The following is a 57,671-nucleotide window of genomic DNA, read 5'->3' as shown; positions in this document are numbered from 1 at the left end:
AGCAGATTAAAATAGACGATGTCTTTTTAAAAAGCGGATATATCCTTCCAAAATCATACATTGAGGAGGTTTACGGGACTGAAATTGAACAGATGCCTAATGCTCAAAATCCTGCTGTAGAAAAGCCAAAAAAGGACTAAGCCTGCTTAAACTCAACTACAGGACTAAATGCTGTGGGCATGACGAAACAATCCGCTTAACGGCGGATTTTAGTTTGAGCAGGCTGATTGAAAGATATTTGAGTGATCTCTTTGACGAAAAAGAAGTATCACCGGAAAACAGAGAAAAGCTCTGGAGTTATTATTTTGATAAACTTTCAGGAGGTATTGACGAAGGTTATAGTCTGGGCAGTATGCATTATGATACCGAGCTTGTTAATTCTTTAAGAAAAAATATCGCAGAATTTTCTGCATTCAAAGAAACTTCCTTTAAAAATGCTTTAGAAGAGCTTTTAACAAAAGACGGGAAGCTTACCCCAAAATCAGAATTTTTAAAAGAAGCTTATAAGGTTTCAGGTGATTATAATTCCAGGTGGTTGGAAAGTGAATATCATCAAACCATAGCCATTGCGAATATGGCGGAAAAATGGAAAGACTTTGAGCAGAATGTAGATTTATACCCAAACCTTAAATTAGTAACGGTACATGATGCAAGGGTACGCCCTGAGCATAAAGTATTAGACGGAATCATCCGCCCTTTTAATGATCCATTCTGGGACACCCATACCGTGCCGCTGGATTGGGGCTGCCGTTGTGATATTGAACAGACCGATGAGGAGCCTACAGAAATAAAAGGCGGGCTGCAGCTCAAAATGGAGTTTGAGAATAACCCGGCGAAAAGCGGTAAAGTATTTAATGATACTGCTTATGCTGTCGGTTTATCGGGTGACGAGAAAAAAGAAATTACAGATAATGCCCAGAGGCTTTATGAAAAAGAGGTTTTAAGTAAACCAAGAAAAGAGCAGTTTAATACGATTGCTAAATTCAAAAAAGGTTCCGTATCGGAGCATTTGCTGGTACAGAAACAGGATGACTATAAAAGCATTTTGCAGACGGCGACAGAGTTTGCCAAACAGGGGCAGAATGCAGAAATACTGCCTGTACTGCACAGAAAAGAATTTAAAGATTTTAGAAAAGTAGTATTGCCAGACTATTCTCTGGATAAAAACCCAGATTTAAGAGTAGGCAAACAGTACTACGATATTAAAGAGGTAGAATCTTTAAGCAACTCAATGAAAAATGCCAATCGTGCAGCAAAACAGGATGCTATAGCCGTAATTCAGTATGATGGTAAGGATTTGACAGAAGAGAAAATGAAGCAACAGGCAAAACGTATTTTCGGTAAAAATAATATTGATACTTCCGGGAAACATAATTATCCAAAGGATACCGTTTATTTCCTGCATAAAGGAAAGCTCCATAAATACAACAGGGATTAACTGATTTTATTCAATTAATCCCTGAGGGTTGCCCGTCAGAAGTATGACTGACAATGCAAATATAATAATTTTTTAATAAACCGGTTAAATTTTTACTTTTTTTGAATAAGTACCCTGTTCCTTTAGGATTGCGGAAACAGTTGCCGGAGAAATGGGAGGAAATTGTGAGGCTGTTTCTTCCAAAAGAGCCGAGAGCTTCCATTGCGGATGCTTTCTTTCAAGGTTGGTAAAAAACTCCCTAACCTTTTCATTCCTGTAATTTAAACGCTCTTTTCTTGTCATAATACAAAGATAAAGAGCGTTTTTTATTCTCACAAGCTGGCGTTATTCCTTACGGTATGAATAGTAGTTTTCTAAAGTCCTAAAGCCATTTTGTATAATATTTTTTATTGCATAATATTTTTTTGTTTTATCATCGTCATCAGTATAGTTAATGCCAAAGGATATATTTAAAAATCGGTCTTTTAAAGGATAGTTGACAGACATATATAGATTTTTCTTTTTTTCATTGTTGGCTGTCCTTACAAAAGCCTTTTTATCATCTACATCTATTATTTCTTTGCTAAACTGGTTCTCTACATCCGATTTATCAAAAAGCTCATTCATGAACTCATACATATCTCCATCAAATTTTTTTTTATCCAAACTTATATTAACATAAGGAACTCCATTTGATGTAAAACTTCCATCCTTCTGTTTTGTATAAGGGGTTTGAAGCTCTTTATTTTGGATAATAAATACTTTATTATTTCCCATTCTTAAAATAGTGGCTGGCTGGGTTCCTTCACCCATCAAAGTGTCTTTTGCAAAGTCCTGTCCAAAAGCAAAAACTGATAATAGTAGAAAGAATAGTATATTTTTCATATTGTATAGATAAATTTAATTTTCAAATATAATAATAAAGGTTGTCAAATTTACAAGAAATGGTTTAAAACAGTTTTAAAGTTCTTTTAAAATTGCTGTCAAGTCTGCTTTACTTTCGTTCGGAATATTCATGAAGGTTATAATAAGACGCTTTTCTTCAATTGCTTTTCTAACTTTATAAAGGATCAACCTTTCCAATCTTTCAAAGTCCTCAAATTCATTGTAATTATTGAGTGGTTCTATTGGGTTTTCCTCAAACTCAATATGCAGCGTTATTTTTGTGTTATCATTTTCCATATTTCAAATGTATAGAGGTTAAATAAAAAAAGGTTACGGCTTTCCGTAACCTATTAATTTAATGGTGGTTTTTTATGAAATTCTTTTAATGCGACACTTTCCATTGTATTTAATGGATTAGGGCTTTCTCCTGCTTTAAAGGCGTGCCATTCTCTTTTTATATTTCCACGCTTATCAGGATTATGCTCTTCACAAATTACTATATATCCTTTTTTCTGTAAGGCTTCAATAATTTCGGCATAATCATATATGTACCCGTTTATATTTACCATTTTCTTTTATTTCTATAGTTTCTTTCGTTTGGATTAACCGAGTTTCTATTATTCCGATCAATTCTTATGGCAGAGTGATTAAATTTTTCTAAGCTGCTAGATGCAGTCGCAATCTCTTCTAAGAGTTCGGAAAAACTTTTTTCTAAGGGAGGAGGAACCCTGCTGAAAACCTCTCCATATTTTTCTTCAAGCATCTTATAAAACTCTTCCAGTTCGTCAGCTTTGGTGTTGTTTCCTATTATTATAGTATCATTCATTTTAAAAAGGTTTTAAATGGTTTTTAAATCTTATCGGCTAGCCACACTTTATTATATAGGAATGTTTCGGGATATAGCATTGCTGTTTTGTCTATTAGTTTAGATTGCTTATATATTGGAATGTAGAGCAGAGCCTCCAATCTTTCAGCATCTTTTAAATCACCCCAGAGACGCTGAGCCCGCAGTAATTTTCCTTTTTTGTAACCATAGGTATTCCAAAAGTTTTCAAAGCTCAAATCTGTAGGTATAGCTCTATAATCAAAGTCCATGTCTTTTCTTTCGCAGAGCTTTATCATTTCGCTTTCAGAATAATGATTGCGTTTGCTCTCAAAAATCCATTTTACCTGCTCTTCTTTCCATCGTTCCCCGTAAAATTTCACCTCTTCTAAAACTCCAAAAAAATCATATTTGAAGTATATTTTTTTGTCGCACTTTTTGTGCATTGCAATGTATTCTCTACTCATAATAATTGTGGGTGTAATTGGTTTTTGAGCAGTTCTATTCCATTATTATAGGCTCCAGACTCACAATATTCTCTTATAACATCCAGTAACTCATCTGCCAGATAATAAGGCAGCTTCATTTTAAAATCTTTTGCAGGGTTGCAGCTCATAGTTTTTTTTATGAAAATGTACCGGAGTTCCATCCTCATTGCGAAAGGCACTTTTTGCCGCTTATTAAGCGAATAGAACTCAATATTATCATATCTTGATAAAAGAGCATTAACTGCAATTACTGTCTGTTTATTGGTTTTAAAGTCAACTTTCATTTCCCGTGGATTTCTTTGTGATAGGCGACTCTGGCACTATTCTCTGAAACATTATACATATCACCAATCTCTTTGAACTTTTTACCTTCCTTATGTAATCTTACTACATTAAGGCGCATTTGAGAGCGGGGCTTTGTCGGCATAGATTGTTTTGTAGTTTCTACCACTGGTTTTGCAGGGATTACAAATTTTTTAACGGTTTTGTTCTTTTCTCTTTTTTCCTTTTCACGCTGCCGTCTTTTATTTTTTCTGTTTTCCTCTGAAAACTTTAGAGCATTTTCGTCTGTGATTATGGCTTCCAGTGTCCACATTCTTAGTTTCGGATCATACTGTCGTACTCTGTGAACTGTATTCTTGTTAGCTTCTTTGTAGCGGTCTACAAAGGCAATAGCTTTATAATGTTCTGCGTTTGCTTTCATATTTAATGTATTTTATATTTCGTAATCTATTCGCATTTGATTGCAGTCATAATTTGTTATTAATATTTCGGTTCGACGGTTTTTAATATTCGCCCGGCTTTTTATTGGAATAATATTAAGATTAAGCCTTTTGGCTTCAGCTATTATAAAAGGGTGATCAAATTCAGACATCGCTGATTTTATACCACAATTAGCAACTATTTCAAGGCAGTCAACCGAATCATCATTTTTCCAATTTGGAACTCTATAAAAATGCTCTGTATCTAAATAAACCGGATCGAGGTACACAAAACATTTATCTTTGTCATTTAAGCCTTTTGTAAATGAAATTTTTGAAAGTACATCCCTAAAATCCCTATTCATTATTTTTACATTCTCTAAAGCCTCAAATGTTGCATTCAAATTTTTAAGTATTGAAATCTTTGCATTATCAAGTCCAAATCTCAAAGTATCTCCCTTTCCCATGTATGAGAAATTGGAAAGAAATATAAATCTCACAGCTTTTTTTACTGGATCTCTTTCCTCATTTTGTTTCCAATATTTCAAAAGTGTTTCTGTGATTGGTACTATTTGAATTTCCTGTCTAAATTCTTCGAGATTGTTTTTTATAACCATGTATAAATTATACACATCATCATCAAGATCATTCACGATAGCATATTTTGGCTTTGGCAGATAAAAATAGCTTCCTCCTGCGCCAAAAAAAAGCTCTATTCTCATCCTGTGGCTCGGAAAATAACTTGCAATATCCTTGACCATTTTTCTTTTATTCCCTAATCTTGTCAGGATCATAATTAATACCTTAAATTTGATGGCTCTTTTAATCCTAACACAACCCATCCGGGAACTATTCCAAACTGACCACCATGTAAAATGTATTTAATCTCTTTTAGAACATATCTTTGGGGACTGCCTTCCTGTACAATTTCAATCAGCTGAACTCTGTCACCTACTTGGAAATTTCTGTCATTTTCCCTTACTTCAAAATCTTTTCTCCTGTGGAAGACATCATCAAAATAGGGGTTGAGTGTCTTTAATACATGTAATTTCATATTATCAATGATTTTAATTATAGCTGGTCTGTTCCATTATCCAGGAGCCGGTTAGCCGGCTGGTGAAGTTTAAATCTTTCTGAGCATTGGAAAAAGCATTGTAAAGACTATCCAACCTTGTAGAGGGTATTTTATTAATATCATCTACTTTTGCAGCCTGGCAGATTGTTCCAATAACATAAGCCATAGAGACTTTTTTATTCATTTTCGTGTACATTCCGAAAACAGCAGCGATCACTCTTTTACGTTTTTTGTCCATTTCTTTGCTTACCTGCTGTTGTCTTTGAGAAAGTGTATTGCAAAGTCCGGTGAGTTCATCGGGAGTAAGTCCTCTGACGCTGTTTGTACGTCCGTGTGTCCATTCCAGTACAAGGGCTCTGCGTTCATCTTCAGTAACGCCAGCTTTGGAAAGGATTGTCATTAATTGTTTTTTTGTTGCCATATTGTAAATTTTAATAACTATTACACATACATGCTTCCCCGATATCAGAGAACATTTCTAATTGAGTTCCGTCATTCAATGCACATTGAGCAGACCTTACAAGATCATCAATGGATAAATTGCCTCTGAAAAATTTATTTTCATATTGTTGCTCTTGGTTTCTGTACCAGTCAATATATCGGAAGTCTTGTTTTCGTAAGTCAAACTGTATTGCCTCAATCAAGTTTCTATCTGATTTTTTTTGACAATACACGCAATTACCTATTTTTGAATGTATTTTTAGTTTGAACTGTTCTTTATCAAAAAACCTGTTTAACTCAAATTGATCTACAAACAAATTAAAATCGGTTAAAAGCGGGAAAATTCTTTTTTTATCAATACAGATTTCTTTCCACGTTATACGGTTTGGCATATCTTCTTTGCGGAATCCAATTGCAGAAATATAATTACCTGTCCCAAAAACCTGTTTTGCAAAATGGTGAGCAACTCTTTTTTTTAGATAATCGGAACAATACGGTACAGCTTCATTCGGAACCCCAACCCACTTATTTTTATTCATCTGTTGCATTGCCTGCGTAAATGGTTTTCCTTCCATATCCATGCTGTCAAAGTCAACCAGTTTAGATTTAATACCAACACCTTTTTTTATCGAATAAACACCTTCAATAAGATAAAGAGGTAAATCCCAGTATTTAATCTGATCCTTTAAAAATTGGATGGTTTCCGGTCGTTCTAAGCCTGTATTACAGAACACAAACAATTTTTCATAATCCTTATACTTATCTGAAGTTTGAATATGCCTAGCCATCATCGCCGATGATCTGCCACCACTTACATTTACTAATAAATATTTCATTTTGTTTCTTTTGCTCCCACCGGAGGAATCGAACCTCCGATAAAAACCGTTTGGGATATTTTTATATTTCAGGTGCAGGCTCTGTAAGATGCATGATGATCATTGCTAATACTACACCCACTACAACTCCGAAAATAAAACCCGCTGTTAGTAGTAATAAGATTATTTCCATGTTAATCAATAGAGAAATTAAAGTTTACACGCTTTATGATACCGTCTCCGAAGTCTACCATCTTGTAGCCACGTACAAAGCGGGAGGTTCTTATATCAATCATTGCATCATTTACGATGTCCATTCCTTCATTAAACAGCTCGCTATTGGCACGATCACGCATTTTATTGAGGTCACGTACTTTTTTAGGATCATAATTCCCCTGTGCATCTGTTTTGAATGCGATATTGAGCATTTCCATAAGGATTTTTTCGTTTTCGGTTTCACCTGCCAATGAAGACACATACTCTCTGATCTTTACAATTCCCTCAGCTTCGGTTCCATTGAAGGAAGGGCGCACGTTCCAGCCTATTTTAATGCTTGCAGTGCCGTCATCTAATGTAAATGTGTGGCTATCCTGATCTCGTTTTGTATTTCCGTACACTTCAGCACGAAGCTCGATGGCAGTTTCTATTTTTTTAAAAAGGTTAGTGATCCTTTCCTCTACATTGTCTCTTATACCTATGAAAAAATCTATCTCACCCAGAACGATATCGGCTTCGATACCTTTGAGTATCTTTTTATTTTCTGCTTTTTTCTTTTTTTCTTCTTTATGTTCGGCTTCCAGCTCTGCCTGTAGAGCTTTTTTCTGTTCCGGGGTTAGTGCCGTGATATCTATAGTTTCCATAATTAAAATACTTTAAATGAGTGGTAAAATCCGTTTGTTACTCCATCTACAAGACCTTTCCAGTCTCCGTTAAATTCTGTGGATGGCTTTACAACTTTAAAAGCCGTTTTCTCTTTGTTTAAATAAATTGTTACTGATTTCATGAGGCTTTATTAATTAATTGTGTTGCTTTATCCTCGCTTATCCTAGTGATAATCTGCATTCCTTTGTGAAAAGTTTCGAGATAACAGAAAGCATCGGTTACGTACATTTTTACAAATTTTTTAATTCCATGCTCTTCGATTTCTACAATGTAGATGTTGATTACTCTGTTTTTCATAAATTGTTACTTTAATGGTGATTACATCTAATTGGCGGAAGATGAAAAGGGAAGATAGGATCTGGCATTCTCACTGTGGCAGTATATCTGCGGATGTAGTTTTCTGTAATTTCAATGACCAGCTTTCCTTCTTTGATCTTGATTTCACTATTATATTTCTCAGAAGTGAAAGCCTTCACAATATTTTTAAGCTTTACGTCATTCAATTGGCTTTCAATAACAGCCGTAACTTTTTCTTGTTTTTCGATCAGGATTGATGTAAAAAATCCCAGATCATTAAGTTTTTTAACTACTTTTTTAGTGTTCATAATATTTTATTATTTGTTTAAACTTTGAATAATTGCAGTGCCAATCAGAATTACAATGGTGTAGCAAAGGGTTACAATTCCTAACGTTGTGCTATATTGCCAGCATACCAGCGTTAATAATGCTCCTGTAAGCAAACCTCTTGTTTTATTATCCGCCCAGCCATCTAATACTTTTGCGAAATAGAGAATGTGTGTAATGATTAAAATTGCTAAAGTCATAATGCGTTATTTTTAATGGTTAATTCTTGTAGTTCATTTCTTTTCTTTAATAGTTCTTCGTGGATTTGCACCCATTCGTCCTGGTAGCTGTAATCTTGTAATCTGAGTTCTAAAGACTGGATAATCCTTGTTAACTCTTCTTCTGTTGGTGGAAAAATTTCGTTACTCATATTGTAAATTTTTAATTTGTTTTGTTATTTCTGGGTGATTTTTAGGATAATCGTCCATATCCTGCCACTGCTCATCTTCAAAATAGTACCCTAATTTGTCCTGTCCGGGTTTTCGGTTTGGAGCTTTCCAGCCGGTTTCATGCACGAAATTTGCGAGAGTAGCAATTCTGGGACTGGCGTAACCTTCTACCTTATCTATTCTAAACAGATGGAGCCAGCAGCGTTCGTACCAGCTCAGGTAATTGTAGAAGCTGTCGAGGGCGAGTATATCGTCTATAAGTTCGTTTAGTTTCATAATTTTTTTTTAAGTCAGTTTTATTTGTGCATTTCTCATTCCCTCATCCCAGATGATGTAAGGCTTATTACCTCCATATCTGGTATTTTCTACCGGCGAGGCTACAAACTGGTGTACTCTTATCTTTACATCCGAGTTATAGCGTATTTCGTCTGCTAATTCTCCCTTTGGTTCCGTTCCCTGTGCGTGGCTTATGAAAATGAATAACTTTTTAGGGTAATCCTCTAATAGGCTGTAGTAGTCACTTTCTTTTATCCTGAAATGCTGTAAGCTGTCTATGATTACTATATTCGGGCTTCTGTCTTTATCCAGCCTTGCCCTCATCTGTTGCAGTTTCTCTTTGTGAAAACAGAATTTGCTGCCTACGGATTTTATGTTATTGGCTTCCAGTGCATTTTTAAAGGAAAGTTTCAATCCCTCTTCTAATGAATTGTAGTATACTTTCTGAAAGCCTGCCAGATACTTTGCCAACTGCAGCGCAAATCTGGTTTTACCATTTCCTGACTTTCCCCAGATGATCCAGCTTCCTGCAACCTCCGGCGTGCCTATTAGCTCTTTCCAGTCCCCCTCAAAAGGAAGGGTGTTGAACTTCATTTTTGCAATATCCGAATACGAGTAAGCGGGAGGAACTTTGTATGTTGTCTCACTATTCATATTCTATACTGCTTCTTGTAAAATGAAATATTTTGTTACGTCCTTTCTTACGATTCTAAGGTCACCATCGCACTGGTTGAATATTAAAGAGATTTCCTCCTCGTCTGTGATACCGTTTGCTTTGCATATCACTTCTACATCTTCCTGATCAATCGGGGAAAGCTCTATAAAGGTTTTATGGAGGCGGCTGTATGCTTCACGGTAGCCGATCTTATCGTTTTTGGCTCCTCTCAATATTCTTTTTTTAAGGGCGGGAACTCCTGATACCACAAACCCGCAGCATCTGAATAAATCGTTATACATATCCATAAACAGGTCAAATGCTCCTTCTTTCAACTTATCCATCTGATCAATAATGATAATAGGATTTTCAAGTCCCATAACATGACTGATGAAAGTATCAATCATCTGTTCTGTTGTTCCCTCTGCTTCCAATCCCGCTGCATTCAGCAGGTTTTTGACATAGGATTTTGTTTTCCAGTATATTTTACACTCTACATAGATGACATTATGGTTTAAGCGGTCATAATCTATATATGCCTGACTTTTTCCCACACCTGCATCATAGCTTATTCCTACAGTGAGGTTTTTCTGCTGTACCTTTGCCAAGAGTTCTGTAACATTTACATAGTTGGTAGTTTCTGCGATATTCCAGTCAAAGTCTATATTGAGAATATTCTGTACTTTTCTCCACATGGCATCCGAAATATTATCCCACTTTCCGGCAATCATGTTGCTTACATAAGCATTGGAAATTCCGAGCTTATTGGATAATCCGACCTGTGAGTATTTAAAGGTTACATCCTTTCTTTTTTTGCCGTCTCCTGCAAGGCGGAACATTTCTTTTGCAATGATGCTTTTATATTGATTTGTCATAGCCGTTATATTTGGGTGATTAAACTTTTCTTTTTGTCTGTTTTGATATTGATTGTTTTATTGAGGGTTCCCTGCATTTTCACTTCAAACTCCTGCTGTGCAATAAGAGCCTCCGGAGTGATACCGGTACGTCTGCAAAGGGCTTCATATTCTTTTTTATCCCTTTCGTACTCTTTATCCCGGATGCTGTGATCTTTGTTCCACTGTTCTTTTTCGCCAGGACGCATTAATTTTGGTACAGTTTCAATTTTTCGTTTAGGCTCTGCGTAGGCTACAAAATAGGTCTCACCGTATTGGTTCGTCTGTAATAGCTGGATAAAGCCGTCCATCTGGTCAGGATCGTAGCGTACAATAAACTTGCTGCCTACATGAAGCCTACGGAATTCTATATCAATATTGCCCTCGTGATCGTAAACTTCAAATTTGTAAACCTTTTTCGCTACTTCTACGCTGATACCCTCTGCTCTGTAGGTGATTGGCTTTTTCTTTTCCTCAATCCACATATAGCGCATGATCTCTTGAAGTTCCAGTGTTTCTTTTTCTGGCATTTCCTCATTATACACCTCATTTCTTGCTTTATCTTTCAGGGAATGTTTTCCGGCGTTCCATGTTCTTACCGCAGTTTCCCATTGTTTTAATGCCTGATCTCTGGTAGGGAGGTGATCTTTGTACTTCATAAGAAATTCAGGATTTCCTTTGGCATCATCGGTTTTTACTGTTATTCCCTGTCCGTCTGTATTCCAAAATTTTGTAATTACCTGTTCCTGGAAGAGGTTAAACAATCCCTCAGCCGGTGAGCTGTGGCTCCTTGCCCTATGGTGGTAGTGTGTTCCTCCGTCTTTAGCAACCAAAATGCTGTATAACTCTTGCATTTTTGCCGATTTATGCCCCGATTGCTGGTCATACGTAAACAAATATGGACGGCATTCTGCTGACTGTACCGCCATTTTTAACGCCTTAAAGTGGTCGGTGTGGTTTTCTGTTTCCGAAAGACTCCAGCCGATTATCTTTTCAGAGTACACATCAAAAACAACATTAATACGCTCAATGGCACTCATTTTTGATGAGCTTTCAGGATCATAGTACACTAAATCCAGTTTAGTACCGTCAATTGCCCAATACACATTCGGGAACCAGCGCTGTTTATCTCTTGAAGTTGTATGCTTGAATTTTCTGTCATATGCCTGCTTACCGTGGCGGGCAAGTGTCCAGATTCTTTTTATTTCCGGTTTGTCCAGATAGTTTTTTATAGCTCCTTCTGTAATATCCGCCCACTGGTTTTCCTGTTTTACGGCATTGTATTTTGCCAGAGTTTCAGGAATGCTATATTTTACCGGAAGGCAATAAGTAGCGAGGATAAAGTCGGCAATATCGCCTTTTATTTTGGCTGTTCTCTGGTTTCCTTCCCCTTTGTGGATAAATGAAGCACAGCCCTCTTTTTCGTAGCGCAAAAAGCGTATTTTAAGATTTTTGGAAGAAGTGGGCAGAGAATGATTCCATTTTTCTTCATCCAGTTCATTTACAGCTTTAGAAATCTCCTCCCAGATCTGCGTTTTCATCTTCTTGCTTTTGGAGATATAGTTTTTATCTTTTAAAAGGTTTTTAATAGCATTTAAAATGTGACAGTTGGTAGCACGTTCTACCTGTTTTTTTTCTGATATTGTTTTTCCGTCAGGATTTCTGTGCCTAGCAAAGAAATCTATCACATTCTTATCAGGAACGATATAAGGCTCTAAGTCATTTCGTCTTACTGTTTTGGTGTAATGTCCCAATTTTTCAATACATAGGGCTTTTAAGTGTTCCGGCAGGTCGTGATAGCTTAATAATGCATCACTTCCTTTACCTTTACCCGGACGTGATCGAGTCAATTCACCTCTTTGGCATTTCTTTAAGTATGCATCATAACTCATCATTGCCCAATCCTCATACAGCAGACTTGCCGGAATGGAAAGTATGTTATTATGATATTCGTATGATTTTTTTTTCTCTTGCATGGTGATGCTTTTTATTTGTTCCCGTCGTGGTGTCGAAACCACGTTAAACCGTGACGGGATATATTATTATATAATTCCAAGATATTCGCATTGCTCATCATTCGGATCAATAGGCTTTACAAATTGTGTTATCTTTATATATTGCCCGAATAGCTTATAACAGTGTAGTTCTGTATCTGTTCCTTCATCGTTAAAAGGAATTATATCCTTTGGCAGTAAGTTTTTAAGGAACCTTTTAAAAGAAAGTCTGGCTTTTTTCATATCAGTTGTTTTTTTGGAACTCTTCTATTTTATTTAGTGTCGGATTGTTCATCTCGTTGTATTCCTTTCGGATTCTGTCTGCTGTAAGGCTTTTTTTATTTCCTTTTACACATTCTCGGATGAAATATTCTGAAAACTGGTAAGCCGTGGAAAGAGCTTTAATGATTTCCGTATTGTAGCTTAATCTTTTTTTTGTAGGTTTGTCCATTGCTTTTTCTGTTTCGATTATGAAACAAATATAAGTACAAAATATTGAACTACACAAATAAAAATTCAAAATAATGAACATTGTTAAAGAGAGATTAATGCAATATGTTGATTTTAAAGGAATTAATAAGGTTGATTTTTTTAAAAATATTGGCTTAGTAAAGTCTAATTTCTCTGGATCGGGTGCGGATAGTGATGTTACATCTAGTAAATTGTTCAATATTTTGAACAATTATCCTGATATAAATTCTGAATGGTTATTAACAGGAAAAGGTGAAATGTTAAAGGGGAATAATGGTTATGAAATTGATAAAACTTTTCATCAATCTAAAACAGCAGAACCCTTCGCTGATAGTAACACGATCCCTTTGTATGATTTACCAGCTACTGCTGGAGTTTCACAAGTATTTGCAGAAAACCCTCAGAGTATTCCTATAGATCATATTACAATTCCTAATTTACCTAAATGTGATGGAGCGTTACATGTTAGAGGAGATTCTATGTACCCTCTCTTAAAAAGCGGTGATATAGTGGCGTATAAGGTTATACACAATATATATAATATAATTTGGGGGGAAATGTATCTTATTTATGTATCCCATGAAGGGGATGACTACTTTTTTTGTAAATTTTTAAAAAAATCAAGTAAAGAAGGTTATGCAGAATTTATCTCTCATAATCAACATCATCAAACCGTAGAATTTCCTTTGGAAAGCATCAAGGCACTTGCGATGGTAAAGGCAAGTATAAGATTTAATACTCTATTTTAGAGGGCAAATTATCCTATTATCTTTTAAATCTCTTGTTAATACTTTTTAATTACCTGATAATCATATATTTAAATATTTACACTTATATAAATTATGTAATTACACCCTTGTTTAAATAGTTAATTTATTGTGTTTTCATAGCTATTTATGTAATTACACCTCACTTATAAGTATTAAAAACATTCTTTTTTGTCCACCTAAGCGTCCACCTAAATGTCCATTTAAATGAAAAATGTATATTTTCCGTATCATATTGCTAATTTCAGGAAAATGGTAATTTCATCGACTTTTTTCAACTGTATAGGCTTAGGTATTAAAGTAGAAATAGGCTTATTTTGGGCGTTTTATGGTCTTTATAAGGAATAATAAAAGCCTTACCGGTAGATAAGGCTTATTAATGGTAATTAATGCATTTTAATATGGTAGTTAAATGGTAATTAATGGTAGTTATCGGATAATTAGTTTTTATTTAAAATTTGGCTTAAATAGGCGTAAACCTCTTTATTTTTGGGCTTTTTTCGGCATTTTTATATTCCTATACTTTTAGATAATTTGTTTTATGCCCTATACAGTCTATGCAAAGCTGGTTGAAAGAAAATAATATTCCTGCTCTTGGATTAGGAATTATCGAAGATGGAAAATTACAGCAGGTAAAAGTTTTTGGTGAAATAAAAAAAGGAATTTCAGCACCTCATAATGCCTTATTTAATGTAGCCTCACTCACCAAACCTGTTACAGCAATGGTAGCCTTACGACTGATAAGTTTAGGCAAGTGGAAACTGGATGAACCTCTTGATACCTATTGGATAGATCCTGATATTGCGAACGATCCTAGGCATCAAAAATTAACAACCAGAATGATCCTAAGCCACCAGACAGGTTTCCCGAACTGGAGATGGATGAATACAGATAAAAAGCTGAATTTTCAGTTTGATCCCGGCACCAAATACCAATACTCAGGAGAAGGTTTTGAATACCTTCGGAAAGCACTGGAAAAGAAATTTGGGAAAACGTTGGAGCAGCTGGCACAGGAACTCATCTTCCAGCCTCTCAAAATGAAGGATACCAGTTACATTTGGGATAAAAACACTGATGAAGCAAGATTTGTAACAGGATATAATGAAAAAAGGGAAGCTTACCTCATCGAAAAAAATAATACAGCCAATGCCGCTGATGATCTCCATACCACGATAGAAGAGTACGGAAATTTTATGATCAGTGTTATGAAAGGGAAAAATCTGAAACCAGAAATTTTTCAGGAAATGATCAAAAAGCAGGTCAAAACAAAAGAGAATAAATATTTTGGATTGGGATTCGAAATATATGACCTTGGAAATGGTGATTATGCTTTATCACACAGTGGCGCTGATAAAGGCACACAATGTATTGCTATCCTATTGCCTAATTCAGGTAAAGGAGTTGTAATTTTCACCAATATTGATGATGGCTATAAGGTTTATGAAAAGCTTGTGCTTCATTATCTGGGAAAGGAAGGGAAGAAGATTGTTGAGATAGAAACCCGATAACTGCTTATGCAATGAAAATCTTTGTATATTCGGGGTATCAATCTGGAAATAAATGCAATAGGTGTGTATTTGTTTCCAGGATATCAAATTATGAACAGAAATAAAACGAAAGCTATGTGGCAATATTATATCATCCTGGGAGCAGGAGTCATTCTGTTTGTGGCAGCATTGCTGAGCTTCAGAAGCACTCTTTCATTCTTAAACAAAGCTGAAAAGGCTACAGCCACCGTTACTTCATTGAGAGAATATGAAGACTCGGATGGAATAGTATTTAGCCCTCTGTTTACCTTCCAGGCCCGGAATAATATAGAATATACCTACGAACTGCCGGAAGGTACCAATCCTTCAGCCTGGTCAGTAGGAGAAACAGAAACTGTTATTTATAATCCTGACGATCCGTCTTCCGTAAGTTTGTATACTTATTTCAGAATTTTTGTGTGGCCTTTGGTGCTGATTTCTATCGCTTTGCCATTATTGGTAGTAGGAGGAGGTTATTTTATTGCAGAGCAGTTTTTGAAATAACCTCACCCTCTGTATTTCTATTTTACCTTTTCAAGAAGATATAATTTAGCTCCGGAAAATCCTAATTTAGGCATCAGATTGCCTTCCAGAACCATAGTTTTATTAGTAACATCAATCACAGAAATATAATTGTTGGAATTGTACTCAATATAGTTTTCCTTTTCTTTCGTGGAAGGATTTTTTCCAAATTCCATAGAATATTTTACCCAATCTTCATCCTGTGTGCTGCAATGTACAGGCTTGAATTTAGATTTTTTAGCCTTGAAAACAATCTGATCAAAACCTTCCGTACATTCCGAAGTAAATGAACCATCAGGATTCTGATCTTTTGAAAAATCCTCGAAAGAACCACGATACACACCTACGATTTTCCATGTACCATCCACACGGTCTTCATCAATTTTTCCTTTCGCCTTGCTTACGGCCCAGCTGATTCCGTTTACAGTTCCTTTTACTGCTTTATAACTTAAGCTTACTGCGCCTGATACTACTTTTGTAGCCGTTCTTACCACACATGAATTGAGAACAAGTAGAGCGGAGGCCAGAAATAGCATTTTCTTCATTTTGTCAAATTTTTTAAGATACGAAGATACTATTTTTGAAAAAACTGATTGTTTTCAAAAGACTATTGATCAAAATAATGGGTAAGATCAGATATATTTTTGATATGAAGCTTTTCAGCCTGTTTTCTTCGCATCATCAGAGCATAAGCATTGTTAAACCCCAACGGTTTAAGCCATTGAATTCCATATTGTTTTTCAAACTCTGCATTCACATACTGATAGGTTGTACCAGGACTTTTGGAAACATTTTTGATAGTCTCTGCTGTTGGCTTTAAAAGAACCAGAAGCCCTGTTCCCGTATATTCAGGGTAAAAATCTATGGCATCATTCATTAGAGCATCAAAACATATTTTTGTTCCTCCTAACCCTGTTTTCGTTTCCACTTTATAATCTGTGTATCCTTCAATAAGCAGGGTATACATTTCTGCGAGAATATATTGTTCCCCAAAGATTTTTGAACCAATTCTCACAGTTCCGGAATTTCCTTTTCGGGAACTTTTATACAGATTATTTCTGATGAGAAAATCTTTTGCAATCTTTTCCGGGGTTTGATGAAGATGATCAGCTCTGTAATTCAGATCCGTCATGATAGAATCACTGAACTTTCCAGCCAGTAGGTTTAAAGTTGTTTCCAATTCCGGAAATTTTTTCAGAGTTTTGGTCTTGATGATGGGAGCTGCATAATAAGGGGGAAATATTTTTTTATCATCATTCAGTACATACAGATCATAGGCTTTGATTCTGCCGTCTGTAGAATATCCGCTGATCAGATCCAGTTCATTCTCATAAGCAGCCTTATACATAATCGCATCGCTTACCACAAGAGGATTCACATTGAGTCCATAGACTGAACGAAGTCCGATATCACCATCCTGTCTCCCCATAAATTCCGGTGTGAAACCCGCTTTAATTGTACGGTGTGACCCAAAAATCAGAACATATCCTATTCCCAGAATAATAAGAATAACAGGAAGAATATATTTCAGTTTTTGAAAAAAACGGTACCCCGATTTCTGAATCATGGCAATAACCTGATCCAGAAAAACAGCCAATAATGCCGCTGGAATGGCCCCAGCCAATATCATATTCGTATTGTTGAGTGAAATTCCTCCGAAGATAAACTCTCCCAAACCACCTGCTGCCACAAAAGAGGCAAGAGTAGCCACTCCAACATTAATAACAGCAGCTGTCCTGATGCCTGCGATGATAACCGGCATGGCTAAAGGTAGCTTTACCTTAAAAAGAAGCTGGCTTCTGTTCATTCCCATGGCCTTGGCTGCCTCAATGACTGCCGGATCTACACCCGTAATTCCGGTATAGGTATTCCGGATAATGGGAAGGAGAGCATAGATCAATAAAGCGGCAATAGCAGGCTTCGGGCCAATGCCTAAAACAGGAATCATAAATCCCAGCAATGCAATACTCGGAATGGTCTGTAAAATACCGGCAATACCCAGCACCGGGCTTGAAAGTTTCTTTTTTCTGGAAATAAGTATTCCTAATGGCACTCCAACAATGATAGCCAGAAGCAAAGACAAAAAGGTAAGCCCAAGATGCTGAATAATCTGAGTGGTTAGTTTTTCGTGCTGTTCCGCAATAAATTGCCAAAGACTCTGTTGCTGCGTCATACCATCTGTGATTTTCTATACTGATTAAATGCTCTGACCACTTCTTCATACACTTCAGCGTTTTGGTGATCAGAACTCAATTGCTGTAAAATATCCCAGACACTTGTACTACCCGTACCGTTTGGTCTGTAGTATGAATTTTCAGGCGTAAGAAACGGACTGATATGATGCAACGATGTTACTTTATACTCTAATAAAAGACGGTTTTTAGCAAAAAAATCAAGTACAAAGTCATTTTCAGGATGGTAAAGCATTTCACTGGGAGTACCAGTCTGTACAATTTTTCCCTGATCCATCAGACAAATCCTATGTCCCAACTCAAAGGCTTCCTGTACATCGTGAGTAACCAGTATGATGGTTTTACTTTTAAGTTCTTCCAAAGATTTAAATTCAGAATGAATATCAGCCTTGGTAATCGTATCAAGTGCTCCGAAAGGTTCATCCATCAGCAAAACAGGATTATCTGCAATCAAGGCTCTTGCAATACCTACACGTTGCTGTTGTCCGCCGCTCAACTCGTGGGGGAATCGGGAAAGTACCTCTTCAGAAAGATGGAGTTTAGCCAAAAGCTCATGCGTTTTTCTCTCTGTTTTCTTTTTGTCCCATTTCAACAGCTCAGGAACTACTGCAATATTCTGCTGAATCGTGTAATGGGGAAATAACCCCGAATGCTGCATGACAAAACCAATTCCCATTCTCAGTTCCTCGGCTTTCTGATCACGGATGTTTTTGTCATCTATGAAAATATTTCCGGAATCTGCTTCTATGAGACGGTTGATCATCTTAAGCGTGGTGGTTTTCCCGCACCCGCTGGTTCCTAAAAGAACAAGAATCTCCTGATCAAATGCCTGAAAAGAAATTTGATCTACTGCTTTTTTTCCATTAAAACTCTTTGAAATTGATTCTACTGTGATCATCGGTAAAAAATTACTGAGCAAGTCTGATTCCTGTGAACTGCCATTTTAAATTGGGCTGAAAAAAATTGCGGTATGTATTTCTGCTGTGTCCCGGAGGTGTGGCTTCCGAAGCTCCTCTTAAAACCATTTGGTTGATCATGAATTTCCCGTTATATTCACCTACAGCACCTGCTTCTTTCTTAAAATGAGGATAAGGCAGATAAGCAGAATTTGTCCATTCCCAGCGTGTTCCCCAGTCAAAATAAACGGAAGCCGTTTCCCATTCTTCTTCAGTGGGCAGACGCATTCCTTTCCAGGAGGCAAAAGCAGAGGCTTCATAGAAATTGATGTGGCACAATGGAGCATCAGGGTCTATTTCCTGTAAGCCGTTGAGGGTATAATACATCCATTTATTTTCGATATAATGCCAGTATAGCGGAGATTTTGCAGCATTCTGTTTCACCCAGTCCCATCCTTCCGCATGCCAGTGTCTGAAATCTTCATACCCGCCTGCTTTCATAAATTCTAAATATTCACTATTGGTGACGAGACGGCTGGCAATTTCAAAGTCTGGAAGATATACTTTATGCCTTCCTAATTCATTATCAAAGCAAAATCCATCTCCTTTATATCCAATTTCATAAACTCCTTCGGAAAACCTGAGCATTTCGAGATCTTCGGAGCTGTTTTGTCTGGGTTTTTCTTCTTTTGTATAGGCAGGGAAAAGCGGATTATGTCCTAAAATATATTTAATGTCGGTGACTAATAATTCCTGGTGCTGCTGCTCATGGTTAAGCCCCAGTTCCAACAGCGGTTCAAGAGCTTCTGTTAGAAATGAGCTTTCAAGAAAAGCTTCCATATGCTCATCTACATATTTTCGATATTGATACACCTCTGAAACAGAAGGACGGCTGAGGTTTCCGCGGTCAGTGCGGATCACCCGTGCTCCGATGGTCTCATAGTAGCTGTTGAAAACAAAATTATACTGTGGATCAAAAACTTTATAATCCGGAAAATGCGGGGTAAGAATGAAAGTCTCAAAAAACCAGGTGGTATGACCCAGATGCCATTTCGGAGGGCTTACATCTACAATCGGCTGTACTACATAATCCTCGATTTCCAGTGGAGCACAGATTTCCTCAGAACGTCTGCGGATGTCCTTATACTTTTTAGTAATATCTTTTGTGGTGATCTCTGGTGTCATGTCTTTTAGTTTTTTAATGATTGAATTTCAATGAAATAAGGAGGTTTTATTTTTTCACTTTTGCAGATGTGCTGTGTGTATCATCTTTTTTTATTTTACCTGCCAGATGCTGTCTACAAACCATTTTTTAGCATCTTTGATCTCTCCTGTGATGGTAAAACCTGATTTTTCGCCCAATTCCCTGATCTTTTCAGGAGAGAATTTCTGTGAGATTTCCATGTCGATAAGTTCGTTTTCATCAAAAGAAATCTTTGTATTGTCAATCGTCACATCCTGGCTGATAAGGCTGATCAGAAAACTTCTGCAGGCTCCGGTAACCGGATCATAAGTCTGGTAATGCTGAAATTGTTTCAGATCAAAATTACCACCCAGTTCATTGTTGATACGGGTAAGAAGATTTAGGTTAAAAGAAGCGGTAATTCCTTCTTTGTCATTATAAGCCTCCAGAATAATGTGTGGATTTTTCTTGAGGTCAAATCCTATCAATACACGATCTTTTGGAGATAGATTGTTATTCAGATGCAGGCAGAAATCATCAGCTTCTTCAGGAGTCATATTCCCGATATTACTTCCTAAAAATAGAACAACTTTTCTCCGGTCCGATAAGGAAGCGGTTTTTTGAAGCATTTCAAAATAATCTCCTTCCAGACAGGTAATTTTCATTTCCGGAAGCTGGCTGCTTAGTTTTTTGTGGAGTATGGAAAGGATATTTCCTGAGATATCAATCGGCATGTAAGTAAAGTCAATCCCTTTCCTGATCAGCTGTTCAAGTAAGTAGGTCGATTTCATGGCGTCTCCTGCTCCTAATTCAATCAGGTCAAAAGGTTCGTCTCCTGGAATAAGCAGATCTATAAGTTCATCTGTTTTATTTTTGAAAATATCCAGTTCACAACGGGTCAGATAATAGGAAGGCATGGCCATTATTTGCTGAAAAAGATGATCGCCGATCTTATCGTAAAAATATTTTGAAGATAATTTTTTAGGAGTATTCTGGAGTCCGTTCAAAACATCTGAACGGAAATGATCAACAGCATTCTCTTCAGTCTTAGATTGTGGGTCTAACTGTACATTCATAAGTCTTATTTTGTGTGATTTCGTAGATTATTGCAATTATCCTGCCTTTTACAACATGACAATTCTTTGCATATATCTAATTAAATATAAACAATTTTACTCTTAATAGGATGATTATCATGAGGTTTTTATCAGATGTGGTATTTTTTTATCCATCAGGAATCCTTTCTTTTGAAAGTAAAACCAGTGAAGAAGAGTAGGGAAGCTGTCCGGTTTACCACCCGAAAATCAGTATTCACCATTCAATATGACCTGTTCAAAGTAGTTGTCCTTATTTCGAGCTCTGCTTTACCATAATTTTACCATCACAAAACATCACTATTATGAATACTACATTGAATTTCAGTAAAAAAATACAATCCATTTTATCCCTGTTTATTTTGATGGGAATGGGGCTTTTGTCTTTAAAAGCACAGACGTATACCACTGGTGGGAAAAACATTGAAAACCTAGCTGTAAAAACTGCTTTCCAGAATACAAAGCAAATAAGAGCCGGACTGTTGAACGTTGGATATGCAGAAGTAGGTCCAGCCAATGGAAAACCTGTGATCCTTCTTCATGGATGGCCTTATGATATCCATAGTTTTGAAGAGTCCTCCGCTATACTTGCTGAAAAAGGCTACCGTGTGTTAGTTCCTTATTTAAGAGGCTATGGAACCACTACCTTTGTCTCACCGGATACCAAACGAAATGGTCAGCAGAGTGCTGTTGCATTGGACATCATTGCTTTTATGGATGCTCTGAAAATTGATAAAGCGATCATTGGCGGCTTTGACTGGGGTGCAAGAACGGCTGATATTATGGCCGCACTATGGCCTGAACGCTGTACAGGTTTGGTGGCTGTAAGCGGATATTTAATAGGAAGCCCAAAAGCAAACGAAAAACCTCTTCCCCCCAACGCTGAATTTTTATGGTGGTATCAGTATTATTTTTCAACAGAAAGAGGGTATAAAGGGTACAAAGCGAATACTATGGCATTTAACAAATTGATATGGAAAACGGCTTCTCCAAAATGGACTTTTGATGACCAGACCTACGAGCGTTCTGCTAAAGCATTCGATAATCCTGATCATGTGGATATTGTAATTCACAATTACCGCTGGCGTCTGGGATTGGCTAAAGGAGAAAAACAATACGATGCGTTTGAAGCGAAACTGGCAAAATCTCCATCGATTACAGTTCCAACTGTTACCCTGGAAGGCGATGCCAACGGAGCTGCATTTCCTGCCCCGGAAAGTTATGCTTCCAGATTTACAGGTCAATATGCGCACCATACTCTCACGGGAGGAATTGGACACAATTTGCCACAGGAAGCTCCAAAAGCGTTTGCAGATGCAATCATAGAAGTAGACTCCATGTCGCAATCCAAATAAAAATCTGAAAGAATACAACAAAACCACTGCTCAATAACAGTGGTTTTTTATCTTTATAGTATCCTAAACTAGTTTTTAGATTCTTCTTCAACCTTCAGTTTATTCACCAAAGGATTGGCGTACATGGCCAGGAAATATTCTCTGGAAACAGGATCCGACGGATCAATGCGCATTTCAAGTCTGCGGGCAAATAACTGTTTTTCCTGTTCCGTATATTCGGAAGCGTACGTATTTGTGTTATGAAGCAGATCGTAAGCGATGTACTTGGTTGGCCAAAGCTTATAATTACTGATGATAGAGCGGTCAATTACCTGTGCAATGGCCTGCAGCTGCTTGTTTTTATTGTCAATAGTTGCTGCTATTTCATCCAGTTCTTTATCCAGAACATTTCCGGCATGAAGGTGAATGCGTTTCTTTTGGCCCAGAATTCCGCTGATGATGTTGGTGAAATCTTCATTTTTCCCTTTAATATATTCCTCATCCCTGTGTTGTGCCAGCAGCTGAGGCATTTTTAACGAATCTGTAGGATCATACTCATAAGAGATGGAGATCGGAACAATCTTTAATGTTTTAAAATAATCTATCAATGATTGGTCTCCGGCTGCCATGGCAAGCATTTTCAAAACACCTTGCTGGGTAGAATCGTTACCGTTTTTGGTACGGCCTTCACGCTGGGCAATCCATACAGAACGGTTTTCCTGAAGAAGCAGCTCTTTAATATACTCAGACATCGTCTGTGAACTGGTAAGTTGTTCACGAAGCGGCAGACCTCTTTGTACTAGAAAGTTACGGTTCAGTTTAGCCAGTACGTTTAAGAAGTTCTTGCGGACAAGATTATCTCCAATAGCAGAAGCCGTCATTACATAACCACCTTCCAGCAATACCAGATTAAGCAGTGAAGTATCCAGAACGATATCTCTGTGGTTCGAGATGAAAAGGTAAGAGGTGTTTTTATCCAGCTTATCAAATCCTGAAGTCGTTAAGCCATCAGAACTTTTTGCAAGAATCTGGCGAACGGCAAAGGCTACAAACTGATGCTGAAAATCACTGATGGAATGAACATTCTTAAACTGTTCCAGCCAAACCTGCTCATTTGTATCAGGAAAAGTAAAATTCATAAAGGCTTTCATCATGGGATCACGGGCTATGCTCTGTAATCTCTCATTCACTTCCTGATCATAGAAATACCGGATTTCATCAAACTTAGACATGCGGTTAGGTAAAAATTAAAACTTTTTGCAAAAGAACGAAAATTTATCGGGGGAGAGGGTATAAAGGGTGTTAAAGTATTATGAAGGGCGTAGGAGTTTGGGTTCGACAGCACTCTTCTCTCTTAGTCTGTAGTAGAAATTCAATAGAAATGGGCTTTAGCCCATTTTAATAAGAAAACATCCCTTTGGCTTTAGCCTAAACTTAAACGTGTTATATTGAGATTCCAGCTCTCCGAAGTCTCCCGACTTTGGAGCATATTGTAAAGGAATTGCTTTTATTATTGGCTCAAAGTCAGGAGACTTTGCGCAGCTGGGATTCCTACAGAATGACAAACAGAGCGGATAGTCTAAGCGAATAGTTTGTGTTATGTCGGAGCAAGTAAGTGGCTATGCGTGTACATAGAAACACCCTCTTTGTCATTCCGTAGGAATCTAAACTCTTATTTTATCCTCATTTATTATCACAAGCTTTTTGTGTCCGGATTCCTACGGAATGACAAACGGTGTGGATAGTCTAAGTGAACAGTTTGTATTATGTCTGGAGTAAATAAGAGATTATGCACGCACAAATAAGCGCCCACTTTGTCATTCCGCAGGAATCTAAACTCTTATTTTATCATCCTTCATTATCACAAGCTTTCTGTGCCTGGATTCCTACGGAATGACAAACGGTGTGGATAGTCTAAGTGAACAGTTTGTATTATGTCTGGAGTAAATAAGAGATTATGCACGCACAAATAAGCGCCCACTTTGTCATTCCGCAGGAATCTAAACTCTTATTTTATCATCCTTCATTATCACAAGCTTTCTGTGCCTGGATTCCTACGGAATGACAAACGTTGTGGATAGTCTAAGTGAATAGTTTGTATTTTGTCTGGAGCAAGTAAGTGGCTATGCGTGTACATAGAAACACCCTCTTTGTCATTCCGTAGGAATCTAAACTCTTATTTTATCATCCTTCATTATCACAAACTTTCTGTGCCTGGATTCCTACGGAATGACAAACGTTGTGGATAGTCTAAGCGAATAGTTTGTATTATGTCGGAGCAAATAAGTGGCTATGCACGCACATAGAAACACCCACCTTGTCATTCCGTAGGAATCTAAACTTTTATTTTATCATCCTTCATTATCACAAACTTTCTGTGTCTGGATTCCTACGGAATGACAAACGTTGTGGATAGTCTAAGTGAATAGTTTGTATTATGTCGGGAGCAAGTAAGTGGCTATGCGTGTACATAGAAACACCCTCTTTGTCATTCCGCAGGAATCTAAACTCTTATTTTATCCTCATTCATTATCACAAGCTTTCTGTGTCTGGATTCCTACGGAATGACAAACGTTGTGGATAGTCTAAGCGAATAGTTTGTATTATGTCGGGAGCAAGTAAGTGGCTATGCACGCACACAGAAACACCCACCTTGTCATTCCGCAGGAATCTAAATGTATTCACATTATTTTACACCTTCATTGTCATTAAGCTTCTTTATTAGCTTACCGGTAAATTTATTCCCAGTTTAAAAATTTTATGATAAGCAGTGATTTGATTATCAGTATTATCAAACTGTCTTTTTATGTTTTCAATTGAAAAGTTATGCAATAATGAGGGAGGATTATTAGAATTCTCATTATCAGGCTGGTGAAGATGAGGGTAAATAATCAGACAATCCAATATCTGATCTTCTTTCCAATCTTTATTTTTACTTTTCATTTCGTTGATAACCTTCTTTAAACGGGAGTATCCTGAAACCTGGCGGATGTCTTTGTGGATATGACTTTTAGTATATTTTAATTTATACTTAGTATCAATGACCATTTCATAGCCTGGTTTACTGATCAGAAAATCCAGATGATTTCCGTAGGTTTTGAATTGATAATGAATATGATGAGCATCTTCAGGATTAGCTTTGATCAATTGATAATAAAAATAAAGCTCAAACAGTCTGGGCATATCAATCCAGAATGGTGGTGTTTTTATTTTTTTCTGCGTCGTTTTCGTAATCGTATACGAGAACCGTTTCAGAATAAACTGTCCTATTCGTAAAGCCTCTCCATATTCATTGAAGAACGCATTTTTTTTACTATGTTTTAATTGAAGTCCATCAACATCGGTACTGATATGTTCAAATGCTGGCTTGCAATAATTTAAAATATGTTGAACAGATTCTATATTGGAAGAAAATAGTGAAGGATTGTTCTCAATATAGCTGGTTGCAAACACCAATACTTTCTTTAGAAACCTGTTTTCAAAATAATCTTCACCAAAAACCTGAAATTCACAAAAAGCAGAGGTGGGTTTATTTTTAAAAACATTCTTCTTTATATGCGGACCTATTAATACTTTGCCCTTCACTCTACTATTAAGATTTTCCTGGACTTTATAATATGCCTTTTTCAATCCTTTTCTTACAATTATTTTTAAATGCTGTAAAAACTGTATAATAAGAAAAGGGGTCAAACGATCATCTTTATGATCTATTTCAATATATTTTGCATCCCAATCTATTTGGATAACATCTTTTGAATAGTGTGCAGTTTGTGGCAAAGCCATGACATCCAAAAGAATTTTAAGATAATTGACTTCTTTAGTCTCTGTCTTTTCCTTGTTATCATATGTTTCAGGGAGAGGAACAGAATTTTCTTCTTCATTGAGGCAGTTCCGGAAGTACTGCGACAAACCAGCATTGATCTTGGGTTCTACATAAATGGTTCTGCCGGTATTTCCCAGCCAGTCAATACCTACAAAATAATCTGCCTTAATCTCACAATGATTTTCTCTTTTTACCACCGAAAAAGAATAAGACTGATGGTTGAACTTTTTACTTTCCAAAGCCGCAAACAGCTGAAAAGAGTCGTCATCAAGATGTAGCAGTTCGTCTGCTATATTGGTAAAAGACTCTTCAGTAGTAACTCGTTTGATCAGAAAACTTTTATGTTCCGAAAGTAAAATTCCCATTAATTATTTATTTTCAAGGTATTGATATAGTCTTTAATATCTTTTCCGTCATGGCTTCCGATAAGAACACCATCTTTCACATACTCAAGAAGAATAGGAACTACTTCATAATTCATTTTTATTCTGAAAATTTCCTCCTTTGTCTGACCATCCTCGATATCTTCTTTTTTGGCAATAAAATAACTATGCCCCAACTGAACGTCCTTCGCATCAAATTCACCACTTACATTTCCGTTTAAGAACAATTGTGAAACTTTTTCAAAACCTTCAGTATTAAAATGAATACTGGTATCATGTTCAAGAGATTCCGGCAATACATCAATAAAAGCAAAACGTCTTCTGATCGCATAATCAATGTGTCCTACACTGCGGTCTGCGGTATTCATAGTACCTATGATGTACAGGTTGTGAGGAAGAATGAGATCCCTTTCACCATCCACTTCGTATACGCTTTCTACTGCTTTGCCTCTGTATTCAAGAGCGTAAATTAATTCTCCTAGTACAGATGACAGGTTAGCACGATTGATTTCATCGACTACTAGAACATAATTCTCTGAATGAGATTGCGATTTATTATCAACAGGTGCAGATTTACCTTCCAAAAAATTTCTGAATTTATCTACCATTGGGAAATAATATGATGTTCTGTGATACACTGTTTTTGCAAGATCATCAAATCCTATTGTTTCTCCTTTTCTTGTGATATTATATTTATATAATTTTTTAATCTCACTAAACTTTAATCGATCTCCTTTCCATCCTTCACTGGAAATGTGAAAAGAATTCTCTCCTATATGGGTCAGAAAGAGTTTATTGGTAAGTTGTATTTTATGATCGTTGGCAATCAACTCTTCCTCTATGGAAGTTTTAAAATGTTCAAACATTTCATCAAGCCATTCTGCATGTGGGAATTCGTTGATAAGTTGAGAATGTTCACACGCTCTTTTGATGAAATCACCTAAAACTTTGTTTTCAGCCTCATAGATAATTCCATTTCCTTCCTCGTCAGGTTTCGCTACAATTCCTCTTACAAAATCTTCATAACTATAGCTAGGATGAAACTGGATAAGTTTAAACTGGGGATGATTTTTTAATTCTTTAGTATTATTCAATCCCAATAATTCAACAGCCAGTTCTTTGGCCTGTCTGGTTTTTCCGGTTCCCGGAGGGCCTTGCAGGATGATTTGTTTTTTATATTCTAAAATTTGGATCTGCTGTTCCAGTTTATTTTTGTTCATATTATTTTGTTCTTTGGAAGATGGGTTATTTTGTTCCTGAAAATAATCGTAAACCTGCCATGGAAGGGTCACAATTTCAAAACCGTTTTTATTGAGCTTTTCTTTGAATATCTGTAGCAGATGGTGGCTGTCCTCAAACCAATCATAGGTAAGTTCCATTTTGAAATCCTCAACATGAGTATTCAACAGGTACACCAGCTGTCCCAGTTTGTCCTGATTGACAATGGTGCACAACAGCTGAGGCTGCAAACCAGCGATCAGTCTGTTGGTTGCGGCTTTTTTATTATTGCCTGTATACATTCGGATCAGTTCTTTGATCTGATGATAGGTCTCAAATAAAGGTTGCTCCTGGCTTAAGGCAATTTTCTGTAACAATGCGGAAAGCTCAGGCCAGTTACGTTTGATAAGGTCTTTTTCTGCATTGGTAAAATATCCCTGCCTCAGAGACGAAACACATTGGTCTGCAGAACGCATAAAAAACTCATAAAAAAGTTCCTTGTCCCAATCTTCCCATTTTTTTCCTGTACCTGCTTCTGCTACAAACTGGGGCACAAAACGGTTATATTCTCCCTGCCAGTGATCCCAAATTTCTATTTTGTCAATTAATTCTGTAAAAGTCATTTTTGGTTATAGTTTTTCATATTTTGACAAACAGCTTAGGCTGTATTATCCAATTAAGATCACAATAATAATAAAAATCACCAACTTCTACTTACGGGAAAACGTAATTACATAGAATAATCACTTATACAAGTGTCCACTATTACTTTTTAATATCTATAACCGGATAGTAAGGACCTGAAACAGGTTGTCATGTTGTATCTTTTGGAAACTAAGGCAGGTTCAAAATTTCTTTCTCAATCTCGGGGAACTTTTATTCCGGACTCTTTAAAAAGAGGATTTTGATATTTTTGATTATCCAAATGAGCGTATAACTCTGATCTTCATCTTTACACTGGTAAGAACACATAAATCACAGGCAGTATACATCATTCTTTAAACCAATATTCTGTCAACCTCTGTTCTCCGGATTTTACTCTAACCCCCAAACTTCTTCACCCTAATCACCTTCTCCCTTACCTTAATCACAAAAGGCTCCAGTTGTACTATTTTCCCGGCTTCCACTTTGAAAGTATCAGTAGAGCGTTCGCAATAGGTATTGGAAGGCAATGAGTTTTTGTTCAACTCAATCTTGTAATTTCCGGAGGGTAGGAAGGAGGCAAATTCACCGTTGTCATCGGTGATGATATGATGTACTAACTGTTCGTTGCGGTAAATATTGAAAAGAATACCTCCGACTTTGGGCGTGAAATCTACTGCGGTTTTGGTGTCAAAATCATAGGTTATCTTTCCCTGGGTAGTTCCGTTTTGATGAAGAGGGATCTCAAAAGAGTAGTGGTGCTTGTCTACGGTAAATTCGGTTTCATCATAATACCAGCCTTGCTGGATCACCTGTTTCAGGGCATACTTTCCATAAGGGATAGAACGGTAGCTGATAGAACCTGACGGATCGGTTTTAAATGAAATATTGTTGAGCATAATGAGATAGCCTGCCGCTTCTTTGTCGCCTTCATCATAGATACTATTTTCGTTCAGGTCATAATAGACAAATGCTTTGATATCACCTTTTTTACCCGGATCCAGGGTGCTGTTTCTAAGATTGACGGTTACACCGGCTTCCACGGTCAACAGATTATTGGTGAAACTTCCTGCAGTATAGCTGAAGTAGGAAGAGTTCAGGTACAGGGCATATTTTTCTCTTGAATATTTCAGGTTCAAAAAACCGGAAGGCGATTTTCCATACAGAACATCATCAGTATAAGAAACACCTGAAGTGACATTCAGCTGACGGTTGAAGAAATTTTTATTCACAAAAGCAGAAAGGGAAAGCTTTTCGTAGGGAGTGCTTTGGTTCATCATTTTTGAAAAAGCATATTCGGAAAGGAAATAGCTTCCATGCTGATAGATCCCGTTCACGGTCAGCCATTTGTAGCTGTAAGTTCCGCTTACTTTCATCTGGAACTGCTGTTTGTCGTTGTCCGGATATTGTGCCAATCCTGTTTCCATGCTTAAGATGGAGGTGTGTTGCTTATCAGGACTCAGCCAGGTAAGATATTCTGTAAAACGTTGTGCTTTCAGCTGTTTGGTATTCTCATAAGGCTGGGCATTAAAGAAATTATTATAAGAGTTGGAGTTTTCTTCCTGGTACTGATAGCCAAGTCCCATCCCGAAATTCCCTTTTTTTGGGAAATTGATTCCCGTATCCAGTCTTATATTGCTTGAATTCAGGGTGTTGTCGTAAAAGTAGAACTTAGGCGAAAAATGGGAAGCCACAATGTTGGCATACACATAATGGTCTTTGAAAATCATGGTTGAGAAATTCTGCTGGATCTGCAAAATACCTCTTCTGTTTCCGGGATAATAATCTGTGCTGTAGAAATAGTTTCCGTTCAGATTGACCTTTTTAATCATTCCTGAATATTGGGATTCCAAAGCTAATGAAGGCTTGGAGGGCTGGTTGTTTTCGTAGAAACTCAGTCCGCCATAGACCTTGGTATTGGTTTTCCAGTCTTTACCGAAAGCATACTGAAGATCTGTTCCCGCTACATGATGTCTGGCTTTTTCATAAGGATCATCCCTGAAAATATATGTTCCTGAGATATTGCGGGAAGCATTTTGAGCTCCAAGGGTTCCTCGGGTATAAAATCCATAACCATACTTCAGAAAAGAATTTCTTTCGATCAGGCTGTAGGTCTGGTCTACGAAACCTGCTTCAATTTTTTTGTCTTTATCCGGAGATGTGTAGGCATATTCCAACCCTCTTCCGAACATGGAAAGTTCCAGTAATTTATTGATATTTCCGATCGTGAATTCACTGTTTTCCCTGTGATAGGTCAGATAGGTATTATTGACAATAGGATCGCTCTGATTCGTCATGGTATAGATATTCCCCCGGATGAAAATATATCCTGAAGGAAGGTTGAAACCTCCGGAACCTACCAATTGATACATGTCCAGGTTTTCCCCGGCATGCCTGTAGCTTGCCGTGATGGTGTTCTTGGTAAAGTTGAAAAATGCTGTGGATTCCATATCCTCATAACGCTGTACCGAAGAGACATTCTGGATAGAAACACTGGTGTTGCCGAATATTTCTCTGTCCGGCTCTCTGAAACCTGCGATATTGACGGAAATCTGAGTGCTTCGGGATCTGATTCTGGAAGGCAGAAACCGGAACACAAAGACTGAATCTTTCTGTACACCCATACTTCCTTTTTTCTCTATAAAAGCATTTCCCTGCTCAGCTTCCGGAATTTTAAATACAACCGTTACATACTGCTTTCTGTTCCCAAGATTGGAAACCCTTGCCCTTACTTCTACTGAATCGGTGGTTTTATTCACATAGATCAGTGGGTTTTCTGCCGTGATGCGCATGGCATTATTTTCAGTGACGGTGTATGGTATTTCTTTTTCCGCCATTGTTTTATTCTGCTGGTCCGAAAGACGGAAACCCAGACGGGATTCTCCTGAAACGGCATTATTGCTGACCACGATCTTTACCGGAAGGAAAAGATGCTCCCCGGATTTCATTTCGACCTGAAGACTGTTGCCTGAAATATTTCTGAAACCTTGAGGAATCGTAATGTTTATTTTTCCTTTGAAATCATTTGTGCTTTGATTGTCAAGGACGATGATCAGATCCAGAATCCCTGTTTTATCTGTTCTGGATTCATTACGGATATCAAGACTTACCCCGGAACTGCTTTGTGCCGGAATCCATATCTGAAACGAAATCAAAAAAATGAAAAAGATTTTTTTGAACAGGTCTTGAAGCATGGTTATTGGGGGATAATCTCGTATTGAAGGGTGGTGGAATATTCTTCCGATTTGGCATTAATCAGTCTTTCATCATTGGCTTTGGTGGAATATCTGATATCGTAATACAGGCTGGAACTTCCGGTTGAGCCTCCTGTCGCGATAAGCTGCGGAGAAGCACTCAGCAGGATAGGATATACATTCCCATTGTTTCCTGAAACGGGGATGAGATTCATTTTTACGGTTCCTAAAGGAATGTAGTTTCCGGCTGGAGAGCTGAACTGCCCCTGAAGAGAACGTAATTTGATCTGATAATTGGTATTGCTTTTTACAATCAGTCCATTGGAATAAGTGACACTTACTCCGTTGACATAATCTGACATACTTTTAAATTCCAGTGATCCGTTGACCGCTTTTGCGGAAAATTGAAGCGACATTTCGGGTACATCTGTCGGACTTCCGCTGAGTGGCCCGATATGGAACTGAAAAATGTGATCTCCTCTGCCAATAATATTGTTGTATTGATCATACGCTGTAAACTGTACAGGAGCATTAAATCTGGTCCAGGAAGGGTAGCTCCCCAGATAAGATCCTCCCATAACGGTCAGGCTGTATTTTACCTGTAGGTTATAGTAGCCGTTGGGCTGTGGCGGCTGATTGTACAACGCTGCATTGGATTGAGGAATTAAAAAGACTTCCTGGTTTGCCTGAAGAAAAGTATTCAGTGGCATTCCGATCTGAGGAATCGTGGGTACGGGTCCCGGATAGGCCTGTCCTGAAGTGGAAACGGGCTGAAATGATATTTTGTTGGCAGGCATCGTATAATTTCCGTCAGTAGATGTGACAGGCTGTTTCAGCTTCATGGATATTTTCCAGTAAGGAATATTAAACGCTCCATTACCAGCCAGGGTAAAGGTATAAGCATCAGGATTGGTATTTCCGCTGTAAGAATTAATCTGCAGATAACTGTTCACCCATGAGTTGTAATTGACCTGTGAGAAGCAGTTCAGGGAAACCAACAGAAAGAAATAGAAGAATTTTTTACTATTCATAGCTGAAACTTAATTCTCCTAATTCCAGATTGTTGTTGTCTCCATAATCAATCATTACAGAAGCGGTATACTTTCCTTTTTCAAGGCTTGCCGGAAGAGGGATATTCATCTCTCTTTTGTTTCCGGGCATGGAGTAAAAGATAACCGGATCCAGGGACACTTTTTTTCCGGTTTGGGTATTCACAAAGTCAGTGTATATTTTTCCGTCACCCCATATATCGCCCTGATTTTCAAAAAAGAGGTTGACTGTATTGGTTGTTTTTCCGTATACCAGATTCTGGATTTCAAGTTTTTTAGTTTTGGCGGCAGGCAGCTTGTGGAATAATTTGATTCCTGATCGGATGCTTACCTTGATGTTGGCGCCTTTATGATCCACATCATCTACCGGATTCATCTGGCTGACATACAAAACGGCCGTATGAGTTGGCAGTTGATTGGAAAGCGCATTCGGAACCGTAATGGTAACCTCAATATCTTTTTTTTCTCCCGGAGCCAAAGTAAAGTAATTCTCTTCTTTTTTGACCGAAACCCAACTTGCACAGGAAGTAGGAAGGGTATTGGCGGGATACGTTACATTCTCACCTTTGCCGTCATATTCCCAGTCTCCTAAACTTACAGCAAGATCCAGAGAATTCTTGGCACTTACATTCGTTACCGTTATTGTCTGGGTATTGCTGTTTCCGTTTCCTGACTCAAAGTACAGTCTTGGTGGTGAAACCGAAACTCCTGTTTGTGCATATCCGTGAAAAGATGACAGGAAAAGAAGACTGAAAAGGAGAAGAGAAAGTCTGCTCATGACGGAGATTAGTTTTTAAGTGTTGATAAAGTGCTGTGGTAGGTACAACACTTTATCATTACAGAATGATATCTATTATTGAGAAATAATGGTATACGTAAGTTCAGTAGTGTATACTGTAGGATCTTGTCCGGCAATATAATTGTTCAGGTACTTATTATCTCCGGCTCCTTTGTATTCAATGTTAATTTTTTTGTCTACCCCTCCGGTAGAAGAAGTTACCAAAGTAGCCTCGTTAGTTGATAATTGTACATTCTGAGCATATTGAGCACCGTTTACAGCGTCAGAACCTGCGCTTGCTTTAATCTGGATGGTGTTAGCCTGGATGTTTTTACCTCCATACTCTAATACATCGTTACCACCTCTTACTTTTACCTGGAATCCTCCTGTGCTGTAAATGCTTAAGTGATCTGCGTTTACAGAAGATACACCATTGGCATAGTCATCTTTAGTGATGTAGTCTAAATTAACGACTTTTTGAGCGTTGTTAACAACAAGAGTCTGGATAGGCTTAAGTCTGACATTTAGCGTTACACTTTGTGCTTGTAATGTTGAGAATCCAAGGATAGCAAAAGATGCTAAAATAAAATTTTTCATAAGGTTAAAGACGTTTTTTTGTATTAATTTTTTTTAAAATTGCGGATGCAAAGGTAAATACAAAGAACATCAGGACCTTTGTGAAAAGATACTTATTATTTGTGAATTTTTACGAAGAAATAGGCGCGCACCAATCAATACCTTTTATGAATAATTACATAAAAAGTATCTTTTAAATGCTGATAAAATCACCATAAAGTAAAAAGAATGCTTTATTAATCTTAAACATTAATTTTACTTAATATATAGGGAATGAATAAATTGCAAGATTGTTATTCAGTGCATAGTTATTTTTTCAGGCCTTGCTTAATTTTTTACTGAGAAATTAGAGTTATTATTAAAAAATTTTCGTCGTCACTTCTGTTGACGCTTAAATTTTCCATAGCATTTTCAATCTCATGTTGGATAGGATATTGCTCCTGAACCACTCCTTTAGAATGGTTAATAAGAGGATATTCTTCAAACTTTTCTCTGTTGCTTTCGGAATTACCGATTGTACCGTGATATTCATCATATTTTGCATTCAGCTGAAACCCTGTCGGACTTGAGATGGTTACAGACTGAACCTCCCGGAAGGAAGACACGTTTCCATCGTCCGAAAATCCTGAGCCTATAGCGAGCATCTGTACCGGATAAAGCCTTACGTTAAGCCTTAAACCGTCTGCTGCCTGGGCAAATGATTTTGTAATAGCAAAATAGAACAAAATGAATATAATGTACTTTGCAAGCATATAACCTGTATTTTTCCCCAAAAGGTTACTTATGTAAATATACAAATTATTTCATTTCTGAGGGATTTTTTCCGGTATGTTTTTTAATAAAATTGGTGAAATTTCCTTCATTGCTGAAACCCAGATCATAAGATATTTCAGAGATGGTGGAATTTGAAAAATTCAGTGCTTTTCTGCATTCAATAATGAGTTTTTCAATGATGATATGCTTGGCTGTTTTGCCCAGTACATACTCTGTCATCTCGGTAAGTTTCCTTGAAGAGATATTAAGCTCTTCCGCATAGTAAGCTACTTTCTTTGCCTTTTTGTAATCTCTTTGCAGCAGAATTTTGAATCGGTTGACGTAGTACATATAGTCAAATTTGATGTCCTTTTTGATTTCTTCGGTGGGAATATGTAAAAGGGCATCCAGCATCAGTCTTTCTATGGCATTATGGGCAGCAGATATATACAGGCTTTCGTCCTTTTTCCGGAAACTTTCCATGCGTTCCAGGAATATCATTCTCATCTGTTCTGCATTGAAGAAAGGAGCGATAAATATTTCAGAATTATAATTATAAAAAAGCTGCGAATTGATAAAAAGGCTGTCTTTGGTTGATCTTTCATAAAAACTGGATGAAAATGCAATGGAATACACATCCGATCTTTTGGTTTCTCCAAAAACGATTTTCTTTTGTGGTCCAACAAAGGCAATATTTCCCCCTTTTAGTGGGTAGGGAACATTGTCTATCGTTAACTGGATATCTTCCAGAATGATATAGATACAAAAATATTCTAAGGTGTTGAATTCTCTTTTGTTTTTATTTCTGTTGATAAGATAATCTAAACGATTGATACTGAATCCTATATTTTTTAGCTGATCCGTTATTTTGTACATACATTGTTAGTCATTCTGTCCAAGAAAAATTCTTGCAAATTTTTGATATAAATATAAAAAATTTACCAAATATTCAGTTTTAAAGAAAAAAATTAAGACAGTCTGTGCATGAAAATACCCGGTGAAATCATGATCATCCGGGTATTGTTATCTTTTTTTGATTTTAATTAAATGATATACAGTGTTATAGCTGCTTTTGTTTAAAAATCATGGGTTTGCCTCTGCAGGTACTGATGTTGCTTTGCACATCCATCTTCTCAACCTCCAGACCGGCAGATATACAAAAATCACAGACAGAATTCCTGCCAATGTTCCTACCACCACAGCCATTGCTGTAGCGTCCAGCTTATAATCTTTTGAGAAATTATACTGCCCGATAAAGAGCAGGGATAATACCAATAGTCCTGTAATCAAACCGTGTACAATGCTGAGCCTGGTCATGAGTTTTTTAATATTCAACTGTTCATCTACTGTAAACTCTATAGCCTCCTGACTGGCGGCATCCGTTACTCTTTTGATGATATCAATGGTAAGGACTACCGGAAGGAAGATAGCCATTGGCAGGGTAAGACGGGCCAGGTTTTGGGTTCCTGAGAAAAAATGCGTGTAGCCTAATTCTTTGAAACTGGCATAAGCAATAATGAAATTAAAAAATACATTCGGAAGGACATAATAAATCGTACGCTTAATGAGAAAGCGTTTGAGGGTGGTTTTCTTTATAGGTTTGGGCTTCGGAGGTTTTATTTTAAATTTCATAGAGAGGTGGTCAATAGCTCAATGGCTTTATCTTTTATCTGATGGGCTTCCTCTTTGGGAAGAAAATTTTCATTGGACATGAAGGTGAAGTCCATCTGTTGGTTGTAAGTGCTGGCTACTAAAGTGTTTGAGTTCAGCCATGGAAAAGCGACAGTAGGACTAAAGACTGTTTCCAGGTTGAAATTTTTATAATCATTCGGTATATTGATCTTTCCCATATTGGATAAGGTCACATCATGTCCGCCTTCGCTGGACTTTAGCATACTGATCATACGTTCCACAATAGGGTGCATATGTTCTCCCATCCACAAGAGTTCCCGGGCTTCCAGTTTACTGATTTTCTCAATAAGATCTTTTTTAATCTCTTTAGCATTGCTCATCACATTCTTACTGTTCTTTTTCACAGAAAGTTCTACTGTTGGTGCAAACGCAAATAAATGATCTTCTTTAATTTCCGGAATAAAATGGCGCACATCTACAGGGCTGATCACTTTACCTTTGGCACGGTCTCCCTGAATATCACGGAAGGCCTGCATCACCGAAGAACACAGCAAAGCATGTACGGAGATACCGTTGGCTTTACATTTTTCAGTAATAAGTTTGGTGTCCTCCGGAGTCATTTTCCAGTGAATAGCGTAGTTTTTTCCCTGATTTCTCTTTTTACTTTTCCGTTGGATAGAAAAGAATATTTTAGCGAAGAGCAGATAAAGACTGGCCTTATATTTTTTTATTCCTGTGTTAAAATCCGAAGGCAGGAAATCGTTCACAGATTCAAAAGCAACATAAGGAATTAATGGACCATAAGGATTGTCCAGTAAACTTAGAAGTTCACGTAGTAAAGTAACTCCGGTTGTTCCGTCTGAAATGCAATGAGGCATAATCCAAAGAATTTCGGAAGTACCTTGTCCTTTTACCCATACTACTTCGGCCAGTGGTTTTTTGGGAGTTTCAAAAAGCCGGAACCATCCCTTTTCAGATTCTTTGAACCAGTCTTCGTCTGTTTTACGTTCTACAATACGAAGAGGAATAGGTTCAATATCCCTTTGTCCCATGAAAAAAGGATAGCGCCCTTTGTTATGATCAATATTAGTTCTCAGAATAGGATGCTTCTGCTGGATTCTTATTAAAGCTGTTTTAAAATTTTCTTCAGGAATCTCTCCGTTAATTCTTGCGGTATAAATACAGTTTAAAGGCGTTTCAGGATCTACATACATGATCCTTTCCACCATCATTAGAGGTCTTTTGATCATGATACGGTTGCTGGTTTTATTTGTGAATGAATCGTTCTCATTACTTCATCACGGATGGCTACTACTTCAGTATAAGGCAAATAACCTTCGCTTCCCATGATTGAAAAATCCATTCTTCCACGGTAAGTAGAAACCACAAGGGTAGTGGTATTTCCCAGCGGACCAATGACTGATGGACTGAAGATAGTCTCTACTGTGAATTCTTTATATTCATGGGGAATCTGAAGAGGTCCCAGATTAGAAAACATGCAGTCATTAGAAGATTTTCCGTTCTTTAACAGCCTTGTAAAACTTTTCAGCGCATCATGTCCGGATTCCATCACCATCATGGTGATATAAGGATCCAGTTTTGAGGCTTTTTGTTCCACAGACTTCTGCATGGCACGAAGATTCTCTGTAAAGTTTAGTTTTTCATCCAAAGAAATCACAATCATCAGCCCGAAAGCGAAAATGTGATCTGCTTTAATCTGCTTGGCGAAACGCCTGATATCTACCGGACAGGAAACTTTGTTGAAAGATTTTTTACCTCTCACTTTTCTAAATGCGTGTAATAGCGTTACACTCAAAAATGTGTTAACGGTAACTTCCTGGGATTTGCAATAAGCGATGACTTGCTGGCTTGTCTCTTCATCCAGTTTTCCATGGATCAGATAGTCATTCTGTCTTTCAACAGGTTTTTTGTTTACCGGAAGCCATTTGATTGCTGTAGCAGCCAATCTTCCAATAAATCTGGCTTTCAATTTTTGTCTGCGACTGTTCAGAATATGAGATGGAACCACATCCTGGATTCCTAATATTGGATTTTCTGTACCGATATCGGTAGCAGGATTATCCAGTACGATGAGAAATTCTTTTAAAAAGGCCATTGCAGAACCACCATCGCAAAGACAATGGTGGAACGCAAATAGCATGTCAGAAACGTCTTCTCCTTTGATCCAGATAAAGCGGATCAGGGGAAATTTTTCGTAGTTAAAGGTGGTATTCCATTCTCTCCTGGATTCTTCCTGCCACTGATCTTCACTTTGTCTGGTGATGATTCTTACAGGGATAGAAACAGGTTTTTCAGGAACGTTAAACCAAGGAATATTTTTTTCATCATGGCTGATCAATGCTCTCAGCCATGGGTGTTTATTTTGGATTTGTGTCAGGGCCTGCTGGATATCTTTTAATGTAAAGGTACCTCTCAGTCTGAACGGAATAACTGCGTTAAAAGGTTCTGTTCCGTCCCCTAACAGCATACGTTCTCCAAATAGCAATCTTCTTTTTATAGGTTGATTCATAGGCTACACTGAAGCTAATATTGAATGTTCGTGTACAAAATTTTCTAATAGTTCTACGGCTTTGTCATTTCCTCCGGCAAGCGTGAATGTATTGCGGACTTCCTGAGCGGCGGTTCTGTATTTAGGGTTTTCCAATAATTCAAAAACGGTTTCACGAAGAGCATCCACACGCAGTCTTTTGTATCGGATGCTGATTCCGCAGCCTGCCTGCTCAATCAGTTTTGCGATGTGGAAATGATCATAAGCGATGGGTGTGATTAACATTGGTAAACCATTACGGAAAGTATCGTTTACGGTATTGAAACCACCGTGGCAAATTACCATATCCATTTGCTGCATTACTGCCGATTGAGGAACAAAGCTGTTCACAATGAAATTGTCCGGCCATTCTTCAAAAATTTCCGGTGGAGTAGCGGCAATCACTGTAACGGGTTGGTCTTTAAATGCAGCGATGATCTTTTCAAAGAAAGCTTTTCTGATGTCTACCAACAGCGTTCCTAATGATACAAAGATCTTTGGAGTAGTAGAAGCATTCAGTTTATCCCAGTCAAATGGAGCGTCGTTCGGACGGCCTTTTACCGGACCTACAAATTTCATATGAGGCGGAACGGTTTCAAAACCAGCAAAAGCCTGAGATGTAAACACCATATTCAGTTTGTGAGAATGGATGTAAATACCTTCCTCATGAATGCCTACTTCTTTCTGAAGGTCTTTGATGAGGTTTTGCTGCCATTCCCAGATTTTTGGAGCACTTTTTTCCGTATCTCCCATCACATCCGGTGGAACCGGCGTTGTTGTTACACAAGGAATATGATGTTTATGAGCGAAAAGAGCGCCTCCGAAAGTGATACAGTCGTTCACGATAACATCCGGCATCCAGCTTTCTGTGAGTCTGGTTAATCCCGGCATCATCATTTTAGCGAAAGGAACATAGGTTTCTTCCAGTGCCAGTTTCATTACTTCAGGTCCGGAGCATGCGGGTCCGTCATCCTGTCTTTTTAAAATACGGGCAATTTCCTCCTGATACGGAATAAGATCTTCTTCAGGATAGAAATAAGAGCCTCCTTCAGGAATATGTTTGCTGTCTAAAGGGGTAATTCCGAACCATTTTACTTCATGTCCGCGGGCAATCAGACTTGCTCCCACACTTAAGGTAGGGCTTACATGTCCGAAAAACGGAGGGACAACGAATAAAAATTTAGATGGTTTTTCAGGTTTTGAAGCCTTTGAGATAGCTTGTTCCAATAGATTAGCTGCTGTAGCTGCACCTCCTGCTTCCACAAAAGACTGTCCTACTTTCTGGGCTGCTTCGCGGTAGCTCGGAGTATTTAAAATCTGTTGTACAGCTTCTCTCAGGTGATTGGCTTTAAATCTGTTAAAATTAAGACGCTCACCTGCTTCTGTACGCACCACACGTCCTGCAACATGCGATTGATCATAGGCAATCGGAATCACAACCAAAGGAATACCGTTGGATAATGTTTCAGAAACGGTATTATGGCCACCATGGCAAACTACACCATCCAGATGAGGCAGCAGATCTAGCTGAGGAACCTGTTGATACACCATAAAGTTGTCAGGCCATTGCTCGAAAAGCTGTGGATCAGAAACGACTACAACGGTTAAATCTTCATCTTTAAAAGCATCGATTACCTTTTGGAAAAATGCTTTTTTATGATCGTGATCGAAGGTAGTACCGATACTTACCAGGATCTTTTTATTGTCTTTGCTTTTTAATTTCTCCCAGTCGAATTCACATGAAACACGTCTTTCTGTAAGAACCGGACCTGTGAATTGGTATTGAGACGGCAGATCATCCATTTCACCAAAGAAATAACTGGAAGTAAGAACAAGTGTCAGCAAATCTGAAGTCGCAAGAGAACGTTCTTCCTGGAAACCGAGTTCTTTCTGCAGGTCGATAATTTGATTCACTTCCCATTCGTGTACTTTTGGAAGCTCATTCATGATTTTGATGGCTGCCGGAGCGGTAACGGAAGTGGTGTAAGGAATGCCAAGAGTTTTGGCTGCAACCGGAGCTGCAAATAACTGATGATCCCCGATAATCAAATCGGGCTGCTCTATTTTTAATAAAGAAACAATACCATTATAGCAATGTCTGTTCAACGGGATAAGAACCTCTTCGTACAGGAACTTAACGCTGTCTATACCATACACTACTTTTTTGGAGATAATATCGAGATATTGTTCACTTTCTTTCTTTTCTTCGTCGGTCTGATCGTATTGGATCAGTAATAATTTTCCTCCCTCGGGAAGTTTGGCCTCTAAAGTTGGGTCAAGGCTGATCCAGGCTACTTCATGTCCTCTTTCCAAAAGAGTAGCACCGATGCTTAAGGTAGGATTGACATGTCCTGTCAGTGGTGGAACTATAAATGCAAATTTAGCCATGGTTTTGTGTTAAAATTTTAGATAAAAATTGAGAGATCGTTTCAGCAATGAGCTGAGGTTCCTGAATAGGAATATTGTGATCGCCCGGAATTAATTCGAGTTCAGACTGGCTGATTTTAGATTGCAGCCACTCACCGGTAGGTCTGCAGTTGGAATCAGCGCCATAAAGCAATAGAGTAGAAGCCGTCAGTTTATTGAAGTCGGTTTCACCCAGGAAATGTTTTTCCTTAATCATATCTGCTTTAATGCTGGTCTGATTAAACAGAAATTCATACATACGATGGTTCTTCTCCATTTGTCTTTTACCCATCTGTACTTTGGTGGTGTCTGTAAAGTTGGCTACATAGTGCTCAAGAAATTCTTTGCTGTATTCATCAATGATGTTACGGGCTTTTTCGTCCTGAGGATCCGGAGCTTCCGTCACTACAAGCTGATTCACGCGGTCAGGATATTCTAAAGCTGTCTTCAGCGCAATAAGTCCTCCGAAGCTATAGCCTACAAGGTGTACTTTTTCCAGTTGAAGGTGATCTATTAAACCTATTAAATCGGATGACATGTTGTCAAGATCGTAGCCATCCAAAAAGCGTTCACTCATACCGTGGCTTTTCAGATCGTACATCACCACATGGAAATGCCTGGCCAGCACCGGGGCAATATTAAAATAATAAATGGACAGGTTACTGAACATACCGTGGATGAGTACCACGGTTTGTTCGGCTCCTTTGTTGAGTTCCTGTATATGAACTTGTCTGTTATTGACAGTGATTATTGGCATTCGTAGATATAATTGATGATCATACTAAGGTCAAGATTAATCAGCTGGTCAAGATCCATAGATGATAACCAACCTGTAAAGTCGATCTGATCGCCAAAATGCGCTTTGATCTTTTCAGAGAAAGAGACAATCTCAATGCTGTCCATTTCAAGATCTCTGGTGAATGAACTTTCAGGAGTAATATCCATCTCTTCTACAAATTCAGCACCTATCACTTCAGTAATAAAACCTTTTAATAAAGTAAAAAGTTCTTCGTGGTTCATTTTTAATGTTGCGTTTACAGTGTCCATCCGATAATATAATTTTTATGTTTAATAGTTTTGATTTCAATGTTGTTGATCCACAAGTGATCATCTTTTATAAGCTCGACTTCGAAGGCTTTAGGATTTCCTTTGAGTCCTGTTCCCAGGAACTTTCCGTAAGCTTCCTTGGCTACCCAGAAACGGGTGGTCCATTCTGCCTGATCTCTGTCTTTTAATAGGGTTAATTCTTTGTCGGTAAATACCATGTCGTAGAATCCTGAACTGCGTTCTTCCATCAGTTCCATATCGATTCCTACAGATTTTCCATATCTCGCAATCCCAACGGCTTCTTTTCCTTTATGAGCTAAAGAAATATGGATATCCTCTGTAAAATCACTGATGAGGTAAGGTTTCCCCACTTCATCGGAACGGATTTCAAACGTGATCGGGAAGCAGGCATGATTTTTTTCCTGACGAAGAAGATTTCTGACAGCATCTTTCACCGCTACACGGCTTACCATCCAGTTTTTCTTTTTGTTAGGTAACAATTGCTGATGATGCTGTTTTTCCGTTTGGTTGAAATATCTTTTCAGGATAAAATCCCAGGAAGCGACTCTTGTATAGGCTTGGTGGAAAAAGAAAACTTCAGGAGCAATCTCTTCAGAAAGGCGGTTGTGGAGCGGTGACATGGAAACATTCCATAAAGCGGCATCAATTTCCAGTCTTCTGTTTTGCCAGCCAGTAATGGCACACCATACTTTTCCGTCTTTTTTCAGGATGATATCGGCGATGGCGAATTCATCATTAAGCTCGGTCAGCATACAGGTGCATTCAAAAATACCTTCCTGATCATGCATATCTCCGAAGAATTCAATATCTCTGATTTTTACAGGGAATGCAATACGGTCTTTCACCAACGTAAGCTGAAGCCAAAGCCCGAATAGCTGTCCTGCATTATCAAGCAAAGAACCTTTACCACCGTTTCCTTTTATTTTTCCGATAATTCCTTTGTCACCTACAGCTGAAACTTCGGTAATTCCCTGATATTTATCTCCATGGAACATGTGCATGTCGTAGATTTCTTCAGGTGTTCTTTCGATAGGTAAAAGATTACCGATGGAAAGATTGAAATCAGGAGTTGGAACAGGAGCAGATTTTAAGATTACTTCTGCGTTGGCAAAGTTTTCAATATCGAGATAAGCGTGATTAGTTGAACGCCATTCTCCTTTTACGGTTTTTTCGAAAGGTTTGGCGACGTTCATCCATTGGAATACGCTTACATTCATGATTTTATGAACCAGTGTTCCTGGGATTTCCGCTTCTGCAATTTCTGCAAGCTGTTCAAAGATCATCGTCATCGGAATTACAGGTTCCATATCAGCCACATGAGCCCATCCTTTTGGCTGTCTCAATAAACTGTGATCGATCAGGTAAGGATGACTTTCCAGGGTTACATACAAGTCTTTTGTGAAGGTTGTACTTCTTGGTGCTTTCTGAACTGTTGGAGCTGCAGGTGCAGGTCTTTGGACGGTAATTTCCGGACGGTTTTGGAATAAAGTCAATACTTCTTCCTGCATACGGATCATATCAGCCACGTTATCCTGAAATGCCTGTACCAGTGGATGACCACTTTTTGTGGCAATAGCTGAAGCTGTCGCTGTATATTGTTTTGGCGTGTCAAAAGATTGAGCTAACGCTTTTACTTCTTTAAAATTACGTACAATAGGTGAACCTAATTCCAATTTAATGCCTTTTCTAGAAGCTCTTTTCGAATGATTCTGAATTTCTAAAAAGTCAAGAGCAATTGTTTTCCCTTCTACAAATAAAGAAGCGACCACACGCTGTAACTGAGCTAATGCTGAACGGGTAGGAACGCTGGAAGCGATGGTACTGAAAGCTTTTCCTTTCAAAGTATCATCAATAAATCCAATCAGACCGCCAGTTCCGACTTGAATGAAGACTCTGGCACCTTCTTCATATAATTTGTCTGTCAGTTCACGGAAACGAACAGGTTCTACCAAATGCTCGGCACTGAGTTTTCTGATCGCTGTCTGATCTGCAGGATAAGGTTCTAATGTGGTAGCAGACCATAATGGTATTTTCGTCTGCTGGAACTGTGCTTTTTCCATTCCGGCAAGGATTACATCCAGTTTATCAGCGATAAAAGGAGAGTGGAATCCGGACTGGAACGGCAATACCTGATGGAAGATCTGTTTTGCTTTTAATAAAGGAACCAATTCATCCAGCGCTGCATTGCTTCCGCAAAGAATCACCTGATTAGGGCAGTTGTCGTTGGAAACATAAAGGTTTGAAATCTCTGTAATAAAAGGTTTTATCACCTCAATTCCGGCTCCTATAGCGATGAATTTCGAATCTTTTAATTCAAAAGTTTCAGGATTCAGTACATCAATTAATGCCTTTACAGAGTTGGCTTCTGCCAGCTCGGATGAATATCCTGCCAGCCATTCTCCTAAACTGTGTCCTGCATTCATATCAGGAATAATTCCCAGTTTTTTCAGTGAATTATCAAGGATACTGCAGTTGTTGAAAATGTTTAAAGCATCGGTTAAAAGACCTTCACCTTCTGTTTCGATAGGCGCTGATAATCCGAAATAACGGCTTACCGTTTCTACTTCACCTTTTGCAAGTCCGTCCAGTCCAGGGAATACAAAGGCTACTTTACCACCATCTTTTAATAATGGGGTAGAAGTGTACCAGATATCCTGTTTGTTTTTCCATGTGATATTTTTGGAAACAATTTTAATAGCTTTTTCCAGTCTTGCAGGCGTTGGATCGAATATAGCAACCCTGAAATCTCCTTCACCAATTGCTGTTTCATTATTTTGTAATGCTGAAAGCAATGCTTCATGGGTAGGTCTTGCCAAGATCAATACCTGATCTTTTTTCGGCATATCATAGCCTTCAAGAACAACGTGAGCATTGATTCCTCCAAATCCGAAAGCATTCACTGCCGCTACTTTTGGCAGTCCTGTTTTTGACCAGTTTTTGGCTTCCTGTACAGGCTCAAACCTTGTATTCTGCATCTCCGAAGTTGGATTTTCGCAATATAAGGTTGGCGGTAAAGTATCGTGATGTAAGGCAAGACAGGTTTTAATTAATCCTGCAATTCCAGCAGCTGGCATGGCATGCCCGATATTAGACTTTACAGATCCGATACCCGCAGCCTGAGCTGTTTCTTCTTTTCCGAAGAACTGAGCTAAGGTCTGAAGTTCTGTTTTATCTCCAAGGGGTGTTCCTGTGCCATGAGCCTCAAGATATCCCACTTTATTTTTATCTAAATCAGCATTGATCCACGCCTGTTCTAAAGCCTTTAACTGACCTTTTACGGATGGGCTCATCACGCTGGTTCCGGTACCATCGCTGCTTACGCCTACACCTTTGATCACGGCATAGATTTTATCCTGATCACGAACGGCATCTTCCAGTCTTTTTAAGACTACAAAACCGCAACCTTCCCCAATTAACAGACCGTCTGCATCCATACTGAACGGCTTGATCTGTTGTTGGCGGGACATAGCTCCCAGCTGGGCAAAAATACTCCAGAAAGCAGCATTTTGTCCTGTGTGTACGCCTCCTGCGATCATGATATCAGAACGACCTCTCTGAAGTTCCTGTACAGCATGATCTACAGCAATCAAAGCAGAGGCACAAGCGGCATCTACTGTAAATGCAGCGCCTCCTAAATTGAAGCGGTTAGCAACAAGAGAAGCAACAAGATTGGGAATTAATCCCATGGCGGTATCGGCTGCAAAACGTCCTTTACGTTGTTGAAAAGCGTGTTTTACTTTTTCAATATCTGCAGAAGAAACCTGAGGCAACAACTCTTGTAATAATGAAGAAATCTGTTCTCCGGTTCTTACAATTTCTATAGCTCGTGTAGCTCCTGGTCCGGTGTAGTTTCCTTTACCGATAATGATCCCTGTTTTTTCAAGGGAAATATTTTTCTGAAATACGCCTGCATCTTCCAGTGCTTTCTGTACCAGATCAAGGGTAAGCAAATGGTCAGGTTCCGTTCCTTCAACGGCTAATGGCAGAATGCCAAACGCGGTAGGATCGAAAGTGTAATCAGGGATAAATCCTCCACGCTGACAGTAAAAACGGTCAACGGGACTTGTGGCATCACTGAAATGAACAGGATCTATCCGATCTGCCGGAGCGAGCTCGGTAGAATCAACTTTATTGACAATATTCTGCCAAAAAGTGTTGGCATCCTGTGCCCCGGGAAAGACACAGGATAGACCAATTACAGCAACATCTGTTTTTTTCATATTGAATTTATGCAGCGTTTTACCAATTATTTCCTGACATGATCAGCACCTGGCTTTCAGTTCCGTATTTAATCTCGTTAAGGAAGATTTCTTTTCCTTCATCCAATGGAATCATGGAAATACCTCTGCGTTCGTACTCAGATTCAAGGGTGGAAGAAACCATTCCGGCACCTTTCCATGGTCCCCAGTTGATAGAGATTACTTTTCCTTTTAATCTTTTATTTAAAGCATTCGCGTAATCATCCAGTACGCTGTTGGCTGCGGCATAATCTGTCTGGCCTTTGTTACCATATACAGAAGCAATGCTTGAGAACAACACTACAAACTGACAGTCTGAACGAAGCTGTTCTGCCAATACACGAAGTGGTTTTACTTTGGTGTCAAATACGCGTCCGAAAGAGCTTGTTGTCTTTTGTTTGAATAATTTATCTTCTAAAAGACCTGCTCCGTGGATTACTCCATCCAGACGGTTGTATTTCTCATAAATACTGCTGATCAGATTGCTTAATCCTTCTTCGTCACAAAGATCGAGTGATTGGTAAATGATGGTGTTACCAAGGTTTTCCATATCACGGATGGTGCGCAGAATCTGATTGTTTTTAAAAATCTTGGTGGTTTCTTTTTCTATTTCTGCCGGAGAAGTGAACTGACCAGACTTGATAAGGAAACCTCTGATTTCTTCTTTGGTTTTCATGCCTTCAAAATCTTTAGCCGAAAGTTCATTTCTTGGATCAGCAGATCTTCCTACCAGAATATAAGTACAAGGATAAGCCTGAGACATATGTTTTACCAATTCAGCAGTGATTCCCTGTGCGCCTCCCAATACCAATACAACAGATTTTTGATCTAACTGGATATGTGCTTCATGTAAGCTTGTAGATAATGGGGAAGGAATGATGTCTACTTTATGTCTCTGATCATTTTTATAAATTACTTCAGCAGGTTTATCGTTGGTAAGAATTTCCTTTAAAGTAATTTCAGCGATCTGATCTACTTCCTGAGGAGTGCTAAGGCTGATTAATCTACAAGTTGTGTTATCAAATTCTCTTGCCAGACTTTTGAAAAGCCCCGGATATCCCTGATGGTGTCGCAATATGCTTGCATCCGTAATTTCCTGAAGATGTGCCGGAATATCTGAGATCAGGTATACCCATTTTGCTTTATCAAAATCAAGTTTCTTGATCAGATCTACATGATCAATGATGCTTGGTTTGTCAGCGGCTGAAAATAGGTCCAGCATAATTAATCCGTCAATATTGGAAAGATCTTTGTCTGTATCTACTAATTCTACGATAGCTCCATGCTTTTCTAATGCATCTTTTATTGCTGAAGTTTGTTGGTTGTCATCTTGTGTAATGGCAAAACGTTTTCCTTGCAATACTTCTGTGTTTTGTATTTTAGAAGCATCGGTAGGAGTGATGTCAAAACGAAGGCGTGACAATACATTTTGAGTTGACTCTGTAGTATTTTCTTCTTTCACTTCCGGAGCTGCTTCGTTAGTTTCACCATTCATTTCGCTGATCCAGCTTGCCAGACCGCGAAGGGTTTTAATAGCAGCCAGTTTTTCCATGACATCATCCGCCTGTTCAAGGTTTTGACCAAATCCGATCTTAGTTTTAAGATCACCGATGATTTCCATACGTTTGATGGAATCTATGCTTAAATCTGCTTCCAGATCAAGATCAAGACCCAACATTTCTTTTGGATATCCTGTTTTTTCACTAACGATATTCAGGATTGCATTTTGAAGATCTTCAAGAGAGAATGTCGGCTGATTTTGTGATTTTGAAACTGTTGGTTCAGTTGCTGTTCCGTTTTTTTCAGGCGCAGCAGTTGATTCAGTTCCTGAAAATTCAGTAAGCCATGAAACTAATCCGCTTAATGTTTTTATTCCTGCAAGCTGTTCCATAACAGTATCTTCACTGGTATTTCCGTTACCCAGAGTTCCCAGTTCGTTACGAAGTGTTCCGATGATTTCTACTCTTTTAATAGAATCAATACTTAAATCCGCTTCCAGGTCCATTTCCATACCCAGCATTTCCTGAGGATATCCTGTTTTGTCACTTACTACCTGTAGTAATAAGGATTTAATATCTCTTGAAGGAGCTTGTTTTACGGGAGCTACAGCTACAGGTCTTTCCTGCTGAACAGGCTGAACCGGAATGGTAGATATAGGTTGGTGTGCAGCAGCTGGTGCAGGTGAATGGTATACAGGAGCAGGGAACGCCTGAGGATTCTGTCCCATAAAGGAAAGCATCACATCACGCTGTGCCTGTATCATTAATTTCATGCTGTTCAAATATTCCTGCAACATGCGTTCAGCAGTAGACTGAGCTTCCGTTGCGGGTGCCTGTGGGTTATTCGTAAAATTGTTCATGGGAATAGGGTTTATAAGTGGTAATGCACCATTAGATGGCAGATTACCGGTGGTTGGGTGGGCAGTCTGCCCGTTAACACGCCAGATTGCAGGGCTTTTCTTGTAAAGCTCAGGTTGGTTAAGATCAATGATCGTAACGCTTCTGCCGTCAAAAAGTTTATCAATGTTAAAGCTTCTGCCAGTTCCTAAATATTGTGCCAGCATGCAAAGCAGGTGACTGAATTTATTACGGCTGTTGTCTTCAACATATAGTGTAAGCTGATCTTTTTCCAGACAAGACTTGGTTAATCCGGTAAGAACTTTTCCTGGCCCTACTTCGATAAAGATTCTTGCACCATCATTGTACATGGCTTGAAGCTGTTCTACAAATCTCACAGGATGTACAAGATGATCAGTAAGTCTTTCTTTTATTTCTGATGGATTTGAAGGATATACTTCTGCTGTAGTATTAGACCACACAGGAATCTGCATTTCCTGGAAAGGAACGTCTTTTAAGACTTCAGCATACAAACCTTTGGATTTCGCTAATAATGGGCTGTGGAATGCGCAGGCAACCTCCAGTTTTTTAGCAGAAATACCTTCCTGTTTAAGCACTTCCAGTAATTTATTGATAGCCTCTGTACTTCCTGCAATTACACATTGTGTAGGAGCATTGAAGTTTACAGGATAGCATCCTTCTACTTTATCAATAATAGGCTTTAAACGTTCCGCAGTGGCACTTGCTGCCAGCATTGAACCCGGATCTCCGCCTTCTACTGAATTTAAAATAGACTGCGCTCTCTGAACACTTAAGTCAACCAGTTTATCCTCTCCAAATACTCCTGCAAAACATAAAGCCGGTATTTCACCATAGCTGTGACCTGCAAGCATATCAGGGATAATACCTAATGATTCTAAGAATTTTGCTAAGGCAAGATCTACAATTCCTAGAAGCGGTTGTGCTAAACGGGTATCTTTAATGGTTTCTTTCTGTTGTTTTAAATCAGCTTCATTAAACGTTTTCGATGGGAAAACTACTTTTTCAAGTTCAGGATACTCATCAATAATCTTACGCATAGCCGGGAAAACTACAAATAAGTCACGAGCCATATTGATTCTCTGGCTGCCTTGTCCCGGGAAGGTGAACGCTACTTTACCTTCTTTTTTATTAACCGTAAAAGTGTCTTTTGTCTCAATCCCTAGCAGTACTAGTTCGAGCTTCATCATCAGGTCTTCAGCGGTGTCTGCTACAATGCTGAACTGAATTGGCTTTTCTGAGCTGATGCTTAAACTGTAAGCAATATCTTTTAATGGAATACCATCATTAATTTCTAATAAAGCTTTAATCTTGCTTGATTCTCCTTTGGCTTCGTCATACGTATCTCCACGGAAAACAAACAATTCTGAAGGCCACGACTGCATGGCGATTGAATTATCCTGTTTTGGATGATTCGCAATAACGGTATGGAAATTTGTTCCTCCAAATCCAAATGCACTGATTCCTGCATAACGGTTCTTCTCTCCCCATAATCCACTTTCTGCGTGGAATGCAAATGGACTGGTTTCTGCATTATAATACGCATTAGGCTGCTGAAGGTGAAGCGTAGGTGGCTTTACTCCGTGATATACAGCAAGCGAAGCTTTGATTAATCCAGCTAATCCAGCTGCACACTTGGTATGTCCGATCTGTGTTTTCACAGAACCTAAATGCGTCTGTCCAGGTAAAGCTCCTGAGCGGCTGAATAAATTAGTCAGTGCACTTAATTCAGTTTTGTCACCTACTACCGTTCCGGTACCGTGCGCTTCTACAAGGCCTACAGAAGCAGGACTTATCCCTGCTTGAGAATAAGCACGTTCTAATGCTCTTACCTGACCTATTTTTCTAGGAGCAGTTAAGCCTAACGCTTTACCGTCACTGGATCCTCCAACTCCTTTGATTACTGAATAAATTCTGTCACCATCGCGTACAGCATCTTCGTATCTTTTTAACACAAGGATGGCAATACCTTCTCCTAGGGCAATACCGTCTGCATCACCATCGAATGTGGCACATCTCCCTTTTCTGGATAAGGCATGCGTGCTGGAGAACATCAGATAATCATTAATTCCATTATGTAAATCTGCTCCTCCCGCAAGAACCATATCAGATTTTCCTAAGACAAGTTCCTGACAAGCCAGATCAATGGCTGCTAAAGAAGAAGCACATGCTGCATCAACGGTAAAGTTTCTACCGCCAAGGTCTAATCTGTTCGTAATTCTACCTGCAATTACATTCGCCAGAATACCTGGGAAAGAATCTTCAGTAGTATGTGGGAAGGCTTCTTTTACTTCTTCATGAAGTTCTCCGAAAACCTGCTTATAATATCCTCTGAAACTATAGCTGTTGGCAAGGTCATTACCTCCTTCAGCACCTATAATAACAGAAATGTTTTCTCTGTTGATGTGTTTTTCACCATATCCAGCATCTTCCATTGCACGTTTAGCAACCAATAAGGTTAAAAGTTGCGTAGGTTCAATGGCAGCAAGTGATTGTGGCGGAATCCCAAATGCCAATGGGTCGAAATCAATTTTAGGAATAAATCCTCCCCATTTTGAATGAGATACATCCGATTCGTTGGAATCCGGTTTGTAATAAAGTTCTTTATTCCATCTTTCATCCGGTACTTCGGTAACACTGTCTTTTCCTAAAATGATATTTCTCCAGTATTCATCAAGATTTTTAGCACCAGGGAAAATACATTCCATTCCTACAATAGCGATGTCCAGAGGTTTTTCTACAGAAACCGGTTCTTCTGGTAACGCTGCATCCTGAATATGTTCGTAATTATCTACCACACTCTGATGAAGGGCAGCTAATGAGATCACGCGGTTATGCATCGTAGCAACCTGTCCGATCATATACATTCCTAAGTCCAGTTGATCATCTTTAGGAATATTAACCAATTTATCACCCTGACGTTCTATACCTTTAGCCGCAATACGTAAACGGCCTACATTTAATTTTTCAAGTTGTTCCCATACCTGTTTTTTATCCATTCCGGCAGCCAAAAGTTTTGTTTTTTCTGTATTGAAATGGTGGGCAAAAGCTGTATTTAAGCAACGGGTTTCATGTCCGGGAGCTGTTTCCAGTAAAACGGTATCCTTCGCCTGCATTGCCTGAGACTGGAACTCTTCCTGAATAGCTCCGGTTTCTACTGCTTCGTGGGTATACAGATATGCTGTACCCATCAATACCCCGATTTTCACTCCTCTTGCAGCCAATGGTGCAGCCATGATGGAAACAAATGCAGTTGAAAAGGCGTTATGAATTCCTCCAGCAAAAAAGACACTGATGTTTTCAGGATGATCTTCTTTTAAAATACGTTCAATTTGTTTTTCCCAAAGAACGGTACTGGACAGAGGCCCTACGTGACCTCCACACTCACGTCCTTCAAAAATGAAGTTTTTAGCTCCTTCTTTCAGGAAAATATCCAGAAGGGCAGGGGAAGGAACGTGTAAAAATGATTTTATTCCTGCTTTTTCAAATACTTTAGCCTGTGCAGGTCTTCCTCCGGCTATCAAAACCACTGGAGGTTTTGCTTCTAATATATATGATGTCTGTTCATCTCTTAATTCCTGTGGTGCAAATCCTAAAATTCCGACACCCCATGTTTTTTCACCCGCCAGTTTTTTGGTATCCATTACCAGAGATTTTGCAGATTCTCCTTTCAATAAAGATAGGGCAACAAATGGTAATGCTCCGGCATCTGCTACTGCATTAGCAAAAGAAGGTACATCACTCACACGGGTCATTGGTCCCTGAGCGATAGGATATTGTAATCCCAATTCCTTGGCTAAAGCGTTGTTTTTATCAATTACTTTAAGTGCTTTGGCCTGTTTCAGGTGTCCATACATGGCTTCTTTGAGACCGAAAATAAGTTTTTTCAGCGTTTTGAAGTCTTCATACAGATCTGTGGCTAACGAAATGTCTTGTCCCATAGGGATATAGCATGTGCTAAGGTCGAAACCAGTAAAGTATTGTTTCAGATCTTCAGCGGTTGCATTTTCAGGTAAAGCAGGTGAGTTGGGTCTTACCAATACACGATGGTTAGCGATCACCTTGGTTTCTGTACCATTCAGTTTTGAGCATACTTCTTTCAGATCCTGAGGAACCGAACTTTCCGGGAACAGAGCAAGCTGGCTGTCCAGAACAATTCCTGTTGCTCCCAAAGCTTTTGAGGCAGCGGCGGTATGGAGACCTATTCCTCCCTGTACCCACACCGGAATGCTCTGGATTTCTTTGATCACACGCTGGAATAATACAAACGTGGATTCATAGCCTACTAATCCACCCGCTTCATTTCCTTTGATAATGATTCCTTGTGCTCCTGATTCTTCAGCCTGTATGGCCTCTTCCAAACTGGTTACCTGATAAATAGCAGGTACATTGAATGGTTTAGACATTCCGAACGGAAGGATTGCAAATCTTACTTTTTCCGGAATCTGCAGAGTGGTGAAATTGTCATTAGAAAAATAAATACCATACGATGGTACGTCTATCTCGTCAAGTTGATGTAACGCTTCCTGGGCTTTCGTTAGCTCATTTCCTAAACTTAGTACGGGGAATGCACCCGCCTGGTGCAATCGGGATATAAGAGTAACGTCCGGCTTTTCAAAAGGCGTCAGTCCAATAATGGTTAATTTTTTCATGGCGTGTTAATTGAATTATTGAATGATAGCAAGAGTTTCATAACAGAATGCAAGGTCTTTCGATAAGACCATTACTTTTTGCTATGATATAGTAAAAATTGTTTTTGTTAAATCGTTAACAATATGTATTGTTTTGTGATAATTGTTTAATAATCTATCGGTTTTGGATAGATTTTGGGTTGTAGTAATTATATCCGGCTTTTCAAAGGACATCAGCCTGATTTTGGTCAAGTTTTTCATAGCATTTACGGTATAGAAAGAGTTAATGATATCTCATAGCAAAACACTAATGTTATTCGTATAAATAACAATTTGATGTTATGAGGAAATAAAAATAATAAAACAATAGTATATCTTCAATTATAAATGTTATTTGATAATGATTTTTTAATATAAAAATATCAATTGTTCAAATGCTATTAAAGTATATTTATTGTTTCCTTATTCTTAGAAACATGGCCGGTACAATCTTATAAATTTTAACTATAAATAGTTATAGTTAAAAAAATGTTAAGCAAATATAGGAATAAAAAATAAAATATTTCAAAAACAAGAGATTTGTTTTTAGGTATATTACAAAAAGATAATATACAATGAATAAGGTTCTAAAATGTAAGAATTACCTTTATTAATCTGATAAAATAGCAAAGCGAATTTAAACAAAATTAATCAATATATTGTGATTTAATTTGAATTATTTGTGAATTTTTTCTATCTTTTTGATAAATAAACAGATAGGTATTTTTAAGAATAAATTAATATTATTTCGAAATTCATAAAACAGTAATGTTAATAAAAAAATGAAATGAGATTTATGACTTTTTCCTCTTCTTCAGAATAAAGAAAAAGATAGGTCTTCGGTGAATCGTAAAAAAAATATTTAAACTTCTATTTAAAGTTAGCTGTCATTTGCCTGAGTGGTAATAGAAGTAATTCTTAATAAAGGAAATAACCATGTAAGTGTTGGTTTAATTTTTATCATGTGTTTGTATTTTATCCTGGTGTGAGAATTATAAAGATGAATTTTCTTTTTGTAAAAGTATATTATTCAACCATGTTTAAAAAAAATATCCTGTAGATATAAGCCGTTGAGATAATATAATAATACTACTTAAGTGTAGGCGGTAAGATATAATTATGTAGATGTTAAATTGTTGAAAAGGTGAAGTTTGGAAAATAAAAAAATCCGTTGAAATGAAATATTTCAACGGATTTATGTTGTTTGATTTATGTTGTTAGTTTGTTTTAAAAGAATTGGAGATTAATATTCTTTTATTGAATTCATTGTTCTTTAATCTTTAATAGTGTTAAAATATACTTAATCCATACTGCTTCGCCAGATCTAAAATCATATGATATCCGGCCAGAGAATTTCCGTGTTGATCTAGAGCAGGGCTGAATACCCCGATTCCTATTTTTCCCGGAACACTTACTGTAATTCCTCCTCCTACACCGGATTTACTAGGCAAACCAACAGTTCTGGAATATTCCCCACTGAATTCATACATTCCGGCAGTAAGCATCTGTGATTCTACTAATTTTGCCATATCTGCGTTTTTATAGGTGGTATCTCCGTCAAATCTCAAGCACTGGTTGGCAAAGAAGTATCCTATTTTTGCGAGATCTTCAGCAGTAAGTTCAATAGAGCATTGTTTGAAATAGTTGTCCAGCTGGTCTTCATTTCCTGAAATCAGTCCACTGTTTTTCATGATGTAAAACATTCCACGGTTACGGTGTCCTGTTGACTTTTCCGATTCGTAAACAGACTTATTATATTCTATTGATGGGTTTTTGGTAATGTATCTCACCATATCCAGGATTTTAAGGAATGGTTTTTCCCCATCTCCTGAGATCAGTGAAGTGGTAAGGATAGCTCCGGCATTCATCATTGGATTAAGCGGTTTTCCTGTGGTTTCAAGGTTTGAGAAATGGTTGAAGGGTTTGTCTGATCCAAAGTATCCCATTTTATCAAAAATATGAGTTTCTCCTTTTTCATTTACAGCTACCATTAAGGATATGATTTTGGAAATGCTTTGCATGGTAAATTTCTTACTTACATCACCGGTATTGAATACTTTCCCATTTTTATCAACCACTGAAAAGGCAATTGCTTTAGCATCCATTTTCCCTAGTTCAGGAATGTAATCTGCTACTTTTCCCTGAGTATAATAAGCTCTGTTTTTTTCCAGAATGGTATTTAATGTTTTTTCTGAAAGGGTTGAGATATCTGCTGCCTTCTGTGCATAAACAATTGTATTTAAGGAAAGAAACGCTGCAGTACAGATTCCTTTAGCGGAAAATAAAAAATTTTTGTTTCTCATATAGGAGTTATTGAATATAATATTTATGATAAGCCTTGAAAAACAAAGATAAATTATTTTAATCTTGTCGGCAATTCTAATGATTATTCTTACTGATATTGATATAGGTATGGATAGGAAAAGCTTACAGGTGAAGATTGAGTTGGTGAAATACATATAGGTTTTTTAAGAATTAAGAGATAGATAAAAAGCTAGTTATTATATCTGTTTTGAATATGATTAATTTTAATATAAATTGATATTGCTTAATAAAAAATAAACTTAATTGAATTTTGTCTATTGATTTTGGGGTTTATTGATTAAGAATTTAGAATTTTATTTGATTTAAAATGGCTTTGTGATCCCGAAATTAAAAAAAAGAGGATTTTTTTATATAATTAATATGTTGGTGAAATAACATATAAGTATGAATTTATCTATATTGTTGAAATTCAACTGTGAAATAATGTTATTTTTTCACGATTAAATGATTTTTGTATTATTATTTTTATTAATTTGACAAAAAATTAATAACACTTTTTTAATAACTATGAAAAACAACACCTATTTTGGTAGGCAGCACATCTTCAGATGGCTCCTGCTATGTTGGCTTCTGGTACCCTGGGTACTACAAGCTCAAGCTCGAATTACATGGACCGCTCAGGTCGGATGCCAGGAATTCCGTGGCGAAAAAGAAGGTCAGATCCCTGACAACGGAATCGCTTATTCCTACATCAATTCATCCCAATGTCTCCGGGTATGTGAGAAATCAACTGTAAAATACGAGATTCAGGGACCGAATGTTTCCAATGTCCAATGGACGGTTTCAGGAGGTACTGCAGCCATTTCAGGACCTGCGAATACCATAGCGAATGTAAGCTGGGGAGCAGCGGGGAACGGATCTTTACAGGCGGTTATCACCTACAATGACGGAACTGTGGAAACCCAGACCATTTGTATCGAAAAGATTAACAGACCGATTGCTAAATTCGAAATGTTAAACCTGACAGATACAGTATGTAGAAATACGACGATCTATTTTGATAATCTTTCTGAACAGAACGGTGGATCGGATATCATTAACTACTTCTGGGAATTTGGCGATGGTACAACTTCTACCGCTTTTGAGCCGTCTCATTTGTATGCTAATCCCGGAAATTATACGATCGCTCTGACGGTAACCAACAAGTGCGGCTGTCAGGATAGAATTAAAAAACAGATCAAGGTATTAAAAGCTGACCCTGTACAGATCAACTGTGCTTCCGTAGTATGTGAAGGCAGTACTGAAAAATACAATGTACAGGATGGATGCAACAAAGGACAATGGAAAGTTATCGGAGGGTCAATTGTCAACATTAACGGTAACGAAATTGAAGTGGTTTGGGATCAGGTAGATCCGTCTGACGGCTTTGGATATGTAATGTATATGTCAGAATGTGCTTGTCCTGAGTGGACGACAATTAAAATTCCTGTCGTTTTAAAAAATGCAAAAATTAAAGGACAGGAAGTGATATGTACTGGCAGACAGTATACCTATTCAATTCCTCAGTGGCCAACAACCAAAGTTAACTGGAATGTTTCTGGTCCTGCGGGAGGCCTGCTGACGAATACTCAACAGAGAAACGAAATTGTTTTCTCCGCAAATCAGCCAGGGACTTATCACCTTACGGCTAATTATTTCAATACTTTATTG

53 protein-coding genes, 1 pseudogene and 1 riboswitch (2 of these 55 cut by a window edge) are annotated in these 57,671 nt (G+C 38.0%); of the genes and pseudogenes, 7 read left to right on the top strand and 47 right to left on the bottom strand.

Annotated features, from left to right (window positions below):
- Positions 1-140, top strand: partial view of a DUF935 family protein gene (locus ACKTTZ_RS00480; protein ID WP_407846959.1) — the 3' end only. Its footprint begins 1,087 nt before the window's first position; 140 of the gene's 1,227 nt are visible here — the last part of the coding sequence; its start codon lies off the left edge, out of view; the stop codon is at positions 138-140.
- A gap of 98 nt (positions 141-238) precedes the next feature.
- Complete coding sequence (locus ACKTTZ_RS00475; protein ID WP_407846958.1) at positions 239-1,438, top strand: phage minor head protein; 1,200 nt, start codon at positions 239-241, stop codon at positions 1,436-1,438.
- 84 nt (positions 1,439-1,522) lie between these two features.
- Here the strand turns inward: ACKTTZ_RS00475 and ACKTTZ_RS00470 are convergent, their stop codons facing one another.
- The 24 genes from ACKTTZ_RS00470 to ACKTTZ_RS00355 all read right to left on the bottom strand — a co-directional run bounded on the left by ACKTTZ_RS00470 (position 1,523) and on the right by ACKTTZ_RS00355 (position 12,809).
- Positions 1,523-1,720: a hypothetical protein gene (locus tag ACKTTZ_RS00470; protein ID WP_407846957.1), complete on the bottom strand. Its 198-nt coding sequence runs from the start codon at positions 1,718-1,720 to the stop codon at positions 1,523-1,525.
- 42 nt (positions 1,721-1,762) lie between these two features.
- Complete coding sequence (locus ACKTTZ_RS00465) at positions 1,763-2,302, bottom strand: hypothetical protein (protein ID WP_407846956.1); 540 nt, start codon at positions 2,300-2,302, stop codon at positions 1,763-1,765.
- A 75-nt stretch (positions 2,303-2,377) separates the two neighbouring features.
- Positions 2,378-2,599 (bottom strand): hypothetical protein, encoded by a 222-nt coding sequence (locus ACKTTZ_RS00460; RefSeq protein ID WP_407846955.1) that lies wholly within the window; start codon positions 2,597-2,599, stop codon positions 2,378-2,380.
- Positions 2,600-2,652: 53 nt separating this feature from the next.
- A complete protein-coding gene (locus ACKTTZ_RS00455; protein WP_407846954.1) occupies positions 2,653-2,871 on the bottom strand; it encodes a hypothetical protein in 219 nt (72 codons plus the stop codon).
- Entirely contained in the window at positions 2,865-3,128 is a 264-nt protein-coding gene (locus ACKTTZ_RS00450; RefSeq protein ID WP_407846953.1) for a hypothetical protein, read from the bottom strand. Before ACKTTZ_RS00450 ends, ACKTTZ_RS00455 begins: the two co-directional genes overlap by 7 nt.
- Positions 3,129-3,151: 23 nt before the next feature.
- Positions 3,152-3,592, bottom strand: coding sequence for a hypothetical protein (locus tag ACKTTZ_RS00445; protein ID WP_407846952.1), 441 nt, complete (start codon positions 3,590-3,592; stop codon positions 3,152-3,154).
- Positions 3,589-3,897 (bottom strand): hypothetical protein, encoded by a 309-nt coding sequence (locus ACKTTZ_RS00440; RefSeq protein ID WP_407846951.1) that lies wholly within the window; start codon positions 3,895-3,897, stop codon positions 3,589-3,591. The genes ACKTTZ_RS00445 and ACKTTZ_RS00440 overlap by 4 nt, the downstream gene beginning before the upstream one ends.
- Positions 3,894-4,316, bottom strand: a complete 423-nt coding sequence (locus ACKTTZ_RS00435; RefSeq protein ID WP_407846950.1) for a hypothetical protein — start codon at positions 4,314-4,316, stop codon at positions 3,894-3,896. The genes ACKTTZ_RS00440 and ACKTTZ_RS00435 overlap by 4 nt, the downstream gene beginning before the upstream one ends.
- Before the next feature lie 12 nt (positions 4,317-4,328).
- Positions 4,329-5,108 (bottom strand): DNA adenine methylase, encoded by a 780-nt coding sequence (locus ACKTTZ_RS00430; RefSeq protein WP_407846949.1) that lies wholly within the window; start codon positions 5,106-5,108, stop codon positions 4,329-4,331.
- 2 nt (positions 5,109-5,110) lie between these two features.
- A complete protein-coding gene (locus ACKTTZ_RS00425; RefSeq protein WP_407846948.1) occupies positions 5,111-5,368 on the bottom strand; it encodes a DUF3850 domain-containing protein in 258 nt (85 codons plus the stop codon).
- Between the two features lie 13 nt (positions 5,369-5,381).
- Positions 5,382-5,810, bottom strand: coding sequence for a hypothetical protein (locus ACKTTZ_RS00420; protein WP_407846947.1), 429 nt, complete (start codon positions 5,808-5,810; stop codon positions 5,382-5,384).
- 10 nt (positions 5,811-5,820) lie between these two features.
- A complete protein-coding gene (locus ACKTTZ_RS00415) occupies positions 5,821-6,666 on the bottom strand; it encodes a phosphoadenosine phosphosulfate reductase (protein WP_407846946.1) in 846 nt (281 codons plus the stop codon).
- A 173-nt stretch (positions 6,667-6,839) separates the two neighbouring features.
- Positions 6,840-7,505 carry a DUF3164 family protein gene (locus ACKTTZ_RS00410; RefSeq protein ID WP_407846945.1) on the bottom strand — a complete coding sequence of 222 codons (666 nt, stop codon included), beginning with the start codon at positions 7,503-7,505 and terminating at the stop codon, positions 6,840-6,842.
- A gap of 2 nt (positions 7,506-7,507) precedes the next feature.
- Positions 7,508-7,648 carry a hypothetical protein gene (locus ACKTTZ_RS00405; RefSeq protein ID WP_407846944.1) on the bottom strand — a complete coding sequence of 47 codons (141 nt, stop codon included), beginning with the start codon at positions 7,646-7,648 and terminating at the stop codon, positions 7,508-7,510.
- A complete protein-coding gene (locus ACKTTZ_RS00400; RefSeq protein ID WP_407846943.1) occupies positions 7,645-7,824 on the bottom strand; it encodes a hypothetical protein in 180 nt (59 codons plus the stop codon). Before ACKTTZ_RS00400 ends, ACKTTZ_RS00405 begins: the two co-directional genes overlap by 4 nt.
- A gap of 11 nt (positions 7,825-7,835) precedes the next feature.
- Positions 7,836-8,132: a hypothetical protein gene (locus ACKTTZ_RS00395; protein WP_407846942.1), complete on the bottom strand. Its 297-nt coding sequence runs from the start codon at positions 8,130-8,132 to the stop codon at positions 7,836-7,838.
- 9 nt (positions 8,133-8,141) lie between these two features.
- A complete protein-coding gene (locus ACKTTZ_RS00390) occupies positions 8,142-8,351 on the bottom strand; it encodes a hypothetical protein (RefSeq protein ID WP_407846941.1) in 210 nt (69 codons plus the stop codon).
- Positions 8,348-8,521: a hypothetical protein gene (locus ACKTTZ_RS00385; RefSeq protein WP_407846940.1), complete on the bottom strand. Its 174-nt coding sequence runs from the start codon at positions 8,519-8,521 to the stop codon at positions 8,348-8,350. The genes ACKTTZ_RS00390 and ACKTTZ_RS00385 overlap by 4 nt, the downstream gene beginning before the upstream one ends.
- Positions 8,514-8,816, bottom strand: a complete 303-nt coding sequence (locus ACKTTZ_RS00380) for a hypothetical protein (protein ID WP_407846939.1) — start codon at positions 8,814-8,816, stop codon at positions 8,514-8,516. The genes ACKTTZ_RS00385 and ACKTTZ_RS00380 overlap by 8 nt, the downstream gene beginning before the upstream one ends.
- Before the next feature lie 9 nt (positions 8,817-8,825).
- Entirely contained in the window at positions 8,826-9,470 is a 645-nt protein-coding gene (locus ACKTTZ_RS00375) for a hypothetical protein (RefSeq protein WP_407846938.1), read from the bottom strand.
- Positions 9,471-9,473: 3 nt separating this feature from the next.
- Positions 9,474-10,346, bottom strand: a complete 873-nt coding sequence (locus ACKTTZ_RS00370) for an AAA family ATPase (protein WP_407846937.1) — start codon at positions 10,344-10,346, stop codon at positions 9,474-9,476.
- Positions 10,347-10,351: 5 nt separating this feature from the next.
- Positions 10,352-12,340, bottom strand: coding sequence for a hypothetical protein (locus ACKTTZ_RS00365; protein WP_407846936.1), 1,989 nt, complete (start codon positions 12,338-12,340; stop codon positions 10,352-10,354).
- 66 nt (positions 12,341-12,406) lie between these two features.
- Positions 12,407-12,601, bottom strand: coding sequence for a hypothetical protein (locus ACKTTZ_RS00360; protein ID WP_407846935.1), 195 nt, complete (start codon positions 12,599-12,601; stop codon positions 12,407-12,409).
- Position 12,602: 1 nt separating this feature from the next.
- Complete coding sequence (locus tag ACKTTZ_RS00355) at positions 12,603-12,809, bottom strand: hypothetical protein (protein WP_407846934.1); 207 nt, start codon at positions 12,807-12,809, stop codon at positions 12,603-12,605.
- A gap of 73 nt (positions 12,810-12,882) precedes the next feature.
- On the opposite strand from ACKTTZ_RS00355, the gene ACKTTZ_RS00350 reads away from it, so the two are divergent.
- The 3 genes and pseudogenes from ACKTTZ_RS00350 (at position 12,883) to ACKTTZ_RS00340 (ending at position 15,626) form a co-directional block, all read left to right on the top strand.
- Positions 12,883-13,578, top strand: a complete 696-nt coding sequence (locus ACKTTZ_RS00350; protein ID WP_407846933.1) for a helix-turn-helix transcriptional regulator — start codon at positions 12,883-12,885, stop codon at positions 13,576-13,578.
- Between the two features lie 569 nt (positions 13,579-14,147).
- A pseudogene (locus tag ACKTTZ_RS00345) lies at positions 14,148-15,104 on the top strand (serine hydrolase domain-containing protein); the annotation flags it as partial.
- Between the two features lie 90 nt (positions 15,105-15,194).
- Positions 15,195-15,626, top strand: coding sequence for a DUF3592 domain-containing protein (locus ACKTTZ_RS00340; RefSeq protein WP_034697206.1), 432 nt, complete (start codon positions 15,195-15,197; stop codon positions 15,624-15,626).
- Between the two features lie 17 nt (positions 15,627-15,643).
- Here ACKTTZ_RS00340 and ACKTTZ_RS00335 read toward each other — a convergent pair whose 3' ends face one another.
- The 5 genes from ACKTTZ_RS00335 to ACKTTZ_RS00315 all read right to left on the bottom strand — a co-directional run bounded on the left by ACKTTZ_RS00335 (position 15,644) and on the right by ACKTTZ_RS00315 (position 20,472).
- Positions 15,644-16,189 (bottom strand): hypothetical protein, encoded by a 546-nt coding sequence (locus ACKTTZ_RS00335; RefSeq protein ID WP_034697205.1) that lies wholly within the window; start codon positions 16,187-16,189, stop codon positions 15,644-15,646.
- 62 nt (positions 16,190-16,251) lie between these two features.
- Positions 16,252-17,817, bottom strand: a complete 1,566-nt coding sequence (locus tag ACKTTZ_RS00330) for an ABC transporter permease/substrate-binding protein (RefSeq protein ID WP_407846932.1) — start codon at positions 17,815-17,817, stop codon at positions 16,252-16,254.
- Complete coding sequence (locus ACKTTZ_RS00325) at positions 17,814-18,734, bottom strand: ABC transporter ATP-binding protein (RefSeq protein ID WP_034697202.1); 921 nt, start codon at positions 18,732-18,734, stop codon at positions 17,814-17,816. Before ACKTTZ_RS00325 ends, ACKTTZ_RS00330 begins: the two co-directional genes overlap by 4 nt.
- Positions 18,735-18,744: 10 nt before the next feature.
- Positions 18,745-19,917 (bottom strand): ergothioneine biosynthesis protein EgtB, encoded by a 1,173-nt coding sequence (gene egtB, locus ACKTTZ_RS00320; protein ID WP_407846931.1) that lies wholly within the window; start codon positions 19,915-19,917, stop codon positions 18,745-18,747.
- A gap of 90 nt (positions 19,918-20,007) precedes the next feature.
- Positions 20,008-20,472, bottom strand: a complete 465-nt coding sequence (locus ACKTTZ_RS00315; protein ID WP_253317535.1) for an L-histidine N(alpha)-methyltransferase — start codon at positions 20,470-20,472, stop codon at positions 20,008-20,010.
- A riboswitch (Fluoride riboswitch) is annotated at positions 20,437-20,593 on the bottom strand. Its footprint overlaps the gene before it by 36 nt.
- A 721-nt stretch (positions 20,594-21,314) precedes the next feature.
- On the opposite strand from ACKTTZ_RS00315, the gene ACKTTZ_RS00310 reads away from it, so the two are divergent.
- Positions 21,315-22,364: an alpha/beta fold hydrolase gene (locus tag ACKTTZ_RS00310; RefSeq protein WP_407846930.1), complete on the top strand. Its 1,050-nt coding sequence runs from the start codon at positions 21,315-21,317 to the stop codon at positions 22,362-22,364.
- Between the two features lie 68 nt (positions 22,365-22,432).
- Here the strand turns inward: ACKTTZ_RS00310 and ACKTTZ_RS00305 are convergent, their stop codons facing one another.
- From ACKTTZ_RS00305 to glsA, 18 genes are all read right to left on the bottom strand, one after another.
- Positions 22,433-23,575 (bottom strand): 1-acyl-sn-glycerol-3-phosphate acyltransferase, encoded by a 1,143-nt coding sequence (locus ACKTTZ_RS00305; protein WP_407846929.1) that lies wholly within the window; start codon positions 23,573-23,575, stop codon positions 22,433-22,435.
- A 1,489-nt stretch (positions 23,576-25,064) separates the two neighbouring features.
- Positions 25,065-26,531 (bottom strand): 5-methylcytosine restriction system specificity protein McrC, encoded by a 1,467-nt coding sequence (locus tag ACKTTZ_RS00300; RefSeq protein WP_407846928.1) that lies wholly within the window; start codon positions 26,529-26,531, stop codon positions 25,065-25,067.
- Complete coding sequence (locus tag ACKTTZ_RS00295; protein ID WP_407846927.1) at positions 26,531-28,390, bottom strand: McrB family protein; 1,860 nt, start codon at positions 28,388-28,390, stop codon at positions 26,531-26,533. The genes ACKTTZ_RS00300 and ACKTTZ_RS00295 overlap by 1 nt, the downstream gene beginning before the upstream one ends.
- Positions 28,391-28,807: 417 nt before the next feature.
- Positions 28,808-31,564 carry a hypothetical protein gene (locus ACKTTZ_RS00290; protein ID WP_407846926.1) on the bottom strand — a complete coding sequence of 919 codons (2,757 nt, stop codon included), beginning with the start codon at positions 31,562-31,564 and terminating at the stop codon, positions 28,808-28,810.
- 41 nt (positions 31,565-31,605) lie between these two features.
- A complete protein-coding gene (locus ACKTTZ_RS00285) occupies positions 31,606-32,634 on the bottom strand; it encodes a hypothetical protein (protein WP_407846925.1) in 1,029 nt (342 codons plus the stop codon).
- A complete protein-coding gene (locus ACKTTZ_RS00280; RefSeq protein WP_253316863.1) occupies positions 32,627-33,430 on the bottom strand; it encodes a molecular chaperone in 804 nt (267 codons plus the stop codon). The genes ACKTTZ_RS00285 and ACKTTZ_RS00280 overlap by 8 nt, the downstream gene beginning before the upstream one ends.
- 75 nt (positions 33,431-33,505) lie before the next feature.
- Positions 33,506-34,027 (bottom strand): hypothetical protein, encoded by a 522-nt coding sequence (locus ACKTTZ_RS00275; RefSeq protein ID WP_051934399.1) that lies wholly within the window; start codon positions 34,025-34,027, stop codon positions 33,506-33,508.
- 314 nt (positions 34,028-34,341) lie between these two features.
- Entirely contained in the window at positions 34,342-34,758 is a 417-nt protein-coding gene (locus ACKTTZ_RS00270; RefSeq protein WP_156106475.1) for a hypothetical protein, read from the bottom strand.
- A 46-nt stretch (positions 34,759-34,804) separates the two neighbouring features.
- The gene (locus tag ACKTTZ_RS00265) at positions 34,805-35,635 is read right to left on the bottom strand and encodes an AraC family transcriptional regulator (protein ID WP_034696893.1); all 831 of its coding nucleotides are present in this window, start codon (positions 35,633-35,635) and stop codon (positions 34,805-34,807) included.
- Between the two features lie 207 nt (positions 35,636-35,842).
- The gene (locus ACKTTZ_RS00260; RefSeq protein ID WP_034696894.1) at positions 35,843-36,391 is read right to left on the bottom strand and encodes a hypothetical protein; all 549 of its coding nucleotides are present in this window, start codon (positions 36,389-36,391) and stop codon (positions 35,843-35,845) included.
- Positions 36,388-37,641: a phthiocerol/phthiodiolone dimycocerosyl transferase family protein gene (locus tag ACKTTZ_RS00255; protein WP_407846924.1), complete on the bottom strand. Its 1,254-nt coding sequence runs from the start codon at positions 37,639-37,641 to the stop codon at positions 36,388-36,390. Before ACKTTZ_RS00255 ends, ACKTTZ_RS00260 begins: the two co-directional genes overlap by 4 nt.
- Complete coding sequence (locus tag ACKTTZ_RS00250) at positions 37,638-38,921, bottom strand: condensation domain-containing protein (protein ID WP_253316860.1); 1,284 nt, start codon at positions 38,919-38,921, stop codon at positions 37,638-37,640. The genes ACKTTZ_RS00255 and ACKTTZ_RS00250 overlap by 4 nt, the downstream gene beginning before the upstream one ends.
- A 3-nt stretch (positions 38,922-38,924) precedes the next feature.
- Positions 38,925-41,327, bottom strand: coding sequence for a nucleotide disphospho-sugar-binding domain-containing protein (locus tag ACKTTZ_RS00245; protein WP_034696897.1), 2,403 nt, complete (start codon positions 41,325-41,327; stop codon positions 38,925-38,927).
- Entirely contained in the window at positions 41,320-42,102 is a 783-nt protein-coding gene (locus ACKTTZ_RS00240; protein ID WP_407846923.1) for an alpha/beta fold hydrolase, read from the bottom strand. The genes ACKTTZ_RS00245 and ACKTTZ_RS00240 overlap by 8 nt, the downstream gene beginning before the upstream one ends.
- Positions 42,093-42,392, bottom strand: coding sequence for an acyl carrier protein (locus ACKTTZ_RS00235; protein WP_034696900.1), 300 nt, complete (start codon positions 42,390-42,392; stop codon positions 42,093-42,095). Before ACKTTZ_RS00235 ends, ACKTTZ_RS00240 begins: the two co-directional genes overlap by 10 nt.
- Positions 42,380-46,633 carry a beta-ketoacyl synthase N-terminal-like domain-containing protein gene (locus ACKTTZ_RS00230; RefSeq protein ID WP_407846922.1) on the bottom strand — a complete coding sequence of 1,418 codons (4,254 nt, stop codon included), beginning with the start codon at positions 46,631-46,633 and terminating at the stop codon, positions 42,380-42,382. The genes ACKTTZ_RS00235 and ACKTTZ_RS00230 overlap by 13 nt, the downstream gene beginning before the upstream one ends.
- Before the next feature lie 19 nt (positions 46,634-46,652).
- Positions 46,653-53,678 carry an SDR family NAD(P)-dependent oxidoreductase gene (locus tag ACKTTZ_RS00225; protein WP_407846921.1) on the bottom strand — a complete coding sequence of 2,342 codons (7,026 nt, stop codon included), beginning with the start codon at positions 53,676-53,678 and terminating at the stop codon, positions 46,653-46,655.
- Between the two features lie 1,307 nt (positions 53,679-54,985).
- Positions 54,986-55,999 (bottom strand): glutaminase A, encoded by a 1,014-nt coding sequence (glsA, locus tag ACKTTZ_RS00220; protein ID WP_407846920.1) that lies wholly within the window; start codon positions 55,997-55,999, stop codon positions 54,986-54,988.
- Between the two features lie 529 nt (positions 56,000-56,528).
- Here glsA and ACKTTZ_RS00215 point away from each other — a divergent pair.
- Positions 56,529-57,671: the 5' portion of a PKD domain-containing protein gene (locus tag ACKTTZ_RS00215; RefSeq protein ID WP_407846919.1), read on the top strand. It continues 3,726 nt past the right edge of the window; only the first 1,143 of its 4,869 coding nucleotides appear in the window; its start codon is at positions 56,529-56,531; its stop codon lies off the right edge, out of view.

It is taken from the genome of Chryseobacterium sp. KCF3-3 (assembly GCF_045865955.1).
Lineage (GTDB): Bacteria > Bacteroidota > Bacteroidia > Flavobacteriales > Weeksellaceae > Chryseobacterium.
This window is presented reverse-complemented; position numbering and strand designations above follow the sequence as displayed.

What these genes read in the sequence shown, in the direction of transcription:
- ACKTTZ_RS00450 (WP_407846953.1), bottom strand. Translation starts at nt 3,128, where the DNA reads ATGAATGATACTATAATAATAGGAAACAACACCAAAGCTGACGAACTG.
- ACKTTZ_RS00305 (WP_407846929.1), bottom strand. Translation starts at nt 23,575, where the DNA reads ATGTCTAAGTTTGATGAAATCCGGTATTTCTATGATCAGGAAGTGAAT.
- ACKTTZ_RS00425 (WP_407846948.1), bottom strand. Translation starts at nt 5,368, where the DNA reads ATGAAATTACATGTATTAAAGACACTCAACCCCTATTTTGATGATGTC.
- ACKTTZ_RS00310 (WP_407846930.1), top strand. Translation starts at nt 21,315, where the DNA reads ATGAATACTACATTGAATTTCAGTAAAAAAATACAATCCATTTTATCC.
- ACKTTZ_RS00325 (WP_034697202.1), bottom strand. Translation starts at nt 18,734, where the DNA reads ATGATCACAGTAGAATCAATTTCAAAGAGTTTTAATGGAAAAAAAGCA.
- ACKTTZ_RS00315 (WP_253317535.1), bottom strand. Translation starts at nt 20,472, where the DNA reads ATGACTCCTGAAGAAGCTGATGATTTCTGCCTGCATCTGAATAACAAT.
- ACKTTZ_RS00340 (WP_034697206.1), top strand. Translation starts at nt 15,195, where the DNA reads ATGAACAGAAATAAAACGAAAGCTATGTGGCAATATTATATCATCCTG.
- ACKTTZ_RS00385 (WP_407846940.1), bottom strand. Translation starts at nt 8,521, where the DNA reads ATGAGTAACGAAATTTTTCCACCAACAGAAGAAGAGTTAACAAGGATT.
- ACKTTZ_RS00420 (WP_407846947.1), bottom strand. Translation starts at nt 5,810, where the DNA reads ATGGCAACAAAAAAACAATTAATGACAATCCTTTCCAAAGCTGGCGTT.
- ACKTTZ_RS00285 (WP_407846925.1), bottom strand. Translation starts at nt 32,634, where the DNA reads ATGAATAGTAAAAAATTCTTCTATTTCTTTCTGTTGGTTTCCCTGAAC.
- egtB (WP_407846931.1), bottom strand. Translation starts at nt 19,917, where the DNA reads ATGACACCAGAGATCACCACAAAAGATATTACTAAAAAGTATAAGGAC.
- ACKTTZ_RS00445 (WP_407846952.1), bottom strand. Translation starts at nt 3,592, where the DNA reads ATGAGTAGAGAATACATTGCAATGCACAAAAAGTGCGACAAAAAAATA.
- ACKTTZ_RS00335 (WP_034697205.1), bottom strand. Translation starts at nt 16,189, where the DNA reads ATGAAGAAAATGCTATTTCTGGCCTCCGCTCTACTTGTTCTCAATTCA.
- ACKTTZ_RS00330 (WP_407846932.1), bottom strand. Translation starts at nt 17,817, where the DNA reads ATGACGCAGCAACAGAGTCTTTGGCAATTTATTGCGGAACAGCACGAA.
- ACKTTZ_RS00275 (WP_051934399.1), bottom strand. Translation starts at nt 34,027, where the DNA reads ATGAAAAATTTTATTTTAGCATCTTTTGCTATCCTTGGATTCTCAACA.
- ACKTTZ_RS00265 (WP_034696893.1), bottom strand. Translation starts at nt 35,635, where the DNA reads ATGTACAAAATAACGGATCAGCTAAAAAATATAGGATTCAGTATCAAT.
- ACKTTZ_RS00410 (WP_407846945.1), bottom strand. Translation starts at nt 7,505, where the DNA reads ATGGAAACTATAGATATCACGGCACTAACCCCGGAACAGAAAAAAGCT.
- ACKTTZ_RS00260 (WP_034696894.1), bottom strand. Translation starts at nt 36,391, where the DNA reads ATGAAATTTAAAATAAAACCTCCGAAGCCCAAACCTATAAAGAAAACC.
- ACKTTZ_RS00390 (WP_407846941.1), bottom strand. Translation starts at nt 8,351, where the DNA reads ATGACTTTAGCAATTTTAATCATTACACACATTCTCTATTTCGCAAAA.
- ACKTTZ_RS00240 (WP_407846923.1), bottom strand. Translation starts at nt 42,102, where the DNA reads ATGCCAATAATCACTGTCAATAACAGACAAGTTCATATACAGGAACTC.
- ACKTTZ_RS00375 (WP_407846938.1), bottom strand. Translation starts at nt 9,470, where the DNA reads ATGAATAGTGAGACAACATACAAAGTTCCTCCCGCTTACTCGTATTCG.
- ACKTTZ_RS00225 (WP_407846921.1), bottom strand. Translation starts at nt 53,678, where the DNA reads ATGAAAAAATTAACCATTATTGGACTGACGCCTTTTGAAAAGCCGGAC.
- ACKTTZ_RS00355 (WP_407846934.1), bottom strand. Translation starts at nt 12,809, where the DNA reads ATGGACAAACCTACAAAAAAAAGATTAAGCTACAATACGGAAATCATT.
- ACKTTZ_RS00405 (WP_407846944.1), bottom strand. Translation starts at nt 7,648, where the DNA reads ATGAAATCAGTAACAATTTATTTAAACAAAGAGAAAACGGCTTTTAAA.
- glsA (WP_407846920.1), bottom strand. Translation starts at nt 55,999, where the DNA reads ATGAGAAACAAAAATTTTTTATTTTCCGCTAAAGGAATCTGTACTGCA.
- ACKTTZ_RS00465 (WP_407846956.1), bottom strand. Translation starts at nt 2,302, where the DNA reads ATGAAAAATATACTATTCTTTCTACTATTATCAGTTTTTGCTTTTGGA.
- ACKTTZ_RS00470 (WP_407846957.1), bottom strand. Translation starts at nt 1,720, where the DNA reads ATGACAAGAAAAGAGCGTTTAAATTACAGGAATGAAAAGGTTAGGGAG.
- ACKTTZ_RS00280 (WP_253316863.1), bottom strand. Translation starts at nt 33,430, where the DNA reads ATGAGCAGACTTTCTCTTCTCCTTTTCAGTCTTCTTTTCCTGTCATCT.
- ACKTTZ_RS00455 (WP_407846954.1), bottom strand. Translation starts at nt 2,871, where the DNA reads ATGGTAAATATAAACGGGTACATATATGATTATGCCGAAATTATTGAA.
- ACKTTZ_RS00380 (WP_407846939.1), bottom strand. Translation starts at nt 8,816, where the DNA reads ATGAAACTAAACGAACTTATAGACGATATACTCGCCCTCGACAGCTTC.
- ACKTTZ_RS00400 (WP_407846943.1), bottom strand. Translation starts at nt 7,824, where the DNA reads ATGAAAAACAGAGTAATCAACATCTACATTGTAGAAATCGAAGAGCAT.
- ACKTTZ_RS00350 (WP_407846933.1), top strand. Translation starts at nt 12,883, where the DNA reads ATGAACATTGTTAAAGAGAGATTAATGCAATATGTTGATTTTAAAGGA.
- ACKTTZ_RS00230 (WP_407846922.1), bottom strand. Translation starts at nt 46,633, where the DNA reads ATGAAAAAAACAGATGTTGCTGTAATTGGTCTATCCTGTGTCTTTCCC.
- ACKTTZ_RS00295 (WP_407846927.1), bottom strand. Translation starts at nt 28,390, where the DNA reads ATGACTTTTACAGAATTAATTGACAAAATAGAAATTTGGGATCACTGG.
- ACKTTZ_RS00270 (WP_156106475.1), bottom strand. Translation starts at nt 34,758, where the DNA reads ATGCTTGCAAAGTACATTATATTCATTTTGTTCTATTTTGCTATTACA.
- ACKTTZ_RS00235 (WP_034696900.1), bottom strand. Translation starts at nt 42,392, where the DNA reads ATGGACACTGTAAACGCAACATTAAAAATGAACCACGAAGAACTTTTT.
- ACKTTZ_RS00370 (WP_407846937.1), bottom strand. Translation starts at nt 10,346, where the DNA reads ATGACAAATCAATATAAAAGCATCATTGCAAAAGAAATGTTCCGCCTT.
- ACKTTZ_RS00255 (WP_407846924.1), bottom strand. Translation starts at nt 37,641, where the DNA reads ATGATCAAAAGACCTCTAATGATGGTGGAAAGGATCATGTATGTAGAT.
- ACKTTZ_RS00360 (WP_407846935.1), bottom strand. Translation starts at nt 12,601, where the DNA reads ATGAAAAAAGCCAGACTTTCTTTTAAAAGGTTCCTTAAAAACTTACTG.
- ACKTTZ_RS00415 (WP_407846946.1), bottom strand. Translation starts at nt 6,666, where the DNA reads ATGAAATATTTATTAGTAAATGTAAGTGGTGGCAGATCATCGGCGATG.
- ACKTTZ_RS00365 (WP_407846936.1), bottom strand. Translation starts at nt 12,340, where the DNA reads ATGCAAGAGAAAAAAAAATCATACGAATATCATAATAACATACTTTCC.
- ACKTTZ_RS00440 (WP_407846951.1), bottom strand. Translation starts at nt 3,897, where the DNA reads ATGAAAGTTGACTTTAAAACCAATAAACAGACAGTAATTGCAGTTAAT.
- ACKTTZ_RS00430 (WP_407846949.1), bottom strand. Translation starts at nt 5,108, where the DNA reads ATGATCCTGACAAGATTAGGGAATAAAAGAAAAATGGTCAAGGATATT.
- ACKTTZ_RS00300 (WP_407846928.1), bottom strand. Translation starts at nt 26,531, where the DNA reads ATGGGAATTTTACTTTCGGAACATAAAAGTTTTCTGATCAAACGAGTT.
- ACKTTZ_RS00460 (WP_407846955.1), bottom strand. Translation starts at nt 2,599, where the DNA reads ATGGAAAATGATAACACAAAAATAACGCTGCATATTGAGTTTGAGGAA.
- ACKTTZ_RS00245 (WP_034696897.1), bottom strand. Translation starts at nt 41,327, where the DNA reads ATGGCTAAATTTGCATTTATAGTTCCACCACTGACAGGACATGTCAAT.
- ACKTTZ_RS00395 (WP_407846942.1), bottom strand. Translation starts at nt 8,132, where the DNA reads ATGAACACTAAAAAAGTAGTTAAAAAACTTAATGATCTGGGATTTTTT.
- ACKTTZ_RS00250 (WP_253316860.1), bottom strand. Translation starts at nt 38,921, where the DNA reads ATGAATCAACCTATAAAAAGAAGATTGCTATTTGGAGAACGTATGCTG.
- ACKTTZ_RS00435 (WP_407846950.1), bottom strand. Translation starts at nt 4,316, where the DNA reads ATGAAAGCAAACGCAGAACATTATAAAGCTATTGCCTTTGTAGACCGC.